Source organism: Micromonospora sp. NPDC048169, from assembly GCF_040652815.1.
Lineage (GTDB): Bacteria > Actinomycetota > Actinomycetes > Mycobacteriales > Micromonosporaceae > Micromonospora.
Genome location: NZ_JBEZMS010000022.1, coordinates 28258 through 84436, shown reverse-complemented (window position 1 = coordinate 84436; position 56179 = coordinate 28258). Strand labels below are relative to the sequence as shown.

The 56179-nt window shown below is 72.7% G+C and carries 55 protein-coding genes (1 of these 55 cut by a window edge); 21 read left to right on the top strand and 34 right to left on the bottom strand.

Annotation, left to right across the window (positions count from 1 at the left end; all coding sequences use genetic code 11):
• From AB0D28_RS19690 to AB0D28_RS19670, 5 genes are all read right to left on the bottom strand, one after another.
• Positions 1-224 carry the start of a bifunctional glycosyltransferase family 2 protein/CDP-glycerol:glycerophosphate glycerophosphotransferase gene (locus AB0D28_RS19690; RefSeq protein ID WP_357387619.1) on the bottom strand. The gene continues 1966 nt to the left of window position 1, outside the view, so only the first 224 of its 2190 coding nucleotides appear in the window; the start codon lies at positions 222-224; its stop codon lies off the left edge, out of view.
• Between the two features lie 15 nt (positions 225-239).
• The gene (locus tag AB0D28_RS19685; RefSeq protein WP_357387617.1) at positions 240-2156 is read right to left on the bottom strand and encodes a DUF5941 domain-containing protein; all 1917 of its coding nucleotides are present in this window, start codon (positions 2154-2156) and stop codon (positions 240-242) included.
• Positions 2153-2896 carry an ABC transporter ATP-binding protein gene (locus AB0D28_RS19680; RefSeq protein WP_357387615.1) on the bottom strand — a complete coding sequence of 248 codons (744 nt, stop codon included), beginning with the start codon at positions 2894-2896 and terminating at the stop codon, positions 2153-2155. The genes AB0D28_RS19685 and AB0D28_RS19680 overlap by 4 nt, the downstream gene beginning before the upstream one ends.
• Positions 2897-3724: an ABC transporter permease gene (locus AB0D28_RS19675; protein WP_357387613.1), complete on the bottom strand. Its 828-nt coding sequence runs from the start codon at positions 3722-3724 to the stop codon at positions 2897-2899.
• Between the two features lie 66 nt (positions 3725-3790).
• Complete coding sequence (locus AB0D28_RS19670; protein WP_357387611.1) at positions 3791-5161, bottom strand: L-serine ammonia-lyase; 1371 nt, start codon at positions 5159-5161, stop codon at positions 3791-3793.
• A 913-nt stretch (positions 5162-6074) separates the two neighbouring features.
• Between AB0D28_RS19670 and AB0D28_RS19665 the strand changes: the two genes are divergently transcribed.
• Complete coding sequence (locus AB0D28_RS19665; protein WP_357387609.1) at positions 6075-6278, top strand: PspC domain-containing protein; 204 nt, start codon at positions 6075-6077, stop codon at positions 6276-6278.
• Between the two features lie 78 nt (positions 6279-6356).
• Here AB0D28_RS19665 and AB0D28_RS19660 read toward each other — a convergent pair whose 3' ends face one another.
• From AB0D28_RS19660 to pdxH, 7 genes are all read right to left on the bottom strand, one after another.
• A complete protein-coding gene (locus AB0D28_RS19660) occupies positions 6357-7130 on the bottom strand; it encodes a DUF4230 domain-containing protein (protein ID WP_357387607.1) in 774 nt (257 codons plus the stop codon).
• A 210-nt stretch (positions 7131-7340) separates the two neighbouring features.
• On the bottom strand, positions 7341-8501 hold the full coding sequence (locus AB0D28_RS19655; protein ID WP_357387605.1) for an acyl-CoA dehydrogenase family protein: 1161 nt from the start codon (positions 8499-8501) through the stop codon (positions 7341-7343).
• A gap of 31 nt (positions 8502-8532) precedes the next feature.
• On the bottom strand, positions 8533-8838 hold the full coding sequence (locus tag AB0D28_RS19650) for a type II toxin-antitoxin system VapB family antitoxin (protein WP_013283726.1): 306 nt from the start codon (positions 8836-8838) through the stop codon (positions 8533-8535).
• A 53-nt stretch (positions 8839-8891) separates the two neighbouring features.
• Positions 8892-9494, bottom strand: coding sequence for a nitroreductase family protein (locus tag AB0D28_RS19645; RefSeq protein ID WP_357387603.1), 603 nt, complete (start codon positions 9492-9494; stop codon positions 8892-8894).
• Between the two features lie 2 nt (positions 9495-9496).
• Complete coding sequence (locus AB0D28_RS19640; protein WP_357387601.1) at positions 9497-10423, bottom strand: aldose 1-epimerase family protein; 927 nt, start codon at positions 10421-10423, stop codon at positions 9497-9499.
• A 16-nt stretch (positions 10424-10439) separates the two neighbouring features.
• Positions 10440-11732, bottom strand: coding sequence for an MFS transporter (locus tag AB0D28_RS19635; RefSeq protein ID WP_357387599.1), 1293 nt, complete (start codon positions 11730-11732; stop codon positions 10440-10442).
• Positions 11729-12358 carry a pyridoxamine 5'-phosphate oxidase gene (gene pdxH / locus AB0D28_RS19630; RefSeq protein WP_357387660.1) on the bottom strand — a complete coding sequence of 210 codons (630 nt, stop codon included), beginning with the start codon at positions 12356-12358 and terminating at the stop codon, positions 11729-11731. The genes AB0D28_RS19635 and pdxH overlap by 4 nt, the downstream gene beginning before the upstream one ends.
• A gap of 273 nt (positions 12359-12631) precedes the next feature.
• On the opposite strand from pdxH, the gene AB0D28_RS19625 reads away from it, so the two are divergent.
• The 4 genes from AB0D28_RS19625 to AB0D28_RS19610 all read left to right on the top strand — a co-directional run bounded on the left by AB0D28_RS19625 (position 12632) and on the right by AB0D28_RS19610 (position 17478).
• Positions 12632-13738, top strand: a complete 1107-nt coding sequence (locus AB0D28_RS19625; protein WP_013283721.1) for a citrate synthase 2 — start codon at positions 12632-12634, stop codon at positions 13736-13738.
• A 282-nt stretch (positions 13739-14020) separates the two neighbouring features.
• Positions 14021-15148, top strand: a complete 1128-nt coding sequence (gene serC / locus AB0D28_RS19620) for a phosphoserine transaminase (RefSeq protein ID WP_357387597.1) — start codon at positions 14021-14023, stop codon at positions 15146-15148.
• 191 nt (positions 15149-15339) lie between these two features.
• Positions 15340-16428: a septation protein SepH gene (gene sepH, locus AB0D28_RS19615; protein WP_357387595.1), complete on the top strand. Its 1089-nt coding sequence runs from the start codon at positions 15340-15342 to the stop codon at positions 16426-16428.
• A 63-nt stretch (positions 16429-16491) separates the two neighbouring features.
• On the top strand, positions 16492-17478 hold the full coding sequence (locus AB0D28_RS19610; RefSeq protein WP_357387593.1) for an aldo/keto reductase: 987 nt from the start codon (positions 16492-16494) through the stop codon (positions 17476-17478).
• A gap of 105 nt (positions 17479-17583) precedes the next feature.
• On the opposite strand, the gene thpR is transcribed toward AB0D28_RS19610, so the two are convergent.
• The 5 genes from thpR to AB0D28_RS19585 form a co-directional block, all read right to left on the bottom strand.
• Positions 17584-18156, bottom strand: a complete 573-nt coding sequence (thpR, locus tag AB0D28_RS19605) for an RNA 2',3'-cyclic phosphodiesterase (protein ID WP_357387591.1) — start codon at positions 18154-18156, stop codon at positions 17584-17586.
• Positions 18157-18160: 4 nt separating this feature from the next.
• Positions 18161-18670 carry a hypothetical protein gene (locus tag AB0D28_RS19600; protein WP_357387589.1) on the bottom strand — a complete coding sequence of 170 codons (510 nt, stop codon included), beginning with the start codon at positions 18668-18670 and terminating at the stop codon, positions 18161-18163.
• 75 nt (positions 18671-18745) lie between these two features.
• Complete coding sequence (locus AB0D28_RS19595; protein ID WP_357387587.1) at positions 18746-20032, bottom strand: MFS transporter; 1287 nt, start codon at positions 20030-20032, stop codon at positions 18746-18748.
• Between the two features lie 68 nt (positions 20033-20100).
• Positions 20101-20550, bottom strand: a complete 450-nt coding sequence (locus tag AB0D28_RS19590; RefSeq protein ID WP_357387585.1) for a MarR family transcriptional regulator — start codon at positions 20548-20550, stop codon at positions 20101-20103.
• Positions 20551-20612: 62 nt separating this feature from the next.
• Positions 20613-22094 carry an NCS2 family permease gene (locus tag AB0D28_RS19585; protein ID WP_357387583.1) on the bottom strand — a complete coding sequence of 494 codons (1482 nt, stop codon included), beginning with the start codon at positions 22092-22094 and terminating at the stop codon, positions 20613-20615.
• Positions 22095-22188: 94 nt separating this feature from the next.
• Between AB0D28_RS19585 and AB0D28_RS19580 the strand changes: the two genes are divergently transcribed.
• The gene (locus AB0D28_RS19580; RefSeq protein WP_357387581.1) at positions 22189-22452 is read left to right on the top strand and encodes a DUF2530 domain-containing protein; all 264 of its coding nucleotides are present in this window, start codon (positions 22189-22191) and stop codon (positions 22450-22452) included.
• A gap of 4 nt (positions 22453-22456) precedes the next feature.
• Here the strand turns inward: AB0D28_RS19580 and AB0D28_RS19575 are convergent, their stop codons facing one another.
• Positions 22457-23296, bottom strand: coding sequence for a DUF3027 domain-containing protein (locus AB0D28_RS19575; RefSeq protein ID WP_357387579.1), 840 nt, complete (start codon positions 23294-23296; stop codon positions 22457-22459).
• An 87-nt stretch (positions 23297-23383) separates the two neighbouring features.
• Between AB0D28_RS19575 and AB0D28_RS19570 the strand changes: the two genes are divergently transcribed.
• Together AB0D28_RS19570 and AB0D28_RS19565 are read left to right on the top strand one after the other, a co-directional pair.
• On the top strand, positions 23384-25000 hold the full coding sequence (locus AB0D28_RS19570) for an MFS transporter (protein WP_357387577.1): 1617 nt from the start codon (positions 23384-23386) through the stop codon (positions 24998-25000).
• Entirely contained in the window at positions 24997-25710 is a 714-nt protein-coding gene (locus AB0D28_RS19565; RefSeq protein WP_357387575.1) for a futalosine hydrolase, read from the top strand. Before AB0D28_RS19570 ends, AB0D28_RS19565 begins: the two co-directional genes overlap by 4 nt.
• Positions 25711-25766: 56 nt before the next feature.
• Here the strand turns inward: AB0D28_RS19565 and AB0D28_RS19560 are convergent, their stop codons facing one another.
• Entirely contained in the window at positions 25767-26750 is a 984-nt protein-coding gene (locus AB0D28_RS19560) for an NAD(P)-dependent alcohol dehydrogenase (protein ID WP_357387573.1), read from the bottom strand.
• A 117-nt stretch (positions 26751-26867) separates the two neighbouring features.
• Between AB0D28_RS19560 and AB0D28_RS19555 the strand changes: the two genes are divergently transcribed.
• Positions 26868-27578: a TetR/AcrR family transcriptional regulator C-terminal domain-containing protein gene (locus tag AB0D28_RS19555; RefSeq protein ID WP_357387571.1), complete on the top strand. Its 711-nt coding sequence runs from the start codon at positions 26868-26870 to the stop codon at positions 27576-27578.
• 34 nt (positions 27579-27612) lie between these two features.
• Complete coding sequence (locus AB0D28_RS19550; RefSeq protein ID WP_357387569.1) at positions 27613-28443, top strand: 1,4-dihydroxy-6-naphthoate synthase; 831 nt, start codon at positions 27613-27615, stop codon at positions 28441-28443.
• On the opposite strand, the gene AB0D28_RS19545 is transcribed toward AB0D28_RS19550, so the two are convergent.
• Both AB0D28_RS19545 and AB0D28_RS19540 read right to left on the bottom strand, forming a co-directional pair.
• The gene (locus AB0D28_RS19545) at positions 28404-28790 is read right to left on the bottom strand and encodes a cold shock domain-containing protein (protein ID WP_030503574.1); all 387 of its coding nucleotides are present in this window, start codon (positions 28788-28790) and stop codon (positions 28404-28406) included. The genes AB0D28_RS19550 and AB0D28_RS19545 overlap by 40 nt on opposite strands.
• 28 nt (positions 28791-28818) lie before the next feature.
• Complete coding sequence (locus AB0D28_RS19540) at positions 28819-29442, bottom strand: HAD hydrolase-like protein (protein WP_357387567.1); 624 nt, start codon at positions 29440-29442, stop codon at positions 28819-28821.
• Between the two features lie 37 nt (positions 29443-29479).
• Between AB0D28_RS19540 and AB0D28_RS19535 the strand changes: the two genes are divergently transcribed.
• Positions 29480-31942 (top strand): helicase-associated domain-containing protein, encoded by a 2463-nt coding sequence (locus AB0D28_RS19535; protein WP_357387565.1) that lies wholly within the window; start codon positions 29480-29482, stop codon positions 31940-31942.
• 1 nt (position 31943) lies between these two features.
• On the opposite strand, the gene AB0D28_RS19530 is transcribed toward AB0D28_RS19535, so the two are convergent.
• Entirely contained in the window at positions 31944-32180 is a 237-nt protein-coding gene (locus AB0D28_RS19530) for a hypothetical protein (RefSeq protein ID WP_269702695.1), read from the bottom strand.
• A gap of 144 nt (positions 32181-32324) precedes the next feature.
• Positions 32325-33200, bottom strand: a complete 876-nt coding sequence (locus tag AB0D28_RS19525) for a L,D-transpeptidase family protein (RefSeq protein ID WP_069088088.1) — start codon at positions 33198-33200, stop codon at positions 32325-32327.
• Between the two features lie 186 nt (positions 33201-33386).
• Between AB0D28_RS19525 and AB0D28_RS19520 the strand changes: the two genes are divergently transcribed.
• Positions 33387-35066: a DNA repair helicase XPB gene (locus tag AB0D28_RS19520; protein WP_357387563.1), complete on the top strand. Its 1680-nt coding sequence runs from the start codon at positions 33387-33389 to the stop codon at positions 35064-35066.
• Positions 35067-35118: 52 nt separating this feature from the next.
• Here AB0D28_RS19520 and AB0D28_RS19515 read toward each other — a convergent pair whose 3' ends face one another.
• The 4 genes from AB0D28_RS19515 to AB0D28_RS19500 form a co-directional block, all read right to left on the bottom strand.
• Positions 35119-36072 carry a zinc metalloprotease gene (locus tag AB0D28_RS19515; protein WP_357387561.1) on the bottom strand — a complete coding sequence of 318 codons (954 nt, stop codon included), beginning with the start codon at positions 36070-36072 and terminating at the stop codon, positions 35119-35121.
• 91 nt (positions 36073-36163) lie between these two features.
• Positions 36164-36487 carry a hypothetical protein gene (locus tag AB0D28_RS19510; protein ID WP_357387559.1) on the bottom strand — a complete coding sequence of 108 codons (324 nt, stop codon included), beginning with the start codon at positions 36485-36487 and terminating at the stop codon, positions 36164-36166.
• Positions 36480-37337, bottom strand: a complete 858-nt coding sequence (locus AB0D28_RS19505; RefSeq protein WP_357387558.1) for a GNAT family N-acetyltransferase — start codon at positions 37335-37337, stop codon at positions 36480-36482. The genes AB0D28_RS19510 and AB0D28_RS19505 overlap by 8 nt, the downstream gene beginning before the upstream one ends.
• 467 nt (positions 37338-37804) lie before the next feature.
• Positions 37805-38491: a TIGR03089 family protein gene (locus AB0D28_RS19500; protein WP_357387556.1), complete on the bottom strand. Its 687-nt coding sequence runs from the start codon at positions 38489-38491 to the stop codon at positions 37805-37807.
• Between the two features lie 351 nt (positions 38492-38842).
• Here AB0D28_RS19500 and AB0D28_RS19495 point away from each other — a divergent pair, with 351 nt between their 5' ends.
• Positions 38843-39952, top strand: a complete 1110-nt coding sequence (locus tag AB0D28_RS19495) for a hypothetical protein (protein ID WP_357387554.1) — start codon at positions 38843-38845, stop codon at positions 39950-39952.
• Here the strand turns inward: AB0D28_RS19495 and ligD (AB0D28_RS19490) are convergent.
• Both ligD (AB0D28_RS19490) and ligD (AB0D28_RS19485) read right to left on the bottom strand, forming a co-directional pair.
• A complete protein-coding gene (ligD, locus tag AB0D28_RS19490) occupies positions 39885-40793 on the bottom strand; it encodes a non-homologous end-joining DNA ligase (RefSeq protein ID WP_357387552.1) in 909 nt (302 codons plus the stop codon). The genes AB0D28_RS19495 and ligD (AB0D28_RS19490) overlap by 68 nt on opposite strands.
• Entirely contained in the window at positions 40783-41721 is a 939-nt protein-coding gene (gene ligD / locus AB0D28_RS19485; RefSeq protein ID WP_357387550.1) for a non-homologous end-joining DNA ligase, read from the bottom strand. The genes ligD (AB0D28_RS19490) and ligD (AB0D28_RS19485) overlap by 11 nt, the downstream gene beginning before the upstream one ends.
• A gap of 87 nt (positions 41722-41808) precedes the next feature.
• Between ligD (AB0D28_RS19485) and AB0D28_RS19480 the strand changes: the two genes are divergently transcribed.
• Complete coding sequence (locus tag AB0D28_RS19480) at positions 41809-42801, top strand: Ku protein (RefSeq protein WP_357387548.1); 993 nt, start codon at positions 41809-41811, stop codon at positions 42799-42801.
• Between the two features lie 48 nt (positions 42802-42849).
• On the opposite strand, the gene AB0D28_RS19475 is transcribed toward AB0D28_RS19480, so the two are convergent.
• Complete coding sequence (locus AB0D28_RS19475) at positions 42850-43242, bottom strand: PPOX class F420-dependent oxidoreductase (RefSeq protein ID WP_357387546.1); 393 nt, start codon at positions 43240-43242, stop codon at positions 42850-42852.
• A 156-nt stretch (positions 43243-43398) separates the two neighbouring features.
• Between AB0D28_RS19475 and AB0D28_RS19470 the strand changes: the two genes are divergently transcribed.
• Positions 43399-44061 (top strand): FKBP-type peptidyl-prolyl cis-trans isomerase, encoded by a 663-nt coding sequence (locus tag AB0D28_RS19470; RefSeq protein WP_357387544.1) that lies wholly within the window; start codon positions 43399-43401, stop codon positions 44059-44061.
• A 63-nt stretch (positions 44062-44124) separates the two neighbouring features.
• On the opposite strand, the gene AB0D28_RS19465 is transcribed toward AB0D28_RS19470, so the two are convergent.
• Entirely contained in the window at positions 44125-45135 is a 1011-nt protein-coding gene (locus AB0D28_RS19465) for a hypothetical protein (protein WP_357387542.1), read from the bottom strand.
• A gap of 455 nt (positions 45136-45590) precedes the next feature.
• Here AB0D28_RS19465 and AB0D28_RS19460 point away from each other — a divergent pair, with 455 nt between their 5' ends.
• From AB0D28_RS19460 to AB0D28_RS19445, 4 genes are all read left to right on the top strand, one after another.
• Positions 45591-46439, top strand: coding sequence for a hypothetical protein (locus tag AB0D28_RS19460; RefSeq protein ID WP_357387658.1), 849 nt, complete (start codon positions 45591-45593; stop codon positions 46437-46439).
• 23 nt (positions 46440-46462) lie between these two features.
• Positions 46463-47125 (top strand): HAD family phosphatase, encoded by a 663-nt coding sequence (locus AB0D28_RS19455; protein ID WP_357387656.1) that lies wholly within the window; start codon positions 46463-46465, stop codon positions 47123-47125.
• 41 nt (positions 47126-47166) lie between these two features.
• On the top strand, positions 47167-48303 hold the full coding sequence (locus AB0D28_RS19450; RefSeq protein WP_030274411.1) for a glutathione-independent formaldehyde dehydrogenase: 1137 nt from the start codon (positions 47167-47169) through the stop codon (positions 48301-48303).
• Positions 48304-48394: 91 nt separating this feature from the next.
• A complete protein-coding gene (locus AB0D28_RS19445) occupies positions 48395-49408 on the top strand; it encodes an NADPH:quinone reductase (RefSeq protein WP_357387540.1) in 1014 nt (337 codons plus the stop codon).
• 179 nt (positions 49409-49587) lie between these two features.
• Here AB0D28_RS19445 and AB0D28_RS19440 read toward each other — a convergent pair whose 3' ends face one another.
• Positions 49588-51222 (bottom strand): fatty acid--CoA ligase, encoded by a 1635-nt coding sequence (locus tag AB0D28_RS19440; protein WP_357387654.1) that lies wholly within the window; start codon positions 51220-51222, stop codon positions 49588-49590.
• A 99-nt stretch (positions 51223-51321) separates the two neighbouring features.
• On the opposite strand from AB0D28_RS19440, the gene AB0D28_RS19435 reads away from it, so the two are divergent.
• Positions 51322-51813 (top strand): NUDIX domain-containing protein, encoded by a 492-nt coding sequence (locus tag AB0D28_RS19435; RefSeq protein ID WP_357387538.1) that lies wholly within the window; start codon positions 51322-51324, stop codon positions 51811-51813.
• Positions 51814-51820: 7 nt separating this feature from the next.
• Here AB0D28_RS19435 and AB0D28_RS19430 read toward each other — a convergent pair whose 3' ends face one another.
• Positions 51821-53488 carry an MDR family MFS transporter gene (locus AB0D28_RS19430; protein WP_357387536.1) on the bottom strand — a complete coding sequence of 556 codons (1668 nt, stop codon included), beginning with the start codon at positions 53486-53488 and terminating at the stop codon, positions 51821-51823.
• A 54-nt stretch (positions 53489-53542) separates the two neighbouring features.
• The gene (locus tag AB0D28_RS19425) at positions 53543-54100 is read right to left on the bottom strand and encodes a type 1 glutamine amidotransferase domain-containing protein (RefSeq protein ID WP_357387534.1); all 558 of its coding nucleotides are present in this window, start codon (positions 54098-54100) and stop codon (positions 53543-53545) included.
• Positions 54101-54220: 120 nt separating this feature from the next.
• On the opposite strand from AB0D28_RS19425, the gene rfaE2 reads away from it, so the two are divergent.
• The coding region (gene rfaE2, locus AB0D28_RS19420) for a D-glycero-beta-D-manno-heptose 1-phosphate adenylyltransferase (RefSeq protein ID WP_357387532.1) at positions 54221-56179 on the top strand (1959 nt) is incomplete at its 3' end.

Genomic DNA, 56179 nt, shown 5'->3' with positions numbered 1-56179 from the left:
TTGCGGGCCGGACCGAGCCCGACGTTCTCGGCCAGGCTGACCGGGCGGACCCGGGGGTCGCGGAGCGCGTACTCGGCCAGGATCTCGCCGCTGCCGTCCGGGGAGGCGTCGTCGACGCCGATCACCTCGATGTCGCCGAACGGCTGGTCGAGGATCGAGTCGAGACATTCCCGCAGGTAACCCTGCACCTTGAAGGCCGGCACGACGAAGCTGATCAAGGTCATCCGGCCCGCCCTCCGTCAGCCCGCCGAGCGCACACCCCCATGGGCGCGGGCCGGCAGGACCACCCAGGCGAGGACCACGCTCGCGACGAAAACCACGAGAAGGTACGCACTCATTGTAGCCAGCGCGAAGCTCACAGTTCCGGCGGTTGACGCGGCTGCCAGCAACACCGAGCGGCCGAGCCAGCCCAGCGTGGCCGCGTGCAGCGGTGGTGCCGACTGCCGCTTCTCCAGCCGCGCGGTCAGGTCGTAGTGCAGCAGCGTGAGCACCAGGACGTACCCGAAGATCAACCAGGTCGGCGCACGGCCGGCCACCCCGACCGCGATGGCGAACAGATACTCGGCGGCCCGCAACGCGGCCGGCACCAGCCAATCGAGCGGCCCGTCGTGCGGTGCCCGCGAGCCCTGCGCCGCGCCGAGCAGCAGCACCAGCGCGAGCACCGGCACGAAGACCGGCAGGTCACCACCGCCGTGCACCGCGAGCAGCGCCCACACCAGCGTCCCCGCCGCGCCGAGCGCGCCGAGCACCGCCAGCAGCAGCGGTCGCCGCGCGGTGGGCAGCGTCCGCACCAGCAGTCCGTCGTCGCGGTGCAGAGCCGCGTCCACGGTGGTCAGCACCGGCACGCGCATCCACCGCGCCCGCAAGGTCCGCAACCCCCCGGTGTACGCGAACGCCAGCGTGCCCCAGACCAGCACCGCGACCAGCGCCACCAGCGGCCCGAACAGCGCGGCGGCGATCGCGATCAGCGCCCACCGCTCCCCGATCGGGAACACCACAGTGCGCTTCAGCCAGTACGACACCGAGCCGGTGTCCGCCTGCACCCGGGTCGACGCGGCGTTCAGCTTGCCGCCGATGCCGCCCGCGTCGGCGCTCACCACCTTCGGCCGGCGGGCCGCCTCGTCGTGCAGCGCGCCGTACCAGGTGTCGGTCATGTGCCGCACGGTCTGCAACGTCATTGCCGCCAGCGCCAGCGCCCAGCCGTACCGGAACCCGGCGTGCGTGGCGCCGTAGCCCAGACCGGCGTAGACCACGTACTCCTTGAACCGGTCGGCCATCGTGTCCAGCCAGCCGCCCCAGGCGCTGAAGTGCCGGGTGTAGCGGGCGAGCTGCCCGTCCACGCAGTCGAGCACGAAACCCAGGTAGAGCAGGACCGCGCCGGCCACCAGCGCCGGGCGTCCACCGGCGCCGAACAGCACCGCCGCGGCCACCGCGAACGCCACCGAGACCATGGTGACCCCGGTCGGGCCGATCCCGATGCGGGCGGCGGCCTTCGTGACGTACGGGGACCAGGTGCTGACGAAGAACGTGGTGAAGAAGTCGTCGCGCTCCTTCACCGACAGCTTCAACTCGGCCCGGTCCTCGTCGACGGCGGCCACCGCCGCCTCGGCCGCCGTCCGCTGCGCCTCGTCGCCGACCCGGTGCGCCACGAGCAGACGTACCCTCTGGGCGAAGATCAGCGTGCCCCGGGCGGCGAGGTCGGCCACGAGCCGGTCCACCGCGCGCAGCGGCCCACCCCCGGCGGCGCGGCGGGCGGCGTCGGCGAGCGCCGGCAGGTCGGCCGCGCCCACCCGCAGCGCGCCGCCGAAGACGCCGCTCGCGTCGGCGGCGCCGACCTCGACCACCTGCCCGCGCTCCTCGCGCACCGTGGCCTGCCCGGGAGCGGGCGGATCGGTGAGCACCAGCGCCACCGTCGGCCCGACCGGGCTGGTCGCGAGATGCTTGAGTACGGCCGTGTGCGCCACCAGGTCCGCGCCGCTCACCAGCACCGGGCCGGTCGCGGCGGCCACCAGGTCGGCCAGCTCGGTCAGGTCGGCGGCGACGCGCACGTCGTCCGCCCCGGCCCGGCGCCACTGCGCGGCCAGGCGTTCGGCGAGCGATTCCCCGTCGGGTCGGCCCGCCGCCGGTCCGGCGGCGAGCACGATGGCGAGCGTCACCGCTTCGCCGCGTCGGCGTAGGCGGCCAGCGCCTCGTCGATCGTCCCGTCGACGATCAGCCGTCCGGCGTCGAGGTAGAGCCCCCGACGGCAGAACCGGGTGAGGTCCTTGTCGTTGTGTGACACCAGCACCAGCGTGCGCCCTTCCGCGAGAAGTCGCTCGATGGTCGCATAGCACTTCGCGCGGAACTCCGCGTCCCCGACCGCTGTCACCTCGTCCACAAGCAGCACCGGGTGCGGCAGGTGCGCGATCACCGCGAAACCCAGCCGCACCTTCATCCCCGACGAGTAGTGCCGCACCGACGTGTCGATGGCGCGTTCCACCTGCTCACCGGCGAACGAGACGATCTCGTCGAAGTGCTCCCGCAGGTACGCCGTCGAGAGCCCGTGCAGCCCGCCCACCAGATACAGGTTCTCCCGGCCGGTCAGGTCGCCGGAGAAGCCGGCGGACAGTTCGAGCAGCGGCGCCACCCGGCCCTGCACCCGGATCGACCCCTCGTCCGGGATGAGCACACCGGCGATCAGCCGCAGCAGCGTGCTCTTGCCGGTGCCGTTGCGGCCCACCACGCCCAGCGTCTCGCCCGGCTCGACCCGGAACGACAGGTCACGCAGCGGCCAGAACCGGCCCGCGTCCGGGTCACGGGCGCCCCGGTGCACGATCAGCTCCCGCAGCCGCAACTGCCGGCGCCGGTTGCGGACGAACCGGATGCCGAGCCCGTCCGCCTCGATGATCGGGGCCATTCAGAGTTCCTTCAGCACTGCCGGTTCGAGCCGGTGGAACGCCCACCAGCCGAGCGCCAGCACCAGCACGCTGCCGGACACCGTGATGGTGAGCAGCCGGGCGTCCGGGAACTCGTCCGGATACCAGACCGCGTGGTGCAGCTGGAAGATCCCGACCAGCGGGTTCAGCTCGTACCCGAGCTTGACCCAGCCCGGCATGCCGGACTGCCGCACCAGGTCGAACGGATAGATGATCGGAGTCGCGTAGAACAGCAGCCGGATGACCAGCCGCATCGTGCGCTCGATGTCGCGCATCAGCACGTTGCCCGCCGACAGCAGCAACGCCAGGCCCACCAGCAGCACGAACTGCACCGCCACGGCGAGCGGCAGGGCCAGCAGGCTCCAGCCGGGGCGGATCTTCTCCTGGCTCGCGTAGATCGCCGCCACGGCGGCCAGGATCGGCAGCCCGGCCAGGTACTCGGCGAACCGGCCGGCGACCCGGCCGATCGGGAAGATCGGCCGGGGCAGGTTCATCGTGGTGATCAGCCGGGACTGCCCGGTGAGCGCGTTCGCGGCCTCGGTCAGCGCCGAACTCGCCCACATCCAGGCGAAGATGCCGGTGATCAGGAACAGCGGGTACGACCCGGCCGCCTCACCCAGGTGCCGCCGCGTCGCGCCGGAATAGAGCACGCCGAAGACGAACCAGTAGATCAGGCCCATGCCGAGCGGCTCGATCAGCGACCAGAAGTAGCCCAGCACCGACTGCTGGTACTTCACCGCGAGATCCCGCCGGACCAGGATGCGCAGCGAGGTGCGGGCGGACCAGAGCGCCGCGACGCCTGACGTCACCGCATCATGGTCGCGTCTTTTCCGTGCCGGCGCGTCGGCCGTCCGCGCCGGGTCACCCCAACGAGGTCAGCACTCGATCACGTTGACCGCGAGCCCGCCCCGCGCGGTCTCCTTGTACTTGACCTTCATGTCCGCGCCGGTCTCCCGCATGGTCTTGATGACCTTGTCCAGCGAGACGTGGTGCACCCCGTCCCCGCGCAGCGCCAGCCGGGCCGCGGTGATCGCCTTGATGCTGGCCACCGCGTTGCGCTCGATGCACGGGATCTGCACCAGGCCGCCCACCGGGTCGCAGGTCAGCCCCAGGTTGTGCTCCATGCCGATCTCGGCGGCGTTCTCCACCTGCTCCGGCGTACCGCCGAGCGCCTCGGCCAGCCCGGCCGCCGCCATCGAGCACGCCGAACCAACCTCGCCCTGGCAGCCCACCTCGGCCCCGGAGATCGACGCGTTCTCCTTGAACAGCACGCCGATCGCGCCGGCCGCCAGCAGGAACCGGACCACCCCCTCCTCGGAGGCGCCCGGCACGAACCGGGTGTAGTAGTGCAGCACGGCCGGGATGATCCCGGCGGCGCCGTTCGTCGGCGCGGTGACCACCCGCCCGCCGGCCGCGTTCTCCTCGTTGACCGCGAGCGCGAACAACGTCACCCAGTCCATCGCGCGCAGCGGATCCTGGCTGCCGGTCTCCGCCTCCAGGCCGCGCCGCAGCTCGGCCGCGCGCCGCCGGACCTTCAACCCACCCGGGAGTACGCCGTCGCGGGTGCAGCCGCTCTCCACGCACTCGCGCATCACCCGCCAGATCTCCAGCAGCCCCGCCCGGACGTCCGCCTCGCTGCGCCAGGACAGCTCGTTGGCGAGCATCACCTCGCTGATCGACAGGCCGGTCTCCGAGGTGACAGTCAGCAGTTCCGCGCCGGTCAGGAACGGGTGCCGTACCCGGGTCGTGTCCGCCTTGATCCGGTCCGCCCCGGCCGCCTCCTCGTCCACCACGAAGCCGCCGCCGACCGAGTAGTACGTGCGCGCCCGCACCTCGTTCCCGGCCGCGTCGTACGCCGCGAACGTCATCCCGTTCGGGTGGTACGGCAGCGACCGCCGGCGGTGCAGCACCAGGTCGGCGTCCGGGTCGAAGTCGATCCCCTGGCTGCCGAACAGGTCGAGCCGCCGCTCGGCACGGATCCGCTCCACGCGCGGGCCGACCGCGTCGGTGTCGACGGTCTCCGGGGCCTCGCCCTCCAGCCCCAGCAGCACCGCCCGGTCGCTGCCGTGCCCGTGTCCGGTCGCGCCGAGCGAGCCGAACAGCTCCGCCCGTACCCGCGCCACGTCGGCGAGCTGCCCGTCGGCCTTCAGGCCCGCCACGAACGTACGGGCAGCCCGCATCGGCCCGACGGTGTGCGAGCTGGACGGCCCGATACCGACGCTGAAGAGATCGAAGACACTGATCATTTTGCTGCTTTCCTCGCCGTCGTCCCCGTTGTGCGGATCCGAGCCGGTGCGTGGGTGCCGCGCCCGCCGGGCGGGTAGACGGCCGGCGCCCGGGGTGGGGGCGCCCGACCGGCGAGCCTACCTCGCCCCCATGAATACCCGCCCCCACTCCGCCACATGCCCGACGCCCCGGCCCGGCCTCGCCCCCTACCCGCTCCTTGTCGGGCCACCTCCCCGGCGGGCGATCCCTCAGGCCCCTCCACTCCTCGTCGATCTTGGAGTTGTGGCACCCGGAATAGCCCATTTCACGGCATACGAGAACCGCCACAACTCCAAGATCGGCGGACCCACCCCGGGCTCACGGCTCACGGCTCGGAGCTCCGAGATCTTGGTACCAAACGGCCCCATAGGGGCACTTTCCTACCAAGATCTTCACTGATCCCAGTCGACGAGACGCATGTCTCGCAAGGCGGTCAGCACTCGACGCAGCAACCAGCCGGACGGCGTCCCCCGCCCTCACTCACCCCGCCGCTCCCGCGATCTTGCAGTTGCAGCCCTCGCCAAAGGTGCGAATCGGGCACAACGAGGGCCGCAAGTGCATGATCGACGGGCGTGGGGAAGGAGGGGGCGCGGGCTCGGCTCGAGCGTGGCCTGGCTGAGCAGGGCCGGAGCATTGCGGACGGCGTCGCAACGGGGAGTGATCGTTGAGCGGCCGATCAGGCGGCGGCCGGTGGATCTGCTGCGGACGGCAGAGGGCGACGGCGGCAGAGGGCGACGGCGACAGAGGACACAGGGGCGAGTCGGTGGGGGCGGTCCGGGGTAAGTACCTACGGGTGCCCGGGTCGCCGATCCTCCTCGGGGCTGAGGGCGCGGCGCGTACCCCTCTCTACCGTGGAATCAGCGCGGCGGATCGCCGCAGAAGTGGGAGACGACGATGAGTCGCAAACTGGTCCGGCCCCGTGAGGGGCGCATGATCGCCGGTGTCTGCGCCGGCCTGGGGCAGCGGTTCGGCATGTCCGCCGGGATGGTCCGGCTGCTGTTCCTGCTGTCGCTGCTGCTGCCCGGCACCCAGGTCATCATCTACCTGGTCCTGTGGATCCTGATGCCGAACGAGGACCGCTACCTCGCCACCCGCTGACGCGAGACGAGCCGGGACACCGGCACGCGAACGCGCCCGCCCCTGACCATCGGGGCGGGCGCGCGGCGTACTGCGCGGTCAGGGTGCCGCGTAGGTGACAGTCACCTTCTCGTACCCGAGGGAGCGCAGCAGCCCTTCGAGCATCTTGCGGGTGTTCTCCTCGGCCCGGGCGGCGAGCCCGCTGTCCCGGGCGGCGGCGGTGATCCGGTCCTCGGCGAGCTTGTAGACCTGCTGCTGCCGGTTGGGGTCGCCGGCCACCAGGTCGTTGAGCCGGTTGATCAGGCCGCGCTGCTCGGCGAAGACGTAGCTCTTGTCCATGTCCAGATCTGTCTCGCCGAGCTGCGGCGCGGGCAGCTTGATCTCGGCGGACTTGCCGTCCTCGGAGACGACGACGGCACCGTCGGCGATCTTCGCGAAGTCGACGTACGCCTCGACCCGGCCCGCCCCGACGAACAGCGTGCGCTCGTTGAGCAGGAAGTCGGGCACGTTGCGCCGGTCGTTCTGCACGTCGACCACCACCTGGAAGTTGCCCTCGGCGGCGACGTAGCGGCTCAGGTCACGAATCGACTTGAGCAGCGGCGGCTGGCTGCGGTCGGTCTGCTCCTTGGCGAACGGGTTGCGGAAGTCGGGCAGCAGGCCGCTGGCCTGCACGCCGAGCATCACCACCACCGCCAGCGCCGCGGCGCCGAGCACCCAGAGCAGGCCGCGTGCCGCACCGCCGCCCGACGCCGGGGCGCCCGGCGCGGGGTCGTGCTCCGCCTCGGGCGAGCCCTCCGCCCGGTCGCGAAGGGAGTCGCTGGTGGGGTATTCCGGGAACTCCCGGGTGGGCTCGTTGTCACCGTCGCGGGCCATCGCCCTCACCGTCCTCGTCCGACACTGTGCTCGCCCGACACATCGCTGCTCGCCCGACCCATCGCTGCTCGTCCGACCCATCGCTGCTCGTCCGACCGATCGAAGCTCGCCCGACCCATCGAAGCCCGGCCGACACATCGACTGACAATGACGGTACGGCCACCGTGCGACACTCGCGCGCCGAGCGACCCGATCGGGTGAAACCGCAGGTCAGGCGAACGCGGACAGGCCGGTGAGCCGCTGGCCGATGACGAGCTGGTGGATCTCGGAGGTGCCCTCGTACGTCAGCACGCTCTCCAGGTTGTTGGCGTGCCGCATCACCGGGTACTCCCCCGAGACGCCGTTGGCGCCGAGGATCGTGCGGCACTGCCGGGCGATGGCGAGCGCCTCGCGCACGTTGTTCAGCTTGCCCACGCTCACCTGGTCGGGCCGCAGCGTGCCCGCGTCGGCGAGACGGCCCAGGTGCAGCGCGAGCAGCATGCCCTTGTTCCACTCCACCGCCATGTCGGCGAGCTTGGCCTGGGTGAGCTGGAACCCGGCGAGCGGGCGGCCGAACTGGGTGCGCGTGGTCGCGTACTCCAGGGCGGTCTCCAGGCAGTCGCGGGCCGCGCCGAGCGCGCCCCAGACGATGCCGTGCCGGGCCTCGGTCAGGCACCCCAGCGGCGCCTTGAGCCCGATCGCCTCGGGCAGTCGCGCGTCAGCCGGCAGCCGGACGTCGTCGAGCGCGATCTCGCCGGTGAGGGACGCGCGCAGCGACATCTTGTGCCGGATCTCGCGCGCCGTCACCCCGGGCGTGTCCATGGGTACGGCGAAACCGCGCACCCCCTCGTCGGTACGCGCCCAGATCACGCCCACGTCGGCGATCGGCGCATTGGTGATCCACAGTTTGCTGCCGTTGAGGATCCAGTCGTCGCCGTCGCGGCGGGCCCGGGTGGCCATCGAGCCGGGGTCGGAGCCGTGGTCGGGTTCGGTGAGCCCGAAGCAGCCGATCGCCTCACCGGCCGCCATGGCGGGCAGCCAGCGCTGCTTCTGCTCCTCGCTGCCGTAGCGCCAGATGGCGTACATGGCCAGCGATCCCTGCACCGAGACCAGGGACCGGACGCCGGAGTCGCCGGCTTCCAGCTCCAGGCAGGCCAGCCCGTACGCGACAGCTGACGCGCCGGCGCAGCCGTACCCGGTCAGGTGCATGCCGAGCAGGCCGAGCTTGCCGAACTCGCGGGCCAGTTCACGGGCCGGCACCTGGCCGTCCTCGTACCAGCCGGCGACGTGCGGGCGTACCCGGTCGGTCACGAGCCGGCGCACGACGGTGCGGATCTGCCGCTCCTCCTCGCTGAGCGAGGCATCGATGTCGAGCAGGTCCAGAGGAGTCATGGCGTCACCTTAACCAAGACTCAGGGAGGCGTCACTCGCCCTGGTCACCGAGGACGAGCACGCGCGCGTGGATCTGGTTGCGCTGCTGGAGCGCCGCGCGCAGCGCCCGGTGCAGGCCGTCCTCCAGGTAGAGGCCGCCGTTCCACTGGACCACGTGCGGGAAGAGGTCGCCGTAGAAGGTGGAGTCCTCCGCGAGCAGCTTGTCCAGCGCCAGTTCGCGCTTGGTGGTGATGAGCTGGTCAAGCCGCAGCGGGCGCGGCGGAATCTCGGCCCACTGCTTCAGCGTGAGGTTGTGCTCCGGGTAGGGACGCCCGTCCCGGACCGCCCTGAAGATCACGGCGTGCTCTCCTCCCCAGGCCAGGCTGACAATGTGGATGTCAGCCTAACCGCTCAGGTCCACCGTCCCCGCCGCACCACATCCTGCACCGGACGCCGCCCTCGGCGCAGCGACGGTGACCGGTGGTCGACGGCCCGGTAACCGATAGTCAACGCACCGATCGGGTGCAGTTCCGGCGGTACCCCGAACGCCTCCCGGTACGCCCCGATCCGTTGCGGCGGGATGCCGAAGAAGCAGGCGCCCAGCCCTTCGTCCACGGCGGTGAGCAGCATCAGCAGCGCCGCGAAACCGGTGTCCACGTACCAGTAGGGCACCGGCCAGCGGTCCTCGTCGCGGTCTGCCCAGCCCTTGTCCGGCTCGGCGTAGCGGTCCAGGTAGGCGTCGCGGTTGGCGTGCGGCACCACGATCAGCGGCGCCCGGCGCATCCCGGCCAGCCAGCGTTCCCGGCCGCCTCCGCCCGGCGTGGTGGCGGCCCAGAACCGTTCCCGGTCCGCCGGTTCCTCAAGCACCAGGAAGCCCCAGCCCTGGGAGAACCCGGCCGACGGGGCCCGGACGGCGTGGTCCAGCAGCCGGTCCACCACCTCCGGCGGCACCGGCCGGTCGGGGTCGTAGTTGCGCACCATCCGGCGGCGCCGGACGACGTCGGCGAACTCCACGCTCAGACCTCCGGGCGGACGCCCCAGGCGCCCCGCCAGGTCTGCCCCGGCTCCAACATGATCAGATCCCGGCCGGAGCGGAACGCGTCGGGCGGGCAGGTCATCGGCTCCACCGCCACCGAACGGCGGTGCCGTTCCCCGCCGAGCGTGTCCCCGGTGAACACCTGCCACCAGCCGAACTCGCGGTCCGCCCAGATCCGCAGCCCGGACGAGCCGTCCGGCGCGCTCAGCACCACCGCCGAGCCGCCGTCGGCGTCCCGCTCGACGTCACCGAACGCGGTGTCGAGCACCAGGTCGCCGATCGGGCGCGGGCTGGTGAAGTCGAACTCGGAGCCGGTCACCTCGGCGGCGGCGACCGGCAGCAGGCGGCTGTCCACCAGCACCCGCCGCCGGGCCGGCACGCGCAGCCGCATCTCGTTCACGCCGACCTTCGGCAGTTGGAGGTACGGGTGCACGGAGAAGCCGAACGGCGCCGGCTCGCCGGAGAGGTTCGTCGCCTCGTGCTCGGCCCGCAGGCCGTCCGGGCCGACGCTCCACCGGGCCCGCAGCCGCAGCGCCCACGGGTAGCCGGGGCTGGGCGGCAGGTCGTAGCCGATGGTGACGCTGTCCGCCGACTGCTCGATCGGCTGCCACCGCGCCCAGTTGACCAGGCCGTGCAGGGCGTTGTGCCGCTCCGGCTCGGTGAGGTCGAGCTGCAACGACCGCTCCCCCACCGTGTAGGCGCCGTCGCGGATGCGGTTCGGCCACGGCGCCAGCACCTGCCCGGCCGAGCCGGGGCAGACCTCGTCCTCGGCGTACCCGTCGAGGTGGTCCACGCCGTCGAAGCGGTAGGCCCGCAGCCCGCCGCCGACCTCGACCACGACGGCCTCGTGGCCGTCGGCGGCGATGGTCCACTGTGTACCGGACGGTGGCTGCACGTCGATCCCCATGCCGGCGACCCTACCGTCAGCGCCGGTCCTCGGCGGGGGTGACCGAGCGATAGCGCAGCAACGCCGGGAACGCCGCCACCAGCAACACCGCCAGGACGGCGGCGGCGATACCGCCTCCGACCATGGCGAAACCGGTGCCGAAGGCGGCGGCCGTCGCACCGGCGCGCAGGTCGCCCAGGCGCGGGCCACCGGCCACCACCACCGTGTTCACGCCCTGGAGGCGGCCCCGCATCCGGTCCGGCGCGTAGACCAGCAGCATCGACTGGCGCAGCGTGGCGCTGACCAGGTCGGCGGCGCCGGCGACGCCGAGCAGCACCACGGCGAGCCACAGGTGCCCGGCCAGGCCGGCGAGCGCGATCGCCACGCCCCAGGCGACCACCGCCACGGTGAGCGCCAGCCCCTGCCGGCGTACCCGGCCGATCCACCCCGAGGTCAGGCCGCCGAGCATCGCGCCGATGGCGATGGAGCTGTAGAGCCAACCCACCGCCGACGCGCCGCCGAAGCGTTCCTGCGCCAGTTCCGGGAAGAGCGCCCGCGGCATGGCCAGGATCATCGCGATCAGGTCGATGGCGAAGGAGAGCAGCAGCACCCGCGTGGTGGCCAGGTAGCGGAAGCCGTCGACGATGCTGGCGAATCCGGCCTTGCGGACGCCGCCGCCCGGGTCCGGCGCGGGCGGCATCGCCGGCAGCCGCAGCGTGGCCCAGAGCGCCGCGGTGTACAGCAGCGCGTCCGCCGCGTACGCGATGGGCAGGGCCGTCTCGACCTGCCACCCGGCGAAGATCAGGCCCGCGGCGAGCGGGCCGAAGACGGCGGCGGCGGTGAACGTGGTGAAGTTCAGCGTGGTGGCCGCCGGGACCAGCTCGGCGGGCACGAGCCGGGGCAGGATCGCGCTGCGGGCCGGCGAGGTGATCGCGAATGCCGTCGACTGGAGGCCCACCAGCAGCAGGAGCAGCAGCGGGCTGCGCACCCCGGCCAGCGACTGCACCAGCAGCCCCAACGTCGAGGCCCAGAGCACGCAGCCGCCGACGAGCAGCACCCGGCGGCGGTCCCGGGCGTCGGCGATCGCGCCGCCCCAAAGCCCGAACACCAGCAGCGGCACGAACCCGGCGATGCCCAGCAGACCGACCCAGAGCGAGCCGCCGGTCAGGTCGAACATCTCCACCGGCACCGCCACGGCGGTGAACTGGAAACCGAACATGGCGACCGCGTTGCCGGTCCACACCCGCCGGTACGCGGGCACGCGCAGCGGGCGCAGGTCGATCGCCCAGCGGCGCGGTTCCCGCCGCCCGGCCTTTGTGACATCGGTCACGGCGCGAGCCGCTCGACCACGAAGAACCCGCCATCGGTACGCCGGAAGCGCAGCCGGTCGTGCAGCCGGCTGGCCCGGCCCTGCCAGAACTCGACAGTCTCCGGACGCACCCGGAACCCGCCCCAGTACGGCGGCGCGGGGATCGGCTCCACGTCGGCGAACCGCTCGGCCGCCGCCCGGTACGCCGAGTCCAGCGCGACCCGGTCCGGCACCACAATCGACTGGGTGCTGGCCCACGCCCCGAGCTGCGAGCCGCGCGGCCGGCTGGCGAAGTACGCCTCGGTCTCGGCGCGGTCCACCCGCTCGACCCGGCCGGTCACAGTCACCTGCCGCTGCATCGGAAACCACGGGAACACCAGGCTGGCCCACGGATTCGCGGTCACCTCGGTGCCCTTGCGCGAGCCGTGATTGGTGTAGAAGACGAAGCCGTCCGGGTCGTACCCCTTGAGCAGCACGGTGCGGCCGCTGGGCCGCCCCCGGTCGTCGGCCGTGCCGAGCACCATCGCGTTCGGCTCGGGCAGCGGATGGGCCACCGCGTCGGCGAACCAGCGGGCGAACTGGGTGTGCCAGTCCGGCGCCAGGTCCGTCTCGGTCAGGCCCAGGTCGGCGGCGTACTCGTTACGCATGCCGGCCGGGGCGGGTGTGTCGCCTGTCACTGTGGTTGTCCCTCTCCCGGGCGTGCCGGCGTCCCCCGACGCTGGCCAGGCCCCGGTACCCAGTCTTCTCCTACTCTCACCGACGGCCAGCGGCGGGGATGTCGCGTGGCGCACAGTGGCTGTGGGTCGCGCAGTCTGTTACCCACCGGGCAAGATGTTCCGAACCACACCCCTGAAGGGTCGCCTGAGCTGCGGGGCTCGATCAGCCCGCCCGGGCGCGCCGAGCCGAAGCCAGGAGACGACATGTCCGATTTCAAACCGGGCCTGGAGGGCGTCGTAGCCTTCGAGACCGAGATCGCCGAACCCGACCGCGCGGGGGGATCACTGCGCTACCGGGGCGTGGATATCGAGGACCTGATCGGCCAGGTCTCGTTCGGCAACGTCTGGGCGCTGCTGGTGGACGGCCGGTTCGGCCCGGGCCTGCCGCCGGCCGAGCCGTTCCCGGTGCCGGTGCACTCCGGTGACATCCGCGTCGACGTGCAGTCCGCGGTCGCCATGCTGGCCCCGTACTGGGGGCTCAACCAGCTTCTCGACATCTCCGACGAGCAGGCCCGCGAGGACCTGGCCCGGGTGTCGGTCACCGCGCTGTCCTTCGTCGCCCAGTCGGCGCGCGGCCTGGGCCTGCCGGCCGTGCCGCAGAAGGAGATCGACAAGGCGGAGACCATCGTCGAGCGGTTCATGAAGCGCTGGCGCGGTGAGCCCGACCCGCGGCACGTCAAGGCCGTCGACGCGTACTTCATCTCGGCCGCCGAGCACGGCCTGAACGCCTCCACCTTCACCGCCCGGATCGTCGCCTCCACCGGTGCGGACGCCGCGGCCTGCATCTCCTCCGGCATCGGCGCGCTCTCCGGCCCGCTGCACGGCGGCGCACCGTCCCGGGTGCTCAGCATGCTGGAGGCGGTCGAGCGCAGCGGCGACGCCGACGGGTACGTCAAGGGCGTGCTGGACCGGGGCGAGCGGCTGATGGGCTTCGGCCACCGGGTCTACCGGGCCGAGGACCCCCGCGCCCGCGTGCTGCGGCGTACCGCCAAGGAGCTGGGCGCGCCCCGCTTCGAGGTCGCCGAGGCGCTGGAGAAGGCCGCGCTGGCCGAGCTCCAGGCCCGCCGCCCGGACCGCGTCCTCGCCACGAACGTCGAGTTCTGGTCGGCAGTGGTGCTGGACTTCGCCGAGGTGCCGGCGCACATGTTCACCTCGATGTTCACCTGCGCCCGGATGGGCGGCTGGTCGGCGCACATCCTGGAGCAGAAGAAGCTCCAGCGGCTGGTCCGGCCGTCGGCCACGTACGTCGGCCACGGCCCGCGCAAGCCGCAGCAGGTCGAGGGCTGGGACGCCATCCCGCACGGCGTCTGACGTGTAAGGAAGGGGCCCCGCTTAACGCCTCCGGTAGAGGCGGGGCCCCTTCTTAACGCCCGCCTCCGTGCACACGAGGCGCTGCGCCGCTGTGGCGCACGACTCAGCACCGACCGTGGGACCAGCCGCCGGTCCGGGCCGCCCGGGTGGGAGGATGAAGGCCGGCAGCGCTGCCGGCCGGGTTCGGACCCCGGCCGCCTCGTGCGCCCGGCGCACGCCCGGCCATCGGTCCGCGCCCGCACCAAGGGCTCGTCCCGCCCACGCGGAAGGATCAAGACAACCGTGGCTGACGTACCGACCATCCGGATTCCCGACGAGATCAGGCCCGCCGACGGACGTTTCGGCTGCGGCCCGTCCAAGGTCCGTCCGGCCGCGGTCTCCGCCATCGCCGACGTCGCCACCAGCTACCTGGGCACGTCGCACCGGCAGAAGACGGTCCGCGACCAGGTGGCCCGGCTGCGCCGCGGCCTGGCCGAGTTCTTCTCCCTGCCCGAGGGGTACGAGGTGGTGCTCGGCAACGGCGGCACCACCGCGTTCTGGGAGGTCGCCACGTTCGGCCTGATCCGTGACCGGGCCCAGTTCGCCAGCTTCGGCGAGTTCGGCGCCAAGTTCGCCAAGTCGGTCGCCGACGCGCCGTTCCTCGGTGAGCCGACCGTCCGCAAGTCCGACGCGGGCAGCGCCCCCACGCTCGTGGCCGAGGCCGGCGTGGACGTCTACGCCACCCCGCACAACGAGACCTCCACCGGCGTCGCGGTGCCGATCAGCCGGGTGGCGGGCGCCGACGAGGGCTCGCTGCTGCTCGTCGACGCCACCTCCGGCGCGGGCGGGCTGGACGTGGACGTCGCCCAGACCGACGTCTACTACTTCGCGCCGCAGAAGTGCTTCGGCTCCGACGGCGGCCTCTGGCTGGCCCTGATGTCGCCGGCCGCGCTGGCCCGGGCCACCGAGGTCAAGGAGTCGGGCCGCTACATCCCGGCCTTCCTCGACCTGGTCACCGCGATCGACAACTCGCGGCTGGAGCAGACGTACAACACCCCGGCGCTGGCGACCATCTTCCTGGCCGCGGAGCAGACCGACTGGATGAACTCCCAGGGCGGGCTGGCCTGGGCGGCCAAGCGCACCGCCGAGAGCGCCGGCATCGTGTACGGCTGGGCCGAGCGCTCGTCGTTCGCCACGCCGTTCGTGTCGGACCCGGCGCTGCGGTCCAACGTGGTCGCCACCGTGGACTTCGCCGACGGGGTGGACGCGACGGCGATCGCCAAGGCGCTGCGCGCCAACGGCATCGTCGACACCGAGCCGTACCGCAAGCTCGGCCGCAACCAGCTACGGGTGGCGCTGTTCCCGGCCGTCGAGCCGGCCGACGTCGAGGCGCTCACCGCGTCCATCGACTACGTGGTCGAGCGACTCTGATCACGCCGTCACGGTGCGTGGTCGTCGGGGCTCCGGCGACCACCCACCGTGATCATTACCGCAGCTCAGTCACGACATGCCGGGGTGTCGCAGTCCCCATCGTCGGGTAGATGAGCGTACGGTGGTGCGAGACGCCCGGGTGGCCGGCTCCCGTGGCGTGACGGCCAGCGAAGCGGGACGGAGGCAAGCCCATGCGCCCAGTACGCTTCGTCGCCCTCTCCGAGGACGGCCAGGCCCTGGTGCTCGCCGACGAGGTGGGGCGCCTGCTGGCGCTGCCCATCGACGAGCGGATCGCGTCGGCGCTGCACGCCGAGCCGGGCGCCCCGCCGCTCGTGGTGGTGCCGAGCGCCACCGACCTGACCCCGTCGCTGTCCCCACGGGACATCCAGGCCCGGATCCGTTCCGGCGAGTCCGCGGAGGACGTCGCCCGCATCGCCGGCGTGCCCGTCGACCGGGTCCTGCGCTACGCCGGCCCGGTGCTCCAGGAACGGGCCATGCTCGCCCAGCACGCCCGGCGCACCCGGCTCAAGGGCGCGGAGAAGCCGACCCCGCTGGCCGAGGTCGTCAACGGCCGGCTGGCCCAGCACGGCATCGACACCGAGAAGATCTCGTGGGACGCCTACCGCCGCGACGACGGCACCTGGCGGATCATCGCGACCTGGCCGTCCGGCAAGGCCACCGCCCAGGCGGTGTGGGATCTGGACAAGACCCGGCAGCACGTCGCCCCGCACGACGACATGGCGCAGTACCTCTGCGCCGAGCGGCCCACGCCGATCCTCGGCCAGGAGCCCGCGCCGGAGCGGGGCGGTCACGCGCTGCCCGGTCCGTCGCGCGGCGAGCCGAGCCGGGGTGGGCACGGCCTGCCGGCCGCCTCCGAGCACGCCCGTCCGGGGCGTGACCCGATCCGCGCCGGCCGGGACGCGCTGCTCGCCTCGCTGGACCGCCCGCTCGGCGGCACGTCCGGGCGTGGTCTCGACACCCGCTCCCCGGCCGCGCTGGCCGGGCCGGAGGCGCCCCGTCAGCGGGCCGTCGCCGGTGGTGCCGCGGCGCTGCTCGGTGGTGGGCAGGGTTCGGCCTTCGACGACGACTCGGACGCGCCGAAGGAGATCCCTGCCGTACCCTCGCTGGCTGTGCTGCGTCCTCGGCGCACCGGCCCCGCGGCGGCGACCGGCGGTGCGGCCGCGGAGTCCACCGAGGCCGGCGGCAAGCCGCGCAAGCGGCTGCCGAGCTGGGACGACGTGCTGTTCGGCACCGGCCCGGCGGCCCGCGAATCCTCCTGATCCACCGCTCCACCCTGGCCCGTTGAGAGGGCACTCTAAGTGCCGGCGTGCCAGGGTGGAGTCATGGAGTACACGAACCTGGGACGCACCGGTCTGTCCGTGAGCCGACTCTGCCTCGGCACGATGAACTTCGGTCCGCAGACCGACGAGCCGGACAGCTTCGCCATCATGGACCGGGCGCTCGAACACGGGATCAACTTCTTCGACACCGCCAACGTCTACGGCTGGAAGCTCGGTGAGGGCGTCACCGAGCAGATCGTCGGCCGTTGGTTCGCGCAGGGCGGCGGGCGCCGCGACAAGGTCGTCCTCGCCACCAAGGTCTACGGCAAGATGGGCGAGTGGCCCAACGAGCAGGGCCTGAGCGCCCGGCACATCATCCGGGCCTGCGAGGACTCGCTGCGCCGGCTCCAGACCGACACGATCGACCTCTACCAGATGCACCACATCTCGCGGACCACGCCGTGGGAGGAGATCTGGCAGGCGATGGAGACGCTCGTCGCCCAGGGCAAGGTCATCTACGTCGGCTCGTCCAACTTCGCCGGCTGGCACATCGCCCAGGCGCAGGCCGCGGCCGGTAAGCGCAACTTCCTCGGTCTCGTCTCCGAGCAGTGCATCTACAACCTGCTGACCCGGTACGTCGAACTGGAGGTCGTACCGGCCGCGCAGCACTACGGCCTGGGCATCATCCCCTGGTCGCCGCTGCACGGCGGGCTGCTCTCCGGCATCTTCCGCAAGATGGCGGAGGGCAGCGCGGCGCGCGGCACCACCGGCCGCTCGGCCGACGCGCTGGCCGAGCACCGCAACACCATCGAGGCGTACGAGAAGCTCTGTGCCGACCTCGGCCACGACCCGGCGGATGTGGCGCTGGCCTGGCTGCTCTCCCGGCCGGGCGTGACCGCCCCGATCGTCGGTCCGCGCACCATGGACCAGCTCGACCGCAACCTCGGCGCCCTCGACGTCCACCTGGACGAGTCGACGCTGACCCGCCTCGACGAGCTGTTCCCGCCCGTCGGCAACGGCGGCCCCGGCCCCGAGGCCTGGGCCTGGTAGGTAAGGAAGGGCCCCTTCTTAACGCCTCCGGTAGAGGAGGGGCCCCTTCTTAACGCCCGGCCGGCCGGGTGCAAAGCCCGACCGGGATGCCCAGCCGGCCGACGGCTAGGCGGCGAGCGGCCAGGCCGCCAGGCGGTCGTATCGGACACGCTGACCGAGATGGCTGCGGACCAGCACCAGCTCGGCGGCCGGCCACTGCGGACCGGCGTACCCGTTCAGGGTGTCTCGGTCGGCGCGAATGTCGGCCTCGGGCAGCCGATCGCCCGGGCGAGCGATGGTCAGGTGCGCCCGGAACGGCTTGTCGTCGCAGGGCAGGCCGGCCCGGCGCAGTCCCTGCTGGATCAGCCGGGCCAGTGTGTCCAGCGCATCCGCCTCGCCCCGCACGTCGACCCAGAGCACAGTGGATCCGCCCTGGCCGAAACTGCCCCCGCCGCCGAGGCTCAGCCGGGGCGGCCCGGCGCGGGACTCCCGCAGCGTCCGTGCGGCCATCCTGAGGGCGCTCTGCACGTCGGTCAGCCGGTCGTCCGGCACCTCGCCGAGGAACGCGAGCGTGAGGTGCAGGTTCGCCGGGTCGGCCAGGCGGGCGTGGCGGGCGCCCGCCACCCGCAGGCCCTTGATCCGGGCGGTCAGATCCGCGACCGCAACGGCAGGCGGGTAGATCGCCGCGAAGAGACGCACCCGCTCAGCGGTGTCGCTGGTGGTGCGCGGCGCGGGCGGCCGGCAGGGTCAGCCCGGCGGCGTGCAGCAGCCCTTCGACGCGTACCCGCTCGATCTCCCGGTCGACGCCGTCCAGTTCGCCGAGATGCTCGGCGATGCCGAGCGCGTGGCAGGCGGCGCGCAGCCGTTCGTCGTACGCCTCGATGACCGCGCCGTGCCACACCACACTGCGGTCGGCGGCGGCGAGCCGGTGGCCGCCGAGGCGGCGCAGGTCGGTGGCGAGCTGTTCCAGCGGACGGCGGCCGCCCTTGTCGAACTCGGTGAGGTCGATGTCGCGGGTCAGCGCCTCGGCCTCGATGGCCCGGTCGAGCCGCGCGATGGTACGGCGTTCCCGACGCTGCTCCCGCCACTCGGCCCAACCGCAGGCGACCCGATCGATGATCTCGTCTGCGCAGAACAGCAGCGCGAGCAGGGCGGGCAGGCAGCAGACGGCGAGGATCGCCAGAGCCAGCAGCAGTCCCTGCCCCACTTCCACACATCGAAGCTAAGCCCTGCCGCACCGGCCCGCCACCCGTTTGGGTAATCGGGCCGGTACGACCGGCTATCGGGGCTACTTGGCGCCGGGTGACACCACGTAGAAGCGGGGCATCGGCAGCATCCGCAGCCGAAGCCGGGCACCGGAGCGGCGCAGTTGCCAGGCGAGCGCCAGCAGCGCGGCGGTCAGCGAGATCAGGCCGCCGGCCCAGATGCTCGCGCCCGCACCGTACGTCTCGGCCACCCAGCCGATCACCGGGGCGCCGACCGGGTTGGTGCCCAGGAACACCAGCACCCACAGCGCCATCACCCGTCCCCGGAAGGACGCGTCGACACCGAGCTGCACCCGCTGGTTTGCCGCCTGGGCGAAGTAGACCATGAAGAACCCGGCGGGCAGGAGCAGCGTCACCACCAGCCAGTACGCCGGGGCGAGCCCGACCAGCGTGCCGAAGGCGGCGCAGCCGATCGCGGCGCCGAGCACCAGCCAGACCGAGGGGCGGCTACGCCGGCCGGTGCCAGCCAGCGCGCCGACCAGCGCTCCGACCGCGAGCGCGGTGCTGAACAGGCCGAACGAGGCGGCGCCGGTGTTGAACACGGTCTTCGCGAGCGCGGCGAGGGTGAGCTGGAAGTTGAACAGGCTCATCCCGATCACCGACATGAGGACCATCGGCAGCAGGATGTCCGGCCGCCGCGCCACGTACCGGAGGCCGTCGACCACCCGGGCCTGGTCCCGCTCGCCGGTCGGCGGCAGGTCCTTGCGGTACAGCTCCTCGGTACGCATCCGGACCACGTTCACCAGCGGGGCGATCGAGCTGAGCGCGGTGACCAGGAAGACCGGGCCGACGTCGACGGCGGCGATGGCCAGGCCGGCGACGGCCGGGCCGACGATCCGGGCGGAGTTGAACACCGCCGCGTTGAGCGAGAGCGCGTTCGGCAGCAGCGACATGCCGACCAGCTCGGAGACGAACGCCTGGCGCACCGGCGTCTCGACCGCGTTGGCGACGCCGAGCAGGGCGGCGAACGTGAAGACGTGCCAGAGCTGCACCAGGCCGGTGAGGACCAGGGCGCTCATGGCGAGCGCCAGCACGGTCCAGAACGCGTTGGCGACGAAGAGCAGCATCCGCTTGTCGTAGCGGTCGGCGAGCCGGCCGGACAGCAGCGTGAGCAGGAGTACGGGGGTGAACTGCAACGCGGTGACCACGCCGAGGGCGGTCGCGGAGTTGTCGCTGAGCTCGAGGACGAGCCAGTCCTGGGCGATGAACATCATCCAGACGCCGATCAGTTTGACCAGCTGTCCGGTGGCGAAGAGTCGGTAGTTACGGACTCGTAGGGACTGGAACATCGTGCTCAGCTTGGCCTGCACTCTAGGTGCGCCTCCTCGCGTCGGTACGTTTCATCCACGAGTGACGAAGCGAACCGCGGGCGGCGGTGTCAGGCGCGAGCGATGCCCTGGAGGATCTCCGCGGCACGCCGTAGCGTGTCGCGTTCGTCCTCGGTCAGTGCGGCCAGCCGGTTGGCCAGCCATTCGTTCCGGGCCCGCTCGAACTGGTCGAGCACGGCCCTTCCCCCTTCGGTAGCCGCCAGTATGACCTGCCGTCCGTCGGTCGGATGGGGAGTCCGCTGCACGAGGCCGCGTTCCTCCAACTTCGCGACGATCTTCGTCATCGTGGGTGGCTGCACCCGTTCGACATCGGCCAGTTCCCGTGGCGTGAGGGCGCCCGCCAGCTTGAGGCTGGTGAGCGCCGACAGCTGGGTGACCGTGAGGTCGCCGACCGGCCGGGCTTGTCGGACCCGCCGGTTGAGCCGGGTGATCGCATCTCGCAACTGAGGGGCCAGTTGCGCCGGTGGCACGCGTTTCGCCGTCACCGTCCGCTCCGTCACAACTAGTTAGCTTAACTAATGAGCCTGGCTAACGACATGCGTTATGACCAGGCTCACCAGCGTCAGAGCAACACGGACTCGACGGGCCCGCGCAGGAAGTACACGACGAACAGCACGGCGACCCCGTACAGCAGGGGGTGGACCTCGCGGGCCTTGCCCTTCGCCACCTTCAGCAGCACGAAGCTGATCACGCCGGCCCCGATGCCGTTCGAGATCGAGTAGGTGAACGGCATCAGCGCGATGGTGAGGAACGCCGGGATGGCGATCTCGTAGTCGGTCCAGTCGATCGTGCGGACCGCCGTCATCATCAGGAAGCCGACCACCACCAGCGCCGTCGACGCGGCCTCGAACGGCACGATCAGCGACAGCGGCGCCAGGAACATGGCGAGCAGGAACAACACGCCGGTGACCAGGTTGGCCACGCCGGTCCGGGCGCCCTCCGCGACGCCTGCGGCGCTCTCGATGTACGAGGTGTTGCTGGACACCGAGGCCGCGCCACCAGCGGCGGCGGCGATCGAGTCGACGAGCAGGATCTCCTTGGCCTTCGGCGGGGTGCCCGTCTCGTCGAGCATGTCCCCTTCCTGACCGATCGCGACCATCGTGCCCATGGTGTCGAAGAAGTCCGTGATCAGCAGGGTGAAGATGAACATCAGCGGCACCAGCCAGCCGACCCGGCTCCACGAGTTCAGCACGTTGAACTGACCCAGCAACGACAGGTCGGGCACGTCCACGATCTGCTTCGGCAGCTCGGGAACGTTCAGCGACCAGCCCTTCGGGTTCGGCTTGCCGTCGACGAAGGACGGGCCGACCTTGGCGACCGCCTCGACCACGATGGCCAGCACGGTGGAGGCCAGGATGCCGATCAGGATCGCGCCCCGGACCCGGCGCACCACGAGCACCAGGGTGATCAGCAGGCCGACCACGAAGACGAGCATCGGCCAGCTGACGATCTTGCCGTTGATGCCCAGCCCGACCGGCACCGTCGAGTTCGCCGCGTCCGGCACCCGCCTGACGAAACCGGCGTCGACCAGGCCGATGATGGTCAGGAACAGACCGATGCCGACACCGATCGCGGTCTTGAGCTGCGTCGGCACCGAGCGGAACACCGCGGTACGCAGCCCGGTGAGCACCAGGATGCCGATCAGCACACCCTCGATGACCACCAGGCCCATCGCGTCCGCCCAGGTCATCTGCGGCGCGATCTCGTACGCCACGAGCGCGTTCACGCCCAGGCCGGCGGCGAGCGCGATCGGGAACCGGGCCACCACGCCCATCAGGATCGTCATCAGGCCGGCGACCAGGGCGGTCGCCGCGGCGAGCGCCGGAATGGCGAGCGAACGCCCGTCACCGTCCTTCCCGCTGCCCAGGATCAGCGGGTTCAACACCACGATGTACGCCATCGTGAAGAACGTGGCGAGGCCGCCTCGGATCTCACGGCTCAGCGTCGACCCGCGAGCCGAGATCAGGAAGAAGCGGTCGAAGGCGTTTCGTGGGTGCGCGGGATCGGGCGGCGTGCCGTGATCCGGCGGCGGAGCAATGGACATCGGGTCCTCATCTAGGTCATCGACTGGATTTTGTCGCGCGCATCGTCCCAGATCACCCGCCTGGCAGGGAAGAACGATCACGTACGCTGGGCCAGTGTCACAGGAGCAACAGCCGCGGCCGGAGCCGCTCGACCCGCCGATGGTGCCGTTCGCCGTCGCCGGGCTGATCGCCTGGGCGGTGGCCGGCCTGGTGCTACTGATCTTCTTCCGGGACTGGCTCACCGAATCCGGGCGTCAGAACTGGCTCTGGACCTGCCTCGCCGGTTTCCTGTGGGGCTTTCCCGGCCTGGCGGTGATGATGCGGCACGACGCCAACCGGCGCCGCCGACGCGCTGCCGCCGGGCGGCGGCAGCACTGACCGATCAGGGGTGGCCGTACGGCTCCGCCGGCTCGGCCGCCTCCACCGAGCCCGGGGCCCGGCTGACAGTCATCGACTCGACCGCGCTGTCGTCGTAGACGGTGGGCAGTTCGTCGACTGGCGTCTCCGGCGTTTCCACAAGCGTCTCGGAGTGCGCGCCGCACCCGTGGTCGGCGCTCACCACCCGGCCGTCGTCCGGGGCGTAGAAGTTGCCGCAGGCGCCGAAGGCCAGGCGCAGCGAACCGGCCAGCGGCAGGTAGAAGCCGCAGGTGCCGCAGCGGGCGGCGGCCGGCGCGGCGACCGAGATCGCGGCGTCCGGGCCGTGGTCACCGTCGTACCAGCGCTGGGCGGCCTCGGCACGGCCCTCCCGGGACAGCACCCGGGGCCGGCCCAGGCCCAGCTCCCAGGCGGTCTCCTCCACTGCCGGATCGTCGGAGAGCAGGTAGCCGGGGGCGAGCCGCTCGTCGTCGGCCGGGGTGGGCAGCAGGTCACCCGGGCCCAGGTCGCCCGGCTTGAGCCGCTCCTGCCACGGCAGCCAGCCCGGGGCGAGCAGCGCGTCCGGGCCCGGTAGCAGCACCGTCTCGCAGACGGTGACGTGCCGGCTGCGCGGCACCCGGGTCACCGTGACGGCCCAGCGCCAGCCGCGGTAACCGGCCATCCGGCACTCGAAGTAGTGGGTGACGACCCGATCGCCCTCGGCGACCGCCTGGAGATGGTCGCCGATGTCGGTGGGCTCCACCTCGGTGATCGCGTCGCGGGCCACCTCGACGGCGGCGGCGCAGACCTGGTCGAGCCGGGGAGCGCGGGCGGAGGCGGGCCTGGTCACCGGACCATTGTTCCCCATGCCCGTCCACGGGCGACAGGCACTCCCCGGAGTCATTCTCTCCGGGTGATGCGGCGCACGTGGAGCGGATGGGCGAGGATGGGACGCATGGCGCTGTCCTCCCGCTCCGGCCGCTCCTTTCTCGGGCGGACCGTCGGCACCGGCATCCGCGCCACCCGGCTGCTGCTGCGGGGCTCGCTGCACGGTGGGCGCTGGATGACCCGGCGGGCCGGCACCGCCCGGGCCCGCAGCGCGGGCAACGAGGTGGGCATGGTCCGCCTGTTCGACCTGCACGCGCTCTCCTGCGCCGGTGACACGCTCATCGCGATCGGCCTGGCCGGGACGATCTTCTTCGACGTGCCGCTGGGCGAGGCGCGCAACAAGGTGGCCCTCTACCTGCTGGTGACCATGGTCCCGTTCGCCATGCTCGCCCCGGTGGTCGGCCCGCTGCTCGACCACTTCCGCCACGGCCGGCGGTACGCGCTCGCCACCACCATGCTCGGCCGGGCGTTCCTGGCGTGGCTGATCTCCGACTACATCGGCGGTTTCGGGCTCTACCCGGCGGCGTTCGGCGTGCTCGCGCTCTCCCGGGCATACGGTGTGGCCCGCTCGGCGGCGGTCCCCCGGCTGCTCCCCGAAGGGCTGGGGCTGTCCCAGGTAGGGGCGCGCGCGAGCGTCTACGGCACGGTGGCCGGCGCGCTCGTCGCGCCGATCGGGCTGGCCGCGTTCTGGTTCGGGCCGCAGTGGCCGCTGCGGGTCGCCTCGGTGATCTTCCTGATCGGCATGGTGATCTCGCTCCGGCTGCCGCCGAAGGCCGACTCCGAGCCGCCCGAGCGGATGCCGCACCCGCTGCGCGCGCTGCGCCGCCGCGACGGCGAGCGCCCGCTGGGCCGGGGCCGCCCCAGCGGACGGCTGGTGATCGCCACGCTGATCGGCGCGGCGGCGCTGCGCGGGCTCTACGGCTTCCTGCTGCTGTTCCTGGCCTTCGCGATCAAGGCCGGTGACCTGACCACCGACTTCTTCGGCCGCGACCTCGGCGCCCAGGGCGCGCTGGGCCTGGTCGGCGGCGCGCTGGCGGTAGGCACGTTCCTCGCCACCGCGCTCGGCACCCGGCTGCGCATCCACCGGCCGACAGCGCTCCAGTCGAGCGGCACGATAGTGGTGGCCGGTGTGGCGGTGCTCGCCGCGCTGAAGTTCTCGCTGCCGATGGTGGCGCTGCTCTGCCTGGTGGCCGCCATGATGAGCGGGATCGCCAAGCTTGCGGTGGACGCCTCGATCCAGGAACGCATCCCGGAGCGGCTGCGCGCCAGCTCGTTCGCGCACTCGGAGACCGCGCTGATGCTGGCGTTCGTGGCCGGCGGCGGGCTCGGGCTGGTGCCGTTCACCGGCCTGATCGGCGTGACGGTGGCCGCCGCGGTGGCCGCGCTGGTGGCCGTACGCGGCGTGCTCGTCGCCGGCAAGCTGCGCGGTGAGCACCTGGCCGGCCGGCCGCTCGGCGACGAGGAGCTGGCCGCGGAACAGGCGACCCGCGACGAGAAGACGGCCACCACCTCGCTCGACGACCCGGCGCCCACCTCACCGGCGCCCCAGCGCTCCGGCCCGCCGCCGGACGACGAGGGGCTGGCACCGCCCGGCTTCCACATCTACCGGCCGTCCTCCTCGGTGGGCGGTCCGGGCGGCGTCGAGGACACCGAGCGGCGTGATCCCCGGGGGCCGGTGGCGTGAGCGGTCTGCTCGTGGTCACTGCCGTGCCGGCAGAGGCCGAGGCGATCCGTGCCGGCCTCACCGCACCGGCAGCGCCGGACATGACGATGCCGCCGGACAGGACTGCATCGCCGGACGGGACGATGCCGCCGGACGTGACGGTGCTGCCCGTCGGGGTCGGCCCAGCCGTCGCCGGGGCCGCCACGGCACGGCTGCTGGCGCTGGCCGAGGCGGCCGGGCGACCGTACCGGGCGGTGGTCAGCGCCGGCATCGCCGGAGGGTTCGTCGGCCGGGTCGCGGTGGGCGGCACGGTGCTCGCCGACCGCAGCGTCGCCGCCGACCTCGGCGCCGAGTCGCCCGCCGGTTTCATCCCGGTCGAGGACCTGGGCATGCCCCCCGAGTTGCTGGGCGGCGGCCGGATCGTCGCCGCCGACCCGGGCCTGCTGGCCCGTCTGCGCGCCGCGCTGCCGGGGGCGACCGTCGGCACGGTGCTCACCGTCAGCACGGTGACCGGCACCGCCGCCAGCACGGCGGTGCTCGCCGAACGGCACCCGGACGCGGTGGCCGAGGCCATGGAGGGGTACGGCGTGGCGGTCGCCGCCGCCCAGGCCGCCGTGCCCTTCGCCGAGCTGCGGACCGTCTCCAACCCGATCGGCCCGCGCGACCGGAGCGCGTGGCGGATGCGGGAGGCGTTCGCCGCGCTCACCGCCGCGGCGGCCGCCCTCCACTGATCCCGTCCACCTGTGGATAACCCTGTGGAGAAGTCGTCGGGCTGGGGACGGCGGGCTCAGATCGTGATGACGACCTTGGCTCGTGCGTGCTCGGTTTCGAGGTAGCGGACTGCCTCGGGCACCTCGGGCAGCGAATACGTCCGGTCGACCGCAGGGGTGAGCTGGCCGGCCTCGGCGTGCTCGCGCAGCACGTCGAGGTGCGCCCGGCCGGGTGAGGTGGCGAGGACGACGACGCGCTGGCTGATGACCGGCGCGACCAGCCGTCCCCGCGCCAGCAGCCCGATCGGGCCGAGAAGGCTGCCGCCCCGGTAGACGCCACCACCGGAGAGCACGAGCGTCCCGCCCGGCGTGAGCGCCCGCCGCAACGCGGTCAGGGAGCGGTTGCCGACCAGGTCGAACACCACGTCGTGGCGGCGCCCGTCGCGGGTGAAGTCGTCGTGGGTGTAGTCGACCACGTGGTCGGCGCCCAGGGAGCGGACCAGCGCGACGTTGCGGGTGCGGCACACGCCTGTCACCGTCGCGCCGAGCGCCTTCGCCAACTGCACGGCGAGCGTGCCGACGCCGCCGGAGGCACCGTTGATCAGGACGCGGTGGCCGGGCCGGACCCGCCCGGCGTCGCGCAGGCCCTGGAGCGCGGTGACGCCTGCCAGCGGCAGTGCCGCCGCCTGCGCCGGGGTCAGGTTCGCCGGCCGCGGCGCGACCAGGTGCTCGGGCACGCACACGTACTCGGCGAACGCGCCGTCGGCCTCGCCGAGGTCGCCGAAGACGGCGTCGCCGGGGCGTACCTGCCGCACCTGGGCGCCGACGGCCTCGACCCGGCCCGCGAAGTCGCGGCCCCGGATGCGGGCCCGGGGCCGCGCGAGGCCGAGCGCCAGCCGCGACAGCCGGGGGTCGCCGCGCATGACGTGCCAGTCGTACGCGTTCAGCGCGGCTGCCTCGACCCGGACGAGGACGTCGCCGGGGCCGGGCGCGGGCGTCTCGACGTCGGCGAGCACGAGTGTCTCCGGTGGGCCGTACCGGTCCTGGACGATCGCCTTCATGTCGCCACTCCCTCCCAGGTGTACGGCGTACACCATGATGGCACAAGGCTAGGTGTACGCCGTACACCAGTCAAGGCGGTTACTGTGTCAACGGCCTTCGGGAGGACTGGGGACGACATGGCGGAGCAGGCGGAGACGGCACGAAGGGCACCCCTGACCAGGGATCGCGTCCTGCGTACCGCCGTCGTGCTCGCCGACCGGACCGGCATCGAGTCGCTGAGCATGCGCAACCTCGCGCAGGACCTCGGCGTCGTGCCGATGGCCCTCTACAAGCACGTCGCCAACAAGGACGAACTGCTCGACGGCATGATCGACATCGTCGTCGCGGAGATCGACCCGCCAGCGCCCGGCGACTGGAAGCAGGCGATCCGCCGGCGCATCCTGTCGGCGCGGCAGATGCTGCTCCGCCACCCCTGGGCGTCGCTGGCGATCGAGTCCCGGACCACGCCCACCCCGGCCGTCCTGGCCTACCTCGACTCGACAGTCGGCGCGCTGCGGGCCGGCGGTTTCTCCACCGACCTGGCCCACCACGTCATGCACGCGCTGGGCAGCCGGGTCCTGGGCTTCAGCCAGGAACTGTTCGACACCTCCCGGCAGGCCGGGCGATCCGGCGCGACCAGCGCCGGCACACCGGCGGACCTGCCGCCGGAGGTGGCCGCCCGGTTCCCGCACCTCGCCGCCATCGCCACCGCCGCGTCCCACGACGACGACTCGGTGGTCGGGCCGGGCTGCGACGACCAGTTCGAGTTCGAGTTCGCCCTGGACCTGCTGCTCGACGGCATCGAGCGGCTGCACCGGACCGGCTGGACGTCACACCGGACGGGGTGACGGGCCGCCCGGCCGCCGGGGTTACGGTGGGACCGTGGCGCTCTCCCTGGCGATCTCCCCCTGCCCCAACGACACGTTCGTCTTCGACGCCCTGGTGCACGGCCGGGTGCCGGGCGCCCCGCCGGTCGAGGTGACCTACGCGGACGTGGACGTCACGAACACCGCCGCCCAGCGGGGGGCGTTCGACCTGGTGAAGGTCAGCTACGCGGCGCTGCCCTGGCTGCTGGAGGACTACCACCTGCTGCCCTGCGGCGGCGCGCTCGGGCGGGGCTGCGGCCCGCTGGTGCTGACCCGTGGCGACCGGACCGACCTGTCCGGCGCGACGGTGGCGGTGCCCGGCGAGCGGACCACTGCGTACCTGCTGTTCCGGCTCTGGGCGGCCGACCAGGCACCGGCGCGCATCGAGGTGGTGCCGTTCCACGAGATCATGCCGGGTGTGGCCGCCGGCCGGTACGACGCCGGCCTGGTCATCCACGAGGCGCGCTTCACCTACCCGCGGCACGGGTTGACCGCGCTCGTCGACCTGGGCGAGTGGTGGGAGGGCGACACCGGGCTGCCGATCCCGCTCGGCGCGATCCTGGCCCGGCGGGGCGCCGTCGACCCGGTCGAGGCCACCGCCTGGATCCGCGAGTCGGTACGCCAGGCGTGGGCCGACCCGGAGGCCAGCCGGGAGTACGTCCTCGCGCACGCCCAGGAGATGGAGCCCGACGTGGTGGACCGGCACATCGGCCTCTACGTCAACGAGTTCACCGCCGACCTGGGTGAGGCCGGCTTCGCCGCCGTGGAGGCGCTGCTGGGCCGGGCCGCCGACGCCGGGCTCGTCCCTCAGACCTCCAGCTCGCGCGCCACCGCGTGGACCAGCTGAGCGATCTTCTGGGAGGTCTTCCGGTCCGGGAAGCGACCCCGGCGCAGGTCCGGCTGGACCTTCGCCTCCAGCACCTTGATCATGTCTTCCACCAGGCCGTGGAGTTCCTCGGCCGGCCGGCGGCGCAGCTCCGCCACGGACGGCGGCGCCTCCAGCAGCTTGACCCCCATCGCCTGGGCGCCCCGCCGGCTGTCGACCACGCTGAAATCGACCCGCTGGCCACCCTTCAGGTCGGCGACACCCGCCGGTAGCGCGCCCTTCGGCAGGAACACGTCGCCACCCTCGTCACTGGTGACGAACCCGTACCCCTTGGCGGCGTCGTACCACTTCACTCGACCCGTCGGCACCTGTTGAACCCCGCTCCACTCGAACCGTCTACCCCTCCAAGGCTAGCCCGATGATCCGGTCCAGCGCCCTCGGGAATTCGACGAGATCATCAAGCACCAGATACGCCCCGGCCTCGGCCAGCTCGTCGGCCGAGCAGGGGCCGGTCGCCACTGCCACGCCCGGGATTCCCGCGGCCCGCGCGGCGGCCATGTCGGCCACGTGGTCGCCCACGTAGAGCGTGGCGCCGTGCTCGCGCAACGCGACCGCCTTCTGCTCCGCGAACACGTCCCCGGCCAGCTCGTCCACCGGCAGGCCGAGATGGTCCAGGTGCAGCTTCGCCAGCCGGCCGATCTTCGCGGTCACCACCATCGTCCGGCCGCCGCGCTCGTGCACCGCGCGCAGCGCGGCCTCGGCACCCGGCATCGGCACGGTCGGAGTGATCGCGTACGCCGGATACAGCTCCCGGTAGTGCGTCACCGCCTCCTCGACGCGCTCCGGCGGGAACCAGTGCGCCAGCTCGGTACGCAGCGGCGGGCCCAGCCGGGAGACGGCCAGTTCCCCGTCCACATGCACGCCCGTGCGCGCGGTCAGCGCCCGGAACGCGGCGGCGATCCCGGGGCGGGAGTCGACCAGTGTCATGTCGAGGTCGAAGCCGACCATCAGCGGAGGCATGCCGAGAACCTACCCAGCGGGCTAGCGTGGTACGACGATGACCACCTCACTCGCCGACCACCTGCGGGCCCTCCCCGACGAGTCCCTGGCCGCCCTGCTCCAACTGCGGCCGGACCTCGTCGTGCCGGTGCCGGCCGACGTGTCCGCCCTCGCCCTGCGCGCCCAGTCCCGGGTCTCCGTGGCCCGGGCGCTCGACGGGCTGGACCAGTTCACCCTCCAGATCCTCGACGCCGCCCGGCTCACCCGCGATCCCGAGGGCACCACCTCCACCGACCAGATCCTGGCCATGGCCACCGCCGGGCCGCACCCGCCCGCACCCACGGCGGTCCGCGCCGCCGTCGACCGGCTCCGGGCCCGGTTCCTGCTGTACGGCCCCGAGCACGCCCTGTGCGTGGCCGGCGGCATCGACGAGGTGTCCCCGTACCCGGCGGGGCTGGGCCGACCGGCGGCGGAGCTGGACCCGCGCGCGGCGGCGCTCTGCGCGGACCCGGCGAAGCTGCGGCGGACGCTGCTGTCCGCGCCGCCCTCGGCCCGGGCGGTCCTGGACCGGCTCGCCGCCGGGCCGCCGGTCGGGACCGTGGCGCCCGGCGCGCTGGAGGCCCCCGCCACCGGCGCCGAGGACGTGCTCCCGCCCGACCTGGTCAACGGCGGCGCCCCGACCGGCTCGCCGATCCGCTGGCTGGTCGAGCACCGGCTGCTGGTCCGGATGTCCGGCGGCCGCAACGGCACCGTCGAGCTGCCCCGCGAGGTGGGGCTGGTGCTGCGCCGCGACGCCGGTCCGCTCGGGCCGCTGCGCACCAGCCCGCCGGTGGTGTCCGGCCCGGCGCGCGAGGTCAAGTCCGTCGACTCGGCCGGGGCCGGGCAGACCATGGAGGTGGTCCGGCACATCGAGGCGATGCTGGAGGCGCTGACCGCGGAACCCGCCCCGGTGCTGCGCTCCGGCGGCGTCGGCGTACGCGACCTGCGGCGGCTCGCCCGCGGTCTCGGGCTTGACGAGCCGACCACCGCGCTGCTGTTCGAGGTGGCGTACGCGGCGGGGCTGACCGGGGAGATGGAGCTGACCGGCGCGGCCACCACGCGGTACGGCGGTGACCAGCAGATCCTGCCCACCGGCGGGTACGAGGTGTGGCGCGCGGTGTCCCTGGCCCAGCGCTGGGACCAGCTCGCCCGCGCCTGGATGTCGATGCCCCGCCAGGCCGGCCTGATCGGGCAGCGCGACGACCGGGACCGGCCCATCTCGGTGCTCTCCGCCGAGGCGGAACGGGCCGGCGCGCCGGCCGCCCGGCGGGCCTTGCTCGCCGTGCTGGCCGACCTGCCGCCCGGCACCGCGCCGACCCCGGACGAGGTGCTGGAGCTGCTGGACTGGCGCGCGCCCCGGCGGGCCCGGGGGCGGGAGGCGACGCACCGGGAGGTGCTCGCCGAGGCGGCCACGCTGGGCGTGACCGGGCTCGGCGCGCTCACCTCGTACGGGCGGCTGCTGCTCGCCGAGCTGACCGAGGCCGACGAGCGCGGTGACGACCCGCTCGGGCTGCGCTCCGACGCCGAGTCGGGCGACGCGTCGACGACGGTACGGGCGCTGGACGCGCTGCTGCCCGCCCCGGTCGACCACGTCCTGGTGCAGGCCGACCTGACGGTGGTGGTGCCCGGCCCGCCCGACCCGGCGCTCGCCGCCGAACTGGACGTGGTGGCCGAGCACGAGTCGGCGGGCGGCGCCAGCGTGCACCGGGTCACCACGGCGAGCATCAGGCGGGCGCTGGACGCCGGCTACACGGCCGACGACCTGCACGCGCTGTTCCGCCGCCGCTCGCGCACCCCGGTGCCGCAGGGCCTGACCTACCTGGTCGACGACGCGGCCCGCAAGCACGGTGGGCTGCGCGTCGGGTCGGCCGGGGCATACGTGCGCAGCGACGACGAGGCGCTGCTCAGCGAGGTCCAGGCGGACCGGCGACTGGAGCCGCTGGCGTTCCGCCGGCTCGCGCCCACGGTGCTGGTCACCCCGTACCAGGTCAACCGGATGCTCACCGCGTTGCGCGACGCCGGGTACGCTCCGGTGCCCGAGGACGCCAGCGGAGCGATGGTGCTGGCACGCCCGAAGACCCGGCGGGCGCCGGCCCGTACCGCGATCGGTCGTGCGGTCGACCCGCTCGCCACGCCGAAGCTGCCGATGCCCCGCCTGCTCGGCGTGGTGGAGCAGATCCGCCGGGGCGAGGCGGCGGCCCGGGCCGCGCGGCGGGCCCCGGCTGTGGTCCGGGGCGGCCCGGCGGCGGCCGGTCCGACGCCGGTGTCCGGGCACGGCGACGCCCTGGCGGTGCTCCAGCAGGCGGTACGGGACAAGGCGCTGGTCTGGGTGGGCTACGTCGACGCGCACGGGGCGACCGCGTCCCGGCTGGTCCGGCCGGTGTCGATCGGTGCCGGCTACCTGCGCGCCGAGGACGACCGGACGGAGATGCTGCACACGTTCGCCCTGCACCGGATCACAGCGGCGGTGCTGGAGGAGTGAGCTACTCCCCGTTGCGGCGCAGCGTGCCGATCACCGACACGGCCAGCAGCAACGCGAACGCGGTGCCGGCCGCCTCACCCACCGAGTCGACGAAGCCCTGCTGCTGCACCAGCAGCCCGAACAGGAACCAGCCGAACACCCCCGCCGCGGCCGCCGCGTAGGCGAGCACCACCGCCGTGGGCACCTCCTGCTGCCGCGCCCGTTCGTCCTCGGGAAGCACGTCCTGGTCAACGGTCATGGCAGTCCCTCCCCGTCCCGGCATGGACCCGGCTTCCAGGGTTACACCAACCGGACCGCGCGGACAGGGGTTAAAACCCTGATCCGGGCGGTCCGGACACGGGTAGGGCGGGCGCGGGCCGGTTCGGGTGCCGGGGCGGCGTGCTCAGGTGCCGGGGCGGCGGCCGATCACGACCACGCGGGTGCCGACCGAACCCAGCTCCCAGAGGCGTACCGCGTCGCGGTGCAGCAGGTTCACGCAGCCGTGCGAGCCGATCGCGCCGTTGTGCAGGTAGGTGGTGGTCTCGTGGAAGCCGATCCCGCCGTTGAACTGCTGCCAGTACGGCAGCCACACCTCGTACGGGTTGGACCACTCGCGCGGGTTCTTCCGCCCCACCGAGTACGTGCCGGCCGGGGTGGCGTAGCCGGACATGCCGGTGCGGGTCACTGTCGGGCCCATCACCACCTCGCCGCCGCGCATCGCCCAGACCGTCTGCCGGGTCAGGTCGACGCAGAACGTCAGCCGGGAACCGGCCTTGCACCGCGCGGTGTCGGTGGCGGCCAGCCGCTTCGCCACGTCGTACGTGGTGGGGCCGGCGCGACCCGAGGACGGGCTGATGCCGTACCGGACCTGGAACTTCTTGATCGCGGCGCAGTCGGCGGCGGACTGCTCGCCGTCCACGGTCAGCGTCCCGAAGCCGCCCAGCCGGGTCAGGTACGTCTCCACGGCCCGCTGGTGCTCGCCCTGCGGGCACCCGGCGGACGCGCTCGGCTTCGGCTTGGGTTTCGTCGTCTTCGTCGCCTCCGGCGATCGGGAGGGTTTCGGCGAGGCCGTCCGGCTCGGCTGCGCCGACGGGGACGTGACCGGCTGCTCCGGCGTGGGCGACGCGCTCGCCCCCGATGCTCCCTCCGTCAGCCCGACCGGGCCGGGGGTGCTCCCCCCGGCGCCGTCCGCCTGCGGATCGAGCGCGCAGGCGCCGACACCGACCAGCACGACCACCGCCAGGGCGGTGACCCGGGCGAGAAACCGGACACGCTGCATGGGCCCTCCCTGGACAGTCGTCCCGCTTGCTAGACGTGTGGGACGAGTATGACGTTGCCTGTCCAGCCGGACTTTTTTACGCAGCCCTCCGGCGTGCAACACTGGTTGGTCGGCCTCCGGCAGGTCAGCCGGGGTGCGGCGGGGTTCCGGGCAGCGGGGTTCCGGGCGATGCGAGAGGACGCTGGCGTGAGCGGTGGACCACTGATCGTGCAGTCGGACAAGACGCTCCTACTGGAGATCGACCACCCCGACGCGCAGGCGTGCCGGATGGCCATCGCGCCCTTCGCCGAGCTGGAACGCTCCCCCGAGCACGTGCACACGTACCGGCTGACGCCGCTGGGTCTGTGGAACGCGCGGGCCGCCGGCCACGACGCCGAGGGCGTGGTCGACTCGCTGATCAAGTACTCCCGCTACCCGGTGCCGCACGCGCTGCTGGTCGACGTGGCCGAGACGATGGACCGGTACGGCCGGCTCCAGCTCGCCAACGACCCGGTGCACGGCCTGGTGCTGCGCGCGCTGGACCGGGTGGTGCTGATCGAGGTCGCCAAGAGCAAGAAGCTCGCCGGCATGCTCGGCGCGAAGCTCGACGACGACACCATCGCGGTGCACCCGTCCGAGCGGGGCCGGCTCAAGCAGGCGCTGCTCAAGCTGGGCTGGCCGGCCGAGGACCTGGCCGGGTACGTGGACGGCGAGGCGCACCCGATCGAGCTGGCCGAGGCCGGCAAGGACGGCGGCAAGCCGTGGACGCTGCGGTCGTACCAGCGGGAAGCCGTCGAGGCGTTCTGGGCCGGCGGCTCCGGCGTGGTGGTGCTGCCCTGTGGCGCCGGCAAGACGCTGGTCGGCGCGGCGGCCATGGCCGAGGCGAAGGCGACCACGCTGATCCTGGTCACCAACACCGTGGCGGGCCGCCAGTGGAAGCGGGAGCTGATCGCCCGCACGTCGCTGACCGAGGAGGAGATCGGCGAGTACTCGGGCGAGCGCAAGGAGATCCGCCCGGTCACCATCGCCACGTACCAGGTGCTCACCTCGCGGCGCGGCGGCGCGTTCACCCACCTGGACCTGTTCGGCGCCCGCGACTGGGGCCTGGTCGTCTACGACGAGGTGCACCTGCTGCCCGCGCCGATCTTCCGCTTCACGGCGGACCTCCAGGCCCGTCGCCGGCTCGGCCTCACCGCGACTCTGGTACGCGAGGACGGCCGCGAGGGCGACGTGTTCAGCCTGATCGGCCCGAAGCGGTACGACGCGCCGTGGAAGGACATCGAGCAGCAGGGCTGGATCGCACCGGCGGAGTGCACCGAGGTACGGGTGACGCTCACCGACGCGGAGAGGCTGGCGTACGCGACGGCGGAGGCCGAGGAGCGCTACCGGATGGCGGCGACCGCTCGCACGAAGCTGCCTGTGGTGCGGGCGCTGGTGGAGCGGCACCCGTCCGAGCAGGTCCTCGTCATCGGCGGGTTCCTCGACCAGCTGCACCAGCTCGGCGAATACCTGGACGCGCCGATCGTGCAGGGCTCCACCACGAACAAGGAACGCGAGCGGCTGTTCGACGCGTTCCGCTCCGGCTCGTTGCGGACCCTGGTGCTCTCGAAGGTCGGCAACTTCTCCATCGACCTGCCGGAGGCGGCTGTCGCGATCCAGGTGTCCGGCACGTTCGGCTCCCGCCAGGAGGAGGCGCAACGGCTCGGCCGGGTGCTGCGGCCGAAGGCCGACGGCCGGCAGGCGCACTTCTACACGGTGGTCTCCCGGGACACCATCGACACCGAGTACGCCGCGCACCGGCAGCGGTTCCTGGCCGAGCAGGGGTACGCGTACACGATCGTGGACGCCGACGACGTGCTCGGACCGTCGCTGCCGAGCGTCGACTGACCGGCGTGCCGGCCGGGCGGGCCGCCGTGCTGCGGCCCGCCCGGTCTCGCGGTCAGCCCTTGCCGCTGGCCCGGAACGCCACCCAGGCGTCGCTCATCCGGTCGGCCTGGCCCGGGGTGAACATGTTCATGCAGGAGTCCTGCGTGTAGTCCATGAAGTTGTGGATCGGGTCCAGCCCCGGCGCGGTGCAGGTGTCCGCCCCGATCGGGCAGTTGAACTGCGGCGCCGCCTCACGCGGCGTGTCGGCCACGAAGTCGCCGGACGCGGAGCAGCCGTGCGCGAACGTGTGCTCCAGCATCAGCCAGTGCCCGACCTCGTGCGTCAGCGTGTCGCCGAGCGCGTACTTGCCGGCCGTGCCGCCCGGCATCGACTCGTCCAGCATCACCACGCCGTCGATGTAGTCACGGCCGTTGTTGTAGCCCTTCGGGAAGTACGCCCAGCCGAGCAGCCCGTCACCGATGTTCGCCGCGTAGACGTTCAGCGTGCGGGAGTCGCCGGTGTAGAGCGCCTTCTTCATGTCCCGCTCGTTCTTGCCCGGCACCACTGTGTACCAGGCACTGTTGACGGTCCAGGTGGTGTCCACGAGCGAGAAGCGGAACGGCGTGTCCGACGCGTCCGCCGCCGTACGACCCGCGAACGAGTCGTTGAGCACCGTCATCTGCGCCGAGATGAGCGTGTTCCAGCGGGCCTTCTCGGCCGCGCTCAGCTCGTGGTCCGAGATCATGTGGAAGATCGTCGGCACGGTGACGCTGCCGTTGGCCAGGCGCGGCGCGTCCTTGATGACGCCGTACGCCTTGGCCTCGTTCGTCGAGTAGAGCGCGGGCTCCTTGGCGGTGGCGCCCTCGCGCACCCGGGCGGCGCTGTGGTTGCCGGCACCCGGCTCGCACTCGGCGACCACCGGGGAGGCGGCCACGGGTGCGGGCGTGGCGGAGGCTCCCCCGGCGGTCAGGAAGGTGGCGGCGGCAGCGACGAGCACCGCCAGGTGGATTGTCGGTTTCCTGTGCATCGTTGCACCTTTCGAGAGGCATGAAAGGAGTACGACGCGGGGTTGTCAAAGCTGCGGATCGATGACGTCGTCGTCCCGCCATAAGACCACGTCAATGGGCATCGGCAACAGTCCCCGGCGGGTCCGTCGACGTCACGGCGTCGGTGATCACCCGCGCGACGCACTCGTAGTCGCGTACCAGCGGCCCGACCAGCGCACGGTCCGGCTCGAACGCGGCGACCAGCCCGCGTACCAGATCCCTGAACCGGTCGTCCGGGCCGAGCCGCCGCCCCCGGTGCCGGCGCGCGACGCTGCGCCAGCGGCGCAGGCCGACGTCGGCGAGCCGTTCGCGGAGCTCCGGCGCGGGCACCGGGCAGCCGTTCGCCCACAGGTCGGCGAGGCCCCGCATGATCGCCGTCCGGGTCGGGTCAGTCATGCCGGTAGCGGGCGCGGCGGCCAAAATGTCCGAAGCCGAGCCGCCGGTACAGCCCGGCAGCCGGATTGTCGTCGTTGACGCAGAGCCACGCGGCGTCCGCGCCCCCGTCGGCGAGGCCGCGCAGCACACGAGCCACGAGGTAGGCGCCGACCCGACGACCGCGCCACCCGGGCACCACACCGACCTGGTCGATCCAGTCGTCGAGCACTGTGACGAAGCCGGCCGCCGCGCCGTCCGGACCACGCGCGAGCAGCGTCAGTTCCGGCCGGAAGTCCTCGTCGTCGCGCAGGTCGTCCAGCCACTCGTCGGCCTCCGGCTCCACGAAGCCGGGCCGGTCGGCGAACGAGGCGCGGTAGGTGGCGAACAACTCCCGCCCCAGCGTCGCCGGCTCCACAGTCACCCCGTCCGGCGCGGCGACCTCGGGCAGCGCGTCGAGGTCGTGCCGCAGCACCCACTCCAGGAACGTCCGCGTGTAGCCGCGTCTGGTGAGCAACTCCTCCGCGCCGACGTTCCACGTCTCCGTGGTGACCAGCAGGCCCGCGTCGCCGGCGTGCTTCTCGGCCCAGTCGAGCAACGCGCCGCCCAGCCCGCGCCCGCGCCACGCCGGGTGCACGAGTCCGGTGGCGGTGGCGGGCGTCCGCCCGGTGCCGACCCCGACGGCCGCGACCAGGTCGCCGCCGGACCAGGCGCCGTGGGTACGCGTCTGCAGCAGCCGCGCCCGCACCAACGGGGTACGCCCGAACAGCGGCAACCCGCCGTCAGCGACGAGGCACGCCCGCGCCAGGCCGGTCAGTGCTGGTAGGTCGTCCTCGCCGAACTCCCGCCAGACCAGCGCACCCGTCCCGTCCACGCCCACTCCCGTCGCCCGCCCCACCCGGCCGCCACGCTCCACCGAGGCAGTAGGCCCCACCCCCTCCCCCACGGTCAACCAGATTCCCCACCCGCCCTCACCCGGCCCGCCCCACCCGCCCCGCCCCACCCGCCCCGCCGATCTTGGAGTTATGGCGCCTCCAATGTCGACTTCGCGGCTTTTGCAAGGTGCCACAACTCCAAGATCGCCGCGATTCGTCAACGGCCGCCCGCCGCCGGCCCGGGATCCGCCGAGATCTTGGTACGGCCCCGCCCCCATAGGGGCCCCCATGAGGACGCCCTCGTACCAAGATCTACCTCGGCCGGGGTCCTGGAGACGCGGCAGTTCACTCCCTACTGCGTCGATCATGCAGTTGCCGCCCCGGCGAAAGCCCGCAAAACCGGCACCCGAGGGGCAGGAAGTGCAAGATCGACGGCGAAGGCAGGAGGGAGGGGCGGGCGGGCGGGTCAGGGAGTGGGGTTGGCGTGGATCTGGATCGTGGCGCCGGCGGACAAGGGGGCCAGCAGCCACCTCACGGGCTGCTCGTCCTCGGTCGGGTCCACCCGGAGGCGGTCGCCCGGACGCAGGTCGAGCTGGGTGGCGATCTCGGCGGCCAGGCGACGCCACGCGCCGAAGCTGGTGCCGTCCGGCGTCGCCGGGCCGGCCGGGTCCACCGCCGTGTAGTCCGGCGGGTCGGTGGGGTGCCGCAGCACCTCGGCCGACCAGTCCAGCCAGCCCGGCGGCACCTCGGCGAGCGGGCCCGGCCCGGTGCCCATCAGGTAGCGGTGCGTCCCCTCGGGCACGTCCTCCAGCCAGTCGTCGAGGCGTTCCGGCGTCACGAACACCGCGTCGTACGGCCGGTCCGCGCCGGGTTCGAGCACCGGCAGGCCGGCCAGCGCGCGAGGACGGAACGAGACCGTCAGACCGACCGACCAGGCGCCGATCAGCACCGCCGCGGTACGCCAGTGCGGCGGCAGCAGCACCGCCACCCGGTCACCGGGGCGCAGCCCGCACCCGTCGCGCAGCAGCCCGGCACTGCGGGCCGCCCACTGGCCCAGCTGCGGCCCGGTCAGCTCGGTGCGCTCGCCGGTGGCGTCGTCGAGGTAGGTCAGCAGCGGCGCGTCGGCCGCGACGGCGGGTGCGTGGGTGGCCATCTGATGCGCTCCTGTCTGACGGTCAGCTCACCCTAGCCGGGCAAGCCTGTCGATCAGGAGGCCGAACCGCCGGACGGTAGTCGCGCACCCGCCCGACCGGCGAGGACAAGCCACCGCGCCCAGCCGTCACGCACCCCGGCGGCCAGCCGTCACGACCGCCCGAGCCGGACGCGGTGGCGCACCCGGACGGCCAGGCGAGCCGAGCCGGCGCACACGCGGGCGACCAGGCCGGGCAGGGCACTCGGGACACACCGGACGCCGCAGCAGAGCACCGGCCATCGACTTTGGTCGCCGGCTCGGTCGTCCGACGGCCGTATCCGAGGGCCGGGTGGCTGCGCGACGGTTGCGGTCATGACGACCGAACCCCCGTGTCTGCGGCTGGTGCCGGTGATCGCGCTGCTGCTGATCGCCCCGTGGACGGCCGAGTGCTCCTGGGGCGGCTTCACCCTCATCGGCATGCCGTTCGTCGTGCTGGTGCTCGCCCCGATGTACGGCGGGGCCGCGCTGCTGATCCGCGAGACGGCCCGGCGGCTCGGGCTCGGCTGGCCGGGGATCGCGCTGCTCGCCGCCGCGTTCGGGGTGGTCCAGGCCGGCCTTGTCGACCAGTCCCTGTTCAATCCCGGGTTTCTCGACGACACCCAGTTCGCCGGCACCCGGGCCGCCGCGGAGGCCACGCTGGTGCCCGGCCTCGGGTTCAGCGCGAGGCAGGCAGTCGACTACGTGGGCAACCACGTGGTGCTGACCATCTGCGCGCCGATCGCGCTCGTCGAGTCGTACCTCGGTGCGGGCCGCCGGGCACGGCCCTGGCTGGGCCGGCCGGGGCTGGCCGTGGCGGCGCTGCTCTGGCTCGGCGGCAGCCTGCTGGTGTTCGCCGACGACGGTGGCCGCAAGAACTTCCTGGCCTCGCCGGTCCAGTTGGCGTTCGCCACCGGCGTGGCGCTGGCCCTGGTCGCCGTCGCCCTGCTCCGCCACCGGCACGCCGGGCCACCGCCCACCGCACCGACGCCCGGGCCGACGTCCACCCGGCCGACGCTCGCCGGACTACCGCCCGCCGGCCGACCGCACACCGAAGCCGGCCCGCCCCGGCCGCTCCGGCCCGCGCTTGTCGTGGCGGTGGCGTACGTGGGATCGACGATCGCCCCCGGCTGGCCGGGAGTCGTGCTCGCCCTCGCACTCGCCGGGATCGCCGCCGTCCTGCTGACGCGCTGGTCCCGCCGGCCCGGCTGGGGACAGCGGCACGTACTCGCCACCGGCTCGGCCGGCCTGGTCGTCGCGGCGGCGCTCGCGTACACCGTGCCGACCTATGCCCCGGCGACCCCGGCGGCGGCGCTGGTGGGTGACGTGGCGATCAGCGTGATCGTGCTGCTGCTGGTGGGCGGCGCGTGGTGGCGGATCACGGCAGCTCGGGTCCGCCGTCGAGCAGCGGGGCCAGCAGGTCGCCCTGCTTCTCCACCCGCTTGAGCACCTCGCCAGCTGTGTACGGCCGCGTCGACGGCCGCTTCCCCGCCGCCCCGGCCTCCACCTCGTCCCAGGTCAGCGGCGTGGACACCGAGGGCACCGACTGGGCCCGCAACGAGTACGGCGCCACTGTCGTCTTCGCCGCGTTGTTCTGACTCCAGTCGATGAAGACCTTGCCGGGGCGCAGGTTCTTCGCCATCTTCGAGACGATCAGCTTCGGGTGTGCCTGCTCCAGCTCCTGCGCGATCCGCTTGGCGTAGTCGGAGACGAGTTCGGCGTCCTGCGTGCCGGCGATCGGGCAGCAGAGCTGCATGCCCTTCTTCCCCGACGTCTTCGGGAACGAGGAAATCCCGTCGTCGGCCAGCCGGTCGCGCATCAGCAGCGCCACCCGGCAGCACTGCTTGAGCGCGGCCGGGGCGCCCGGGTCCAGGTCGACGACCATCATGTCCGGGTGCGCGCCGATCTTCCACTGCGGAGTGTGCAGCTCCAGCGCGGCCAGGTTGGCCAGCCACACCAGCGTGGGCAGCTCGTCGCAGACCACGTAGTCGATGGTCTCCCGCCCCTTCGTCGAGCCGGGCGCGGGCAGGTTCTCGGTGCGTACCCAGGCGGGGGTCGCGGCGGGGGCGTTCTTCTCGAAGAACGAGCCGCCGTCGACGCCGTTGGGGAAACGGATCCGGGTCAGCGCGCGGTCGCGCAGGTGCGGCAGCAGCACCGGGGCGATCCGGGTGTAGTAGTCGATCACCTCGCCCTTGGTGAAGCCGGCCTTCGGGAACAGCACCTTGTCCAGGTTGGACAACTCCAGTGAGCGCCCCTCGACCTCGACCTTGAGCCGGTCAGCCGGCATCGTCGACCTCCTCGGGCGGCTTGTCGGGGCGCAGGCGCAGGATACGCGGGAAGCGCAGCCGGCCGTCCGGCGTGCGCTGGCCGTACTTGACCTCCACCACGATCCGGGGAGTTACCCAGATCGCGCCCCGGGCATCCTCGCGCGGCACGCCGGCCGCGAACGGCGACGCGGTGGCGCGCAGCGGTTCCAGTTCGCGCAGCAGTTCCCGTTCGATGGCCGCGCCGATCCCGCCGCCGACGCGTCCCCGGTAGATCAGCCGCCCGTCCGGGCCGGGCACGCCGACCAGCAGCCCGCCGACGCGCCGGGCGCCGGGCCGCCAGCCGCCGACCACGAAGTCGGCGGTCACCTCCAGCTTGACCTTCACCCAGTCCGGCGAGCGCACGCCGGGCCGGTAGAGCGAGTCGACCCGCTTGGCCATCACCCCCTCCAGCCCGTGCTCGCCGGCCGCCGCGTAGGTGGCCGGGCCGTCGGTGAAGACCGGCGGCACCGCCCACCGGGCGGCGCCGAGCCCGAGCGACTCCAGCGCCGCCCGCCGCTCCCGCCACGGCCGGGCGGTCAGGTCGACGCCGTCGAGCCGCAGCAGGTCGAAGATCATGTACGTGACCGGCACGGTCGCCGCCAGCCGCGCCGCCTTCACCGGGTTGCGTACGTGCATCCGCTCGGCGAGCGCGGTGAACGAGGGCTGCCCGTCGGTGAAGAGGACCACCTCGCCGTCGAGCAGCGCGTCGTCCACCTGCTCGGCCAGGTTGAGCAGTTCCGGGTACGCGGTGGTGATCTCGACGCCGGAGCGGGCGTAGAAGTGCCTGTCGCCGCGGGAGATGTCGGCGAGCGCGCGTACGCCGTCCCACTTGAACTCGTACGACCAAGCGGCGCCGGCCGGGAGCTGCCCGGTCGTCGCGAGCATCGGCTTCAACGGCGCGCCGGGCACCTCTCGACTGTAGTTGCGCACGGAAGCGCGTGCGTCTCGTTCGATCGTTTGCGATTCTGGTGGTCAACCGGGGAGAGGAGCGCGGGAATGCGGGCGATCTGGAAAGGAGCGGTCTCGTTCGGCCTGGTGTCGATCGGGGTGAAGGTCTACTCGGCCACCGAGGAGAAGGACATCCGTTTCCACCAGGTGCACCGTGAGGACGGCGGCCGGATCCGCTACAAGCGCACCTGCTCGGTCTGCGGCGAGGAGGTGACCTACGACGACATCGCCAAGGGGTACGACATCGGCGGCGGTGAGATGGTCATCCTCACCGACTCCGACTTCGCCGACCTGCCGTTGAGCACCTCGCACGCGATCGACGTGCTGGAGTTCGTACCGGCCGAGCAGGTCGATCCGATCCTCTACAACAAGGCGTACTTCCTGGAGCCGGAGGGCTCGGCGACGAAGCCGTACGTGCTGCTGCGCGACGCGCTGTCCGACTCGGAGCGGGTGGCGATCGTCAAGGTGGCGTTGCGCCAGCGCGAGCAGCTGGCCACGCTGCGGGTCCGCGAGGGCGTGCTGCTGCTCAACACCATGCTGTGGCCGGACGAGATCCGCCGGCCGGACTTCGGTTTCCTGGACGAGGACCTGAAGGTACGCCCGCCGGAGCTGGCGATGGCCAGTTCGCTCATCGACTCGATGGCCGGCGAGTTCGAGCCGGACGCGTTCACCGACGACTACCGGGCCGCGTTGCAGGAGGTCATCGACGCGAAGGTCGAGGGCCGCGAGGTGGTGCAGCCGGAGGAGGAAGAGGCGGCGCCGGCCGCCGCGGTGGACCTGATGGCCGCGCTGAAGGCGTCGGTGGAGCGGGCCCGGGCGGCCCGGGGCGAGGCGCCGTCCGGTGGCGGGGCCGAGCCGACGCCGATCTCGTCCGCCCGCTCGGCGAAGAAGGCCGCGAAGAAGGCGCCGGCGAAGAAGGCCGAACCGGCGAAGAAGACCGCGGCCAAGAAGACGCCCGCGAAGAAGACGGCCGCCAAGAAGGCCGAACCGGCCAAGAAGACGGCAGCCAAGAAGACCCCGGCGAAGAAGAAGAGCGCCTGACGCGTACGGCGAGGGCCCCGCCCCCGGTGGACGCGGGGCCCGCGCCGCTCAGCCGCGGCCGAGCTTCTCGGTCGGCGTGACGCGGACGATGACGCGCTCCTCGCCGGGGCGCCGCCACGGGCAGGTGTCCTGCCCGAGGTACTTCTTCGCCATCCGGTCGATGTGCTCGTCGGCGCCTTCGGTGACGAACTCCGCGGTGCCCTTCACCCAGAGGGTGCGGAAGTCGTCGGCCTTGTCGACCACCGACACCGCGACCACCGGGTTGCGGGCCATGTTGAGGTACTTCTGCCGGCCCTTGGCCGTGTTGAACACGATGTGCTCGCCGTCGGTGTCCACCCAGACCGGGGTGACGTGCGGGGTGCCGTCGGACTCGACCGTCGCCACGTGCGCGAGCTGCGGTTCGCCGAGCAGTGCCAGGTCTTCTTCAGTGAGGATCGCCATGGCCGGACCGTACCCCGGCGCGGCGCCCCCGTATCGGGCTTCGTGTCCGGATCGTGGCGGGCGTATGGGCACGCTGGGGCTCCGGGCGGGTACCGTGTGCGCTGGCCTCGGCGGCGGCCCGCCGGGGGCGCACCCACCCACCTGCAGGGAGTCGACGTGAGCGAGCGTGTGGAGAACCGGTCGGAGGGCCAGGCCGCCCCGGCCACCAAGGCAGGGCGGCGGCTGGCCGCCCAGCTGGCCGAGAAGAAGGCCGCCGAGGCGCGTCGCCGCCGGCAGTCGATGCTGGGCGCGGCGGTCGGCGTGCTCGCCGTGGTGGCCCTGGTCGGTGGCCTGGTCTGGCTGAACAGCGGGGACGACGACAAGGCGTCCACCGCCGGTTCCTCGGCGAGCCCCAGCGCCCCGGCCGAGCCGACCGCGATGCCCGCTCCGGAGCTGCCCGCCGGCATCGACCCGGCGCTGAAGACCAAGCCGACAGTCAAGGCCGGCACGGGTGAGCTGACAAAGCTGACCGTCACCACCCTGGTCAAGGGCACGGGCCCCGCGGTGAAGAAGGGCCAGGAGATCACCACCAACTACGTGGGCGTCACCTACAAGGACGGCAAGGAGTTCGACGCCTCCTGGAACAACGGCCAGCCGGCCACCTTCCCGATCGGCGTGGGCCAGGTCATCAAGGGCTGGGACCAGGGTCTGGTCGGGGTGCCGGTGGGCAGCCGGGTGCAGGTGGACCTGCCGGCCGAGCTGGGATACGGCACCAACCCGCCCCAGGGTTACCCGGCGGGAGCGCTGCGCTTCGTCGTGGACGTGCTGGCGGCGAAGTAGGCCGCGGGTCTCGCGGGATGCTGGTAGGCCCGGCATCCCGCGAGACGGCCGTCTCCGCGCCGATCAGCTCCGGAAGTAGGAGTTGGTGGTCGCCTCGTTGTACGGCGTGTAGTTCCAGAGGTGGTAGATCTGGCCCATCTGGCCCCACTTCGAGCGGACGTAGTTCCCGGTGCCCACCCAGATTCCCGAGTGGTCGTCGCTGGAGTAGGAGATCCTCATGCCGGAGTACCACACCAGAGGCGTGTGCCAGAGCGTGTAGCTGCCGTCCTGCCAGTACTTGTCGTCGCCGGGGCTGTTCATCCAGCGGTCGTTCGACGTGGCGGTGGAGTACCAGGCGTAGGAGTGGCAGTTGTACTTGCGCGACGCGCTCCGCTCACGCGTCGCCGACGGGTAGTTGGTGGCGACGTAGTTGTTGTAGGACGTGATCTGCGCGCTGGTCAGTTCGGAGGTCATGACGATGACAGAAACCGACGTACCCCTCGGCGTGGAGACTGTGCTCGAGTAGTCCTGCGTGCTGAACCCGTCGGTCACCTCGTGGCGGGCGAGCGGCTCGGCCAGGTGCCGGCGAACCGCGTCCACGGTGGTGGCCGTGGCGTCCGGCACCAGCTGGACGGCTTCGCGCAGCAGCTGTGACTGCTTCCAGTTCCAGCCTTCCCGCACCCCGAGCGCCCGGCCGAGCAGGACCGCGGTGGGCTCCAGCCCCGCCTCGCCGTACACCTTCGCGTGGCTCTGTTTCACGGTGAACTTCTCCAGCCCGAGGCGCAGGAGCGATTCGAGTTGGCCCGCCGACATGGCGTCGAGCACCTGCGGTTGCGCGAGCAGACTCTCCAGCTTCCAGGCTTCGAGCGTCCGATCACCCGCCTGCAGTTCGGTGGCCGTCGACGGGATGGCGGCATCCAGCTTCCGGTAGCGGTTCAGCAGCACCGCGCCCGCGTCGGGGCGGGCCAGCAGCTCGCGGAGCCCGGTGAACCGGGAAGCCACCGTCTCCAGGCCCTGCTGGACGTTGTTGAATGCCAGCGCGTCGGGCAGCAGGGGGTAATCCAGCACCGCCGTGGCGAGTTGTTCCGTGCTCATGGCCGCGACTGTCGCACGAGGAATCTGGACGGCTTCCACCATCGCCTTGTGCGTCGTGAGGCTGCGCCATTCGGGCGTACCGCCCTTGATCGCATATTGGAATGGCGGAGGTGCCGCACCCGCCGATTGTGCGGGCATGAGCCCGGCCGCCACCACCACCGCAGCCCCCGAGAGAACTGCCCTTCTCGTCACCCGACTGAGTCTGCCCATCCCTGGTCCTTTCGGTCCTCGCCGGCATGCCGGCACACTGAAGTAACTCGGCGCATCCCTTCGGATGCATAGAGTGAGATGAATCTATCGTTGATCGTCGTTCCCCGCTGCCCCTCCGCTTCCGCCCGGTCACCACGGGCAGTAAGTTCATGCTCACCGCGGGCGGTCCGGCCGCTCGCGGTGATCTGCCCACCGACGCGGAGGTGCACGTGGCGGCGCTGGACGAGACCGGGGTGACCCGGCAGATGTGGACGCTCTACGAGCCGGTCCACGCGGTGACCTACTTCCACCCGCGCGCCCGGGCCGCGTTCGAGGCGGTCGGGCTGCGGGGCTACTGGCGCGGCTACTTCGCCGGCCGGGCCGCGCCGCTCGGGCCGGTCGACGCGCCGGCGGTCACCGCCGCCTTCTTCAGCTTCGCGCCGGCGATGGTGGCCCGTGCGCTGCCCTCGGTGTGGCGCCTGGCCACGCCGGAGGAGGCGCTGCGGGCCCGGCTCACCGGGGGTGTGCAGGCGCTCGCCGAGTTCACCTACGAGCTGCCCGAGTCGCACCTGGTCGAGGCGGCCGACCTGCTGGAGGAGGCGGCCAGCCGGGTGGAGGTCGCCGGCCGGGTGCTCGGCGCGGTGAACGCCGCGCTGCCCCGGGGCGAGTACCCGCTGGCCCGGCTCTGGCAGGCCGCCGCCACGCTGCGCGAGCACCGCGGCGACGGCCACGTAGCGGCGCTGGTGACAACCGGGCTGGAGCCGGCGGAGGTGGTGGCCTGGCGGTGCCGGGTCGACCAGTCCCGCGAGTTCCACCAGCCGGCCCGGGGCTGGACCGACGAGCAGTGGGCCGCCGCCGAGCGAGGCCTGGTGGACAAGGGCTGGCTGACCGGCGACCTGAGCCCCACGCCGCACGCCACGGAGACGTTCCGCGTGGTCGAGGAGGCCACCGACCGGGCCGCGGCGGGCCCGTGGCGGGCGCTGGGCGCGGAGCGTACCGCCCGGTTGCGGGAGCTGCTGGAACCGATCGCGACGCGCTGCCGCACGATCATCCCGCCCAAGGCCCCGATCGGTCTTCCGGCGCAGCGTTCGGCGGGAGTGACGCTGCCCCGGTGAGTCCGGCCGCCGGCTGGGGCAGGATGGTCCTCGTGGTGGACGCGGTGCTCTTCGACCTGGACGGCGTGATCGTGGACTCCGAGCCGGTCTGGGAGGAGGTCCGGCGGGCGTACGTGGCCGAGCACGGCGGCGCCTGGCAACCGGACACCCAGCGCCGGCTGATGGGCATGAGCACCGGTGAGTGGGCTGCCTACCTGAGCGGTGAGCTGGGCGTCGACAGGTCGGCCGAGCAGGTCGCCACCGAGGTGGTGACCGAGATGGCCCGGCGGTACGCGCAGCGCGTACCACTGATCGACGGCGCGGACGCGGTCGTGCGCCGCATGGCCGCGCGGTGGCCGCTGGGGCTGGCCAGCTCGTCGCCGACCCGGCTGATCGCGGCGGCGCTGGACGCGACGGGCCTGGCCGGCGCGTTCGGCGCGACGCTGTCGACCGAGGAGACGGCCCGGGGCAAGCCCGCGCCGGACGTGTGGCTGGCGGTGGCGCAGCGGCTGGGCGTCGACCCGGCCCGGTGCGTGGCGGTGGAGGACTCGTCGAACGGGGTCCGCTCGGCCGCGACCGCCGGATGCCGGGTGGTGGCGGTGCCGCACGCGTCGTACCCGCTCGATCCGGACGCCGAGGCGCTCGCGGCCGTGCTGCTCCCCTCGATCGGCGCGCTCACGCCCGAGGTGGTGGCGGGGATCGACTGAACCACCCACCTGCCGCCACCACCCGGCCTACGGTCGGTGACATGAGGGCTGTGGTGTACGAGGGGCCGCACGAGGTGGCCGTCAACGAGGTCGACGACCCGCGGATCGAGGATCCGAACGACGTGGTCGTCCAGGTCACGACGACCGCCATCTGCGGTTCGGACCTGCACATGTACGAGGGACGGACGGCCGCCGAGCCGGGCATCGTGTTCGGCCACGAGAACATGGGCGTGATCGTCGAGACCGGGCCGGGCGTGACGAGCCTGCGCGTGGGTGACCGGGTCTCGATGCCGTTCAACGTGGCGTGCGGGTTCTGCCGCAACTGCCGGGAGCAGCGCACGGGGTTCTGCCTGACGGTGAACCCGGGCTTCGCCGGCGGCGCGTACGGCTACGTGTCGATGGGGCCGTACCGGGGTGGTCAGGCGGAGTACCTGCGGGTGCCGTTCGCCGACTTCAACTGCCTGAAGCTGCCGCCGGGAACCGAGCACGAGAACGACTACGCGATGCTCGCCGACATCTTCCCGACCGGCTACCACGGGGTGGCGATGACCGGGCTGCGGCCGGGCGAGAACCTGACGGTGATGGGCGGCGGGCCGGTCGGGCTGATGGCCGCGTACTCGGCGGTGCTGATCGGGGCGTCCGAGGTGTTCGTGGTGGACCGGGTGCCGGACCGGCTGCGGCTGGCCGAGTCGATCGGCGCCACAGCGATCGACTTCAGCGCTGGCGACCCGGTCGAGCAGATCCGGGACCGGACCGACGGGGTGGGGACCGATCACGGCGTGGACGCGGTGGGCTACCAGGCGTCCGCGCCCAGCGGCGAGGAGCAGCCGGCGCTGGTGCTGAACACGCTCGTGGAGGTGGTGCGCGCGACCGGGGCGATCGGCGTGGTCGGGCTCTACCTCTCGGCGGACCCGGGTGCCCCGGACGAGCACTCCGCCCGGGGTGAGCTGCTGTTCAAGGTGGGCAAGCTGTTCGAGAAGGGCCTGCGGATCGGCACCGGGCAGGCGAACGTGAAGACCTACAACGCGTACCTGCGGAACCTGATCACGGCGGGGCGGGCGACACCGAGCTTCGTGGTGAGCAAGGAACTGCCGCTGGACGCGGCGCCGGAGGCGTACCAGCGCTTCGACCGCCGCGAGCCGGGCTACTCGAAGGTCGTGCTCAAGCCGGCCGCCTGACGAGCCGTCGTACGGTGGCCGGGTGAGCCCGGGGCCGCATGTTCGGGCGGCTGCCGGGTAGCGCACCCGGAAGGACGGCGGAGGGACTGCGATGAAGGCGATCGTGTACGAGCGCAGCGGAGACGCCTCGGTGCTCCAGGTGGTCGAGCGGCCGGTGCCGGAGCCCGGTCCGGGCGAGGTGCTGGTGCGGATGGCCGTGTCGGGGGTGAACCCGACCGACTGGAAGGCCCGCGAGGCGTGGCCGCTGCCGGCCGGCTGGCAGATCCCGCACCAGGACGGCGCCGGGGTGGTCGAGGCGGTCGGCGAGGGCGTGGACCGGACGCTCGTCGGTGAGCGGGTCTGGGTGTGGGAGGCGGCCTGGCAGCGGCCGTGGGGCACCGCGGCCGAGTACACGGTGGTACCGGTCCGGCACGCGGTGCCGCTCGGTCCGGCCTCGTTCGACCTGGGCGCGGCGCTCGGCATCCCGTTCATGACCGCGCACCGCTGCCTGACCGCCGGTGAGTTCATGCCGGACAGGCTGCACGCCGGCGCGCTGAGCGACCACGTGGTGCTGGTGCAGGGCGGCGCGGGCGCGGTGGGCAACGCGGCGATCCAGCTCGCGAGCTGGGCCGACGCGTGTGTGATCAGCACTGTGAGCAGCCCGGAGAAGGCGCAGCTCGCGGCGGCGGCCGGCGCCGACTTCGTGATCAACTATCGCGAGCAGGACGTGGTCGAGGAGGTCCGCAAGGTCGCGCCCGACGGGGTGCACACGATCGTCGAGGTCTCCGCCGCCCGCAACGCCGCCGCCGACGTACGGATGCTGCGCACCGGCGGCGCGGTCTGCGTGTACGCCGACGACGGCGGCGACGAGGTCACGTTGCCGATCCGGCCGCTGATGGGCCCGAACGCGCGCTGGCAGTTCGTGCTGATCTACACCGCGCCGAAGGTGGCGAAGGCGCAGGCGGTCACCGACATCGCGGCGGCGGTGGCGCAGGGCGCGATCCGGGTCGGCGCGGAGGCCGGCCTGCCGCTGCACCGGTATCCGCTGGCGGAGGCCGCTGCCGCGCAGCGGGCGGTGCAGGACAGCGTGGTGGGCAAGGTGCTGGTGAGCACCGCCGACGAGTAGCCGACCGGATTTCCCCGACAGCCGGACAGACGCGAACAAGTTTCGCAACAATGACGGTGCGGGTCACCCCGTAACGGACGGGCGGCCCCGGCGCGGTGCGAACGCCGGGGCCGCCCTCTGGGAGGAATGTCCGTTGGGAACGCGTCCTACCCGTGTAGGCGACGGTACGCCCCGAAGCGTTACGACGCGGTCAGTTCCCGCACGTCGAGCCCGCCGTCGGCGTACCGGGAGCGCACCACCTTCTTGTCGAACTTGCCGACGCTGGTCTTCGGCACCGCGTCGATGAACGCCCAGCGCTCCGGCAACTGCCAGCGGGCCACCGAGCCGGCCAGGAAGTCACGCAGCTCCTCGGCGGTCACCGAGGCGCCCTCGCGGACCACCACCGTGGCCAGCGGACGCTCGTCCCAGCGCTCGTCCGGCACGCCCACCACGCACGCCTCCAGCACCGCCGGGTGGGCCATCAGGGCGTTCTCCAGCTCGACCGAGGAGATCCACTCCCCACCCGACTTGATCACGTCCTTGGCGCGGTCGGTCAGCGTGATGTAGCCGTCCGGCGAGAGCGTGCCGACGTCACCGGTACGCAGCCAGCCGTCCCGGAACTTCTCCTCCTCAGGGGCGTCGTCGCCGATGTACCGGGCGGTCACCCACGGCCCGCGTACCTCCAGTTCACCCACCGACGTCCCGTCGGCGGGCAGCGGCTCGCCCAGCGGGCCGACGATCCGCGCGGTCACGCCCGCCGGGACGCGGCCCTGCGTGTAGCGGTAGCGCCAGGCGTCCTCGCCGGTCGCGCCGGCCGGCGCCCGGGAGACCGATCCCAGCGGCGACATCTCGGTCATGCCCCAGGCGTGGATGACGTCGATGCCGTAGCGGTCGTGGAACGCGTGCATCAGCGCGGGCGGGCAGGCCGATCCGCCGACGATCACCTCCTTCAGCGAGGAGAGATCCACCTCGTGCGCGTCCAGGTAGGCCAGCAGATCGGTCCAGATGGTCGGCACCGCACCGGCCAGCGTCGGGCGCTCGGCGGCGATCATCGTGGCGATCGGCTCGGCCTGGAGGAACCGGTCCGGCATGATCAGCGACGCGCCGGAGAGGAACGCCGCGTACGGCAGACCCCACGACATCGCGTGGAACATCGGCACGATCGCCAGCTCCCGATCGTTCGGGCCGAGCCCGAAGCCCTCCGGCATGCAGACCTGGAGCGAGTGCAGGTAGATCGAGCGGTGCGAGTAGGCGACGCCCTTGGGGTTGCCGGTGGTCCCCGAGGTGTAGCAGAGGGCGGCGGCGTCGCGCTCGTCCACCTCCGGCCAGTCGAAGTGGTCCGGGCGGTCGGCCAGCAACGCGTCCCAGTGGTGCACGGTGATCCGGGCACCGGCCGCGGCCAGCAGCGGTGCCGGGTCGCCGCCACCGACCACCACCACGTGCGCGACTGTCGTCATCTCGCCGATCACCCGGGTGAGCAGCGGGATGAGCGTGGTGTCGACGAGCACCACCCGGTCCTGCGCGTGGTTGGCGATGTAGGCGACCTGGTCGGGAAAGAGCCGGATGTTGAGGGTGTGCAGCACCGCGCCCATGCTCGGCACGGCGAAGTAGGCCACCAGGTGCTCGTTGTTGTTCCACATGAACGTGCCGACCCGCTCGTCGCCGGTCACCCCGCACTCGTCGCGCAGCGCGTGGGCCAGCCGGGCGGCGGCGCGGCCGACCTCCGCGTACGTCATCCGGCGGGGCTCGGCGCCGGTCCAGGTGACCACCTCCGCCGCGCCGTGCACGGTGGAGCCGTGTTCGAGGATCCGGGCGACCTGGAGAGGGGCATCCATCATCGTGCTACGCATGGGTGACAAAGTAGTGGCGGCGGTCACATCTGCGTAACCCCCGGAATCGCCGAGGCGGCAGCGAACGGTGCGTAGATTGTCCGGGTGAGCATCTCGTGGGCCGACTCGTACGTCGGGCAGCTCCGCGCCCTGGCCGGTGACCGCACCCTGATGTTCGTCGGCGCCCGCGCCGTGGTGCGCGACAACGCCGCCCGGGTGCTGCTGATCCAGCGCTCCGACAACGGCCAGTGGGCGTTGCCGGCCGGTGCCATGGAACTCGGCGAGTCGATCGCCGACTGCGCGGTCCGGGAGGTCCGCGAGGAGACCGGGCTGCGGGCGCTGCGGGTGAGCGCGTTCGCGCTCTACACCGGCCCTGATCGCACCCACACCAACATGTACGGACACACGTACCAGGTCTTCACCACCGCGTTCCGGGTCGACGAGTGGGACGGCGAGCTGACCCGGTTCACCGACGAGACCACCGACGCCGGGTTCTTCCGCCCGGCGGACTTCCCGCACCCGCTGTCGTCGAGCGTGCCCGAGACGCTCGCCGACCTCGACGTGTTCGAGCAGACAAACCGCCTGATCCTCAAGTAGCCGCGACTCAGAGCATCGTCTGCGACTTCGCCTCCATCTCGGCGGCGGCCTCCTCCTTCGACTCCTTGGCCAGCGGCTTGCCGCCGGGCGCGGGCGCCTTGCCGCCGATCGGGTCGGCGCCGCCGGTGGCGCCCTGCGGGCCGGTGCCGCGCAACTGGTGGTTCGGCATGGCCAGCGTGACCAGCACGGCGACCACCGCGATCAGCCCGGTGGTCAGGAAGACCAGGTGCAGCGACTCCACGAACGCGGCCTGGACGGCGGCGCGTACCGGAGCGGGAAGCGCGAGGATGGCGGCCGGATCGTTGATCGAGAAGTTCCCGCCGGCCGCCACCGCAGCCCGCTGCTCCGGCGGGAGCTGCGCCAGCGCGCCCGGCAGCCGCGCGGACATCTCGGCGGTGAGCCGGGACGACAGCACCGCGCCGAGGATGGCCACGCCGAACGAACCGCCGAGCGACCGGAAGAACGTCGCCGACGAGGTGCCCGCGCCCAGGTCGCGGACGCTCACCGCGTTCTGCACGGCCAGGATCAGCGACTGCATGCACAGGCCCAGCCCGACGCCGATCACCACCATGTAGCCGAACGCGAGCCAGAGCGAGGTGTCCACTTGGAGCCGCTGGAACAGCAGCATGCCGGCCACGAGTACGGCCGCGCCGGCCACCGGGAACCACTTGTACCTGCCGATCCGGCTCATCGCCCGGCCGGTGAGCACCGAGGTGACGATGACGCCGGCCATCATCGGCAGCATCAGCAGACCGCTGCGGGTCGGCGAGGCGCCCTTGACGATCTGGAGATAGAGCGGGATGAAGATGATCGACCCGAACATCACCAGGCCGAGCACGAAACCCGCCCCGTTGGCGAGCGCGAACGTGGCGCTGCGGAACAGCCGCAGCGGCAGGATCGGCTCCCTGGTCCGGGCCTCCTGGACGACGAACAGCACGCCGAGCACCGCGCCCGCGGCGAACAGTGCGACGATTACGCCGGAGCCCCAGGCGTACTCGGCGCCGCCCCAGCTCAGCGCCAGCAGCAGGCAGCTCACGCCGGCCACCAGCAGCGCCGCGCCGATCCAGTCGACAGTGTGCTCCCGGCGCTCGAACGGCACCAGCCGCATCACGTGCCAGCAGACCACGATGGCGAGGATCGCCAGCGGCACGTTGATGTAGAAGATCCACCGCCAGTTGTTCTCCGCGAAGTAGCCGCCGACGAGCGGCCCGGCCACCGACGACACGCCGAACACCGCACCGAACAATCCCTGGTAGCGGCCACGCTCCCGGGGGGACACCACGTCCGAGATGATGGTGAACGCCAGCGTCATCAGTCCGCCAGCGCCGAGGCCCTGCACGCCCCGCGTGACGATCAACTGGGTCATGTCCTGCGACAGCCCGGCCAACAGCGAGCCGAGCAGGAACATGCCGATCGAGAACAGGAAGACCGGCCGGCGTCCGTACAGGTCGGCCATCTTGCCGTACAGCGGCGTCGAGGCGGTCGACGCCAGCAGGTACGCGGTGACCACCCACGAGTAGTGGTTGATGCCGCCCAGCTCACCGACGATCGTCGGCAGCGCGGTACCGACGATGGTCTGGTCCAGCGCCGCCAGCAGCATGCCGGTCATCAGACCGAACATCAGCAGGCGGATCTGACGGGCGGGCAGCGCGGGACGGGCGGCCTGGGCGGTCATCCCGCTTCCTATCCCACCGGGGGCGGATCATGCCCCCGGTGGGCGTACGAGTTTTCAGCGGGCGGCGTGTCGCCCTTCGGCGAACTCCTCGACGATCTTGTCGCAGAACGCCGGCAGGTCGTCCGGCTTGCGGCTGCTGACCAGCCCGTTGTCGGTGACGACCTCCTTGTCGACCCAGTTCGCTCCGGCGTTCGTGAGGTCGGTGCGCAGGCTCGGCCAGGAGGTGATGGTGCGGCCCCGCACCACGTCCGCCTCGACGAGCGTCCACGGGCCGTGGCAGATCACGCCGACCGGCTTGCCGGCGTCGAAGAACGCCTTGACGAACCGGACCGCCTCCGGGTCCGTCCGCAGGAAGTCGGGGTTCGCGACGCCACCGGGCAGGACCAGGGCGTCGTACGCCCCGGCGTCCGCCTCCTTGGTGGTGACGTCGACCTGGTACTGCTTGCCGTGGTCGAGGTGGTTGAAGGCCTGGATCGTGCCGGACTCGATGGAGACCAGCTCGACCTGGGCGCCGGCGTTCTCCACCGCCTCCCGGGGCTTGGTGTACTCGACCTCCTCGACGCCGTCGGCGGCCAGGAAGGCGATGCGCTTGCCCTGAAGTGTCGCTGCCATGCTGTTCTCTCCTCTCCGGGGTACGTGTGAGACGGTTCCCCCGCCCGATGCCGCGAAACCGGACGCATCGGGTGGCCCGCGTCGCGTTTGGCCCGACGGCCCGGGGGGATCCGCAGAGGCATGGCAGGAGCAGCAGCGGAAGAGCGCCGGCTCGCCACCGTTGTGGCGAGCTGGCAGCAGCGTCCCGTGCTGGTCGTCGGGGACGCCATGCTGGACGAGTGGCGGTTCGCCGAGTCGGAGCGGCTCTGCCGGGAAGCACCCGCGCCGGTCCTCACCCTGCGGCGGCGGATCTCCGCGGCCGGCGGTGCCGCCAACACGGCGGTGAACGTGGCGGCGCTCGGCGGCCGGGTCGCGCTCGTCGCCCCGGTCGGCGCCGACGTGGCCGGTGACGAACTGCACGACTGCCTGGACCGGGCGGCGGTCTGGGACCGTACGGTGAGCCAGCCGGGCCGGCACACGCCGGTCAAGCGGCGGATGCTCGCCGGCAACCAGATCCTGCTCCGCGAGGACTCCGGCAGCCCGGAGGACGGGCTGGACGCCGACGCCGTGGCCCGCCTGCTCACCGCGCTTCACTGCGCCACCGAGGAGCTGCGCGCGGTGGCCGCCGGGCAGCCGGTCACGCTCGTGGTCTGCGACTACGGCCTGGGCGCGCTGCCCTCGGCGGTACGCGCCTGGCTGGTCGCCAACCGCGACCGGTACGGCACAGTGGCGCTCGACGCGCACGACCTGGCCGACTGGCGCGGACTGAACCCGACTGTGGTGACGCCGAGCTTCGCCGAGGCGACCCGCCTGCTGGCCCGCGCCGCCGCCGGTTTCGCGCACGCCGAGCGGGACGCCGTACCCCATGGAAGTGACCTGCACCTGGACCACCCGGCGGAGGCCGACGGCCCGTCCGAGCTGATGGTGGGCGCAGCGCCCGGTGGATCCGGCGACCGCGCGCCGGGTGGCCCGCACCCGGCCCCGGGCACGCCCGCCGCGCAGGCGCCCGCCGGCCCGACCGGTGAGCCGGTGCCCGGCGAGGAGCGGGTGGCGCTGACCGGAGACGGGCTGAGCGTCACCGGCACCGGCGTGACGGTGAGCGCTGCGGCCGGCGCCGGCGTGGACCGGGCCGTGCTGGCCGAGTCCCGCCTGCCCGAACTGCGCGCGCACACCGGCGCCGACGTGGTGGCGGTGACCCTGGACACCGAGGGCGCGGTGGTCGGCGGCGCCGAGGGCACCCCCCGGCGCAGCCACAGCACCCCGGTCCCGGCCAGCCACGCGGTGGGCGCCGGGGACGCGTACCTGGCGGCCATGACGCTGGCGCTCGCCGCCGACGCGGGCCTGCCCACCGCCGCCCAGCTCGCCCAGCTCGCCGCCACCATCACGGTGGCCGACACCGGCACCTGCGTGTGCCGCCGGCAGGACCTGCTGGCCGCGCTCGGCACCGGCGCGGACGAGGGCGGCCACCCGGCTCTGGTGGGCGCGGACGAGCTGGCCGCGCTCGTGGACGAGCACCGGCAGGCCGGGCGGTCGGTGGTGTTCACAAACGGCTGCTTCGACGTGCTGCACCCCGGGCACGTCCGCTACCTGACGCAGGCCCGCGCGCTCGGCGACCTGCTGATCGTGGCGGTCAACTCGGACGGCAGCGTACGGCGGCTCAAGGGCCCGGACCGGCCGGTCAACCCGGTCGAGGACCGGACCGCCCTGCTGGCGGCGCTGGCCTGCGTCGACCACGTGGTGGTCTTCGAGGAGGACTCCCCGGCCCGGCTGATCGAGGCGGTCCGGCCCGACGTCTACGTCAAGGGCGGCGACTACCCGCCGGAGATGGTGCCGGAGGCGCCGCTGGTACGGCGGCTGGGCGGGCAGGTGCGCACGCTCGGGTACGTGCCGGACCGCTCCACCTCGGCGATCATCGACCGCATCCGCGCCCAGTCGCACAGCATGAACGAACGCACCGAGCGGAGCGAGGGCCGTGAGGCCATGCCCGGCGAGCACAGCATGAGCGAACGCACCGAGCGGAGCGAGGGCCGTGAGGCCATGCCCGGCGAGCACAGCATGAGCGAACGCACCGAGCGGAGCGAGGGCCGTGAGGCCATGCCC

Excerpts from the sequence above, each read along its gene's own strand:
- AB0D28_RS19680 (WP_357387615.1), bottom strand. The coding sequence starts at position 2,896 with ATGGCCCCGATCATCGAGGCGGACGGGCTCGGCATCCGGTTCGTCCGC.
- AB0D28_RS19670 (WP_357387611.1), bottom strand. The coding sequence starts at position 5,161 with ATGATCAGTGTCTTCGATCTCTTCAGCGTCGGTATCGGGCCGTCCAGC.
- AB0D28_RS19665 (WP_357387609.1), top strand. The coding sequence starts at position 6,075 with ATGAGTCGCAAACTGGTCCGGCCCCGTGAGGGGCGCATGATCGCCGGT.
- AB0D28_RS19660 (WP_357387607.1), bottom strand. The coding sequence starts at position 7,130 with ATGGCCCGCGACGGTGACAACGAGCCCACCCGGGAGTTCCCGGAATAC.
- AB0D28_RS19655 (WP_357387605.1), bottom strand. The coding sequence starts at position 8,501 with ATGACTCCTCTGGACCTGCTCGACATCGATGCCTCGCTCAGCGAGGAG.
- AB0D28_RS19640 (WP_357387601.1), bottom strand. The coding sequence starts at position 10,423 with ATGGGGATCGACGTGCAGCCACCGTCCGGTACACAGTGGACCATCGCC.
- pdxH (WP_357387660.1), bottom strand. The coding sequence starts at position 12,358 with ATGCGTAACGAGTACGCCGCCGACCTGGGCCTGACCGAGACGGACCTG.
- AB0D28_RS19625 (WP_013283721.1), top strand. The coding sequence starts at position 12,632 with ATGTCCGATTTCAAACCGGGCCTGGAGGGCGTCGTAGCCTTCGAGACC.
- sepH (WP_357387595.1), top strand. The coding sequence starts at position 15,340 with ATGCGCCCAGTACGCTTCGTCGCCCTCTCCGAGGACGGCCAGGCCCTG.
- AB0D28_RS19610 (WP_357387593.1), top strand. The coding sequence starts at position 16,492 with ATGGAGTACACGAACCTGGGACGCACCGGTCTGTCCGTGAGCCGACTC.
- AB0D28_RS19585 (WP_357387583.1), bottom strand. The coding sequence starts at position 22,094 with ATGTCCATTGCTCCGCCGCCGGATCACGGCACGCCGCCCGATCCCGCG.
- AB0D28_RS19575 (WP_357387579.1), bottom strand. The coding sequence starts at position 23,296 with ATGGGGAACAATGGTCCGGTGACCAGGCCCGCCTCCGCCCGCGCTCCC.
- AB0D28_RS19570 (WP_357387577.1), top strand. The coding sequence starts at position 23,384 with ATGGCGCTGTCCTCCCGCTCCGGCCGCTCCTTTCTCGGGCGGACCGTC.
- AB0D28_RS19560 (WP_357387573.1), bottom strand. The coding sequence starts at position 26,750 with ATGAAGGCGATCGTCCAGGACCGGTACGGCCCACCGGAGACACTCGTG.
- AB0D28_RS19555 (WP_357387571.1), top strand. The coding sequence starts at position 26,868 with ATGGCGGAGCAGGCGGAGACGGCACGAAGGGCACCCCTGACCAGGGAT.
- AB0D28_RS19540 (WP_357387567.1), bottom strand. The coding sequence starts at position 29,442 with ATGCCTCCGCTGATGGTCGGCTTCGACCTCGACATGACACTGGTCGAC.
- AB0D28_RS19535 (WP_357387565.1), top strand. The coding sequence starts at position 29,480 with ATGACCACCTCACTCGCCGACCACCTGCGGGCCCTCCCCGACGAGTCC.
- AB0D28_RS19530 (WP_269702695.1), bottom strand. The coding sequence starts at position 32,180 with ATGACCGTTGACCAGGACGTGCTTCCCGAGGACGAACGGGCGCGGCAG.
- AB0D28_RS19525 (WP_069088088.1), bottom strand. The coding sequence starts at position 33,200 with ATGCAGCGTGTCCGGTTTCTCGCCCGGGTCACCGCCCTGGCGGTGGTC.
- AB0D28_RS19515 (WP_357387561.1), bottom strand. The coding sequence starts at position 36,072 with ATGCACAGGAAACCGACAATCCACCTGGCGGTGCTCGTCGCTGCCGCC.
- AB0D28_RS19510 (WP_357387559.1), bottom strand. The coding sequence starts at position 36,487 with ATGACTGACCCGACCCGGACGGCGATCATGCGGGGCCTCGCCGACCTG.
- AB0D28_RS19500 (WP_357387556.1), bottom strand. The coding sequence starts at position 38,491 with ATGGCCACCCACGCACCCGCCGTCGCGGCCGACGCGCCGCTGCTGACC.
- AB0D28_RS19495 (WP_357387554.1), top strand. The coding sequence starts at position 38,843 with ATGACGACCGAACCCCCGTGTCTGCGGCTGGTGCCGGTGATCGCGCTG.
- ligD (WP_357387552.1), bottom strand. The coding sequence starts at position 40,793 with ATGCCGGCTGACCGGCTCAAGGTCGAGGTCGAGGGGCGCTCACTGGAG.
- AB0D28_RS19480 (WP_357387548.1), top strand. The coding sequence starts at position 41,809 with ATGCGGGCGATCTGGAAAGGAGCGGTCTCGTTCGGCCTGGTGTCGATC.
- AB0D28_RS19475 (WP_357387546.1), bottom strand. The coding sequence starts at position 43,242 with ATGGCGATCCTCACTGAAGAAGACCTGGCACTGCTCGGCGAACCGCAG.
- AB0D28_RS19465 (WP_357387542.1), bottom strand. The coding sequence starts at position 45,135 with ATGAGCACGGAACAACTCGCCACGGCGGTGCTGGATTACCCCCTGCTG.
- AB0D28_RS19460 (WP_357387658.1), top strand. The coding sequence starts at position 45,591 with ATGTGGACGCTCTACGAGCCGGTCCACGCGGTGACCTACTTCCACCCG.
- AB0D28_RS19455 (WP_357387656.1), top strand. The coding sequence starts at position 46,463 with ATGGTCCTCGTGGTGGACGCGGTGCTCTTCGACCTGGACGGCGTGATC.
- AB0D28_RS19450 (WP_030274411.1), top strand. The coding sequence starts at position 47,167 with ATGAGGGCTGTGGTGTACGAGGGGCCGCACGAGGTGGCCGTCAACGAG.
- AB0D28_RS19445 (WP_357387540.1), top strand. The coding sequence starts at position 48,395 with ATGAAGGCGATCGTGTACGAGCGCAGCGGAGACGCCTCGGTGCTCCAG.
- AB0D28_RS19440 (WP_357387654.1), bottom strand. The coding sequence starts at position 51,222 with ATGGATGCCCCTCTCCAGGTCGCCCGGATCCTCGAACACGGCTCCACC.
- AB0D28_RS19430 (WP_357387536.1), bottom strand. The coding sequence starts at position 53,488 with ATGACCGCCCAGGCCGCCCGTCCCGCGCTGCCCGCCCGTCAGATCCGC.
- AB0D28_RS19425 (WP_357387534.1), bottom strand. The coding sequence starts at position 54,100 with ATGGCAGCGACACTTCAGGGCAAGCGCATCGCCTTCCTGGCCGCCGAC.